This is a genomic window from Arthrobacter sp. GAS37 (genome assembly GCF_044908325.1).
GTDB lineage: Bacteria > Actinomycetota > Actinomycetes > Actinomycetales > Micrococcaceae > Arthrobacter > Arthrobacter ramosus.
In genome coordinates, this window is the sequence record NZ_JBIYDB010000021.1 from 1 (window position 1) to 54,371 (window position 54,371).

At 62.3% G+C, this 54,371-nt stretch carries 61 protein-coding genes (1 of these 61 running past the window's edge); 26 read left to right on the plus strand and 35 right to left on the minus strand.

What is annotated here, in order from left to right; genetic code table 11:
- The first annotated feature begins 133 nt into the window (after positions 1-133).
- The 5 genes from ABH924_RS16025 to ABH924_RS16045 all read left to right on the plus strand — a co-directional run bounded on the left by ABH924_RS16025 (position 134) and on the right by ABH924_RS16045 (position 2,820).
- The gene (locus tag ABH924_RS16025; RefSeq protein WP_404500314.1) at positions 134-313 is read left to right on the plus strand and encodes a hypothetical protein; all 180 of its coding nucleotides are present in this window, start codon (positions 134-136) and stop codon (positions 311-313) included.
- A 97-nt stretch (positions 314-410) separates the two neighbouring features.
- A complete protein-coding gene (locus tag ABH924_RS16030) occupies positions 411-845 on the plus strand; it encodes a hypothetical protein (RefSeq protein WP_404500316.1) in 435 nt (144 codons plus the stop codon).
- A gap of 345 nt (positions 846-1,190) precedes the next feature.
- Positions 1,191-1,772 (plus strand): hypothetical protein, encoded by a 582-nt coding sequence (locus ABH924_RS16035; RefSeq protein ID WP_404500318.1) that lies wholly within the window; start codon positions 1,191-1,193, stop codon positions 1,770-1,772.
- A complete protein-coding gene (locus ABH924_RS16040; RefSeq protein ID WP_404500320.1) occupies positions 1,769-2,293 on the plus strand; it encodes a hypothetical protein in 525 nt (174 codons plus the stop codon). Before ABH924_RS16035 ends, ABH924_RS16040 begins: the two co-directional genes overlap by 4 nt.
- 197 nt (positions 2,294-2,490) lie before the next feature.
- Entirely contained in the window at positions 2,491-2,820 is a 330-nt protein-coding gene (locus ABH924_RS16045) for an Lsr2 family protein (RefSeq protein WP_404500322.1), read from the plus strand.
- Positions 2,821-3,861: 1,041 nt separating this feature from the next.
- On the opposite strand, the gene ABH924_RS16050 is transcribed toward ABH924_RS16045, so the two are convergent.
- The 14 genes from ABH924_RS16050 to ABH924_RS16115 form a co-directional block, all read right to left on the minus strand.
- Positions 3,862-4,539, minus strand: a complete 678-nt coding sequence (locus tag ABH924_RS16050; RefSeq protein ID WP_404500324.1) for a hypothetical protein — start codon at positions 4,537-4,539, stop codon at positions 3,862-3,864.
- Between the two features lie 119 nt (positions 4,540-4,658).
- Positions 4,659-5,864 carry a hypothetical protein gene (locus ABH924_RS16055; RefSeq protein ID WP_404500326.1) on the minus strand — a complete coding sequence of 402 codons (1,206 nt, stop codon included), beginning with the start codon at positions 5,862-5,864 and terminating at the stop codon, positions 4,659-4,661.
- 284 nt (positions 5,865-6,148) lie between these two features.
- Positions 6,149-7,462: a Y-family DNA polymerase gene (locus tag ABH924_RS16060; RefSeq protein ID WP_404500328.1), complete on the minus strand. Its 1,314-nt coding sequence runs from the start codon at positions 7,460-7,462 to the stop codon at positions 6,149-6,151.
- The gene (locus ABH924_RS16065; protein WP_404500330.1) at positions 7,449-7,901 is read right to left on the minus strand and encodes a LexA family protein; all 453 of its coding nucleotides are present in this window, start codon (positions 7,899-7,901) and stop codon (positions 7,449-7,451) included. The genes ABH924_RS16060 and ABH924_RS16065 overlap by 14 nt, the downstream gene beginning before the upstream one ends.
- Positions 7,902-8,013: 112 nt before the next feature.
- Positions 8,014-8,283 (minus strand): type II toxin-antitoxin system RelE/ParE family toxin, encoded by a 270-nt coding sequence (locus tag ABH924_RS16070; RefSeq protein ID WP_404500332.1) that lies wholly within the window; start codon positions 8,281-8,283, stop codon positions 8,014-8,016.
- Positions 8,280-8,540: a type II toxin-antitoxin system Phd/YefM family antitoxin gene (locus tag ABH924_RS16075; RefSeq protein WP_404500490.1), complete on the minus strand. Its 261-nt coding sequence runs from the start codon at positions 8,538-8,540 to the stop codon at positions 8,280-8,282. The genes ABH924_RS16070 and ABH924_RS16075 overlap by 4 nt, the downstream gene beginning before the upstream one ends.
- Before the next feature lie 127 nt (positions 8,541-8,667).
- Positions 8,668-9,528, minus strand: a complete 861-nt coding sequence (locus tag ABH924_RS16080; protein WP_404500334.1) for a hypothetical protein — start codon at positions 9,526-9,528, stop codon at positions 8,668-8,670.
- 539 nt (positions 9,529-10,067) lie between these two features.
- Positions 10,068-10,910, minus strand: coding sequence for a metal-dependent hydrolase (locus tag ABH924_RS16085; RefSeq protein ID WP_404500336.1), 843 nt, complete (start codon positions 10,908-10,910; stop codon positions 10,068-10,070).
- Between the two features lie 3 nt (positions 10,911-10,913).
- Entirely contained in the window at positions 10,914-11,624 is a 711-nt protein-coding gene (locus ABH924_RS16090; RefSeq protein WP_404500338.1) for a hypothetical protein, read from the minus strand.
- 28 nt (positions 11,625-11,652) lie between these two features.
- Complete coding sequence (locus ABH924_RS16095; RefSeq protein ID WP_404500340.1) at positions 11,653-12,408, minus strand: hypothetical protein; 756 nt, start codon at positions 12,406-12,408, stop codon at positions 11,653-11,655.
- Between the two features lie 32 nt (positions 12,409-12,440).
- The gene (locus tag ABH924_RS16100; protein ID WP_404500342.1) at positions 12,441-12,683 is read right to left on the minus strand and encodes a hypothetical protein; all 243 of its coding nucleotides are present in this window, start codon (positions 12,681-12,683) and stop codon (positions 12,441-12,443) included.
- A gap of 3 nt (positions 12,684-12,686) precedes the next feature.
- The gene (locus tag ABH924_RS16105) at positions 12,687-13,445 is read right to left on the minus strand and encodes a class F sortase (protein ID WP_404500344.1); all 759 of its coding nucleotides are present in this window, start codon (positions 13,443-13,445) and stop codon (positions 12,687-12,689) included.
- Positions 13,438-13,776: a hypothetical protein gene (locus tag ABH924_RS16110; protein ID WP_404500346.1), complete on the minus strand. Its 339-nt coding sequence runs from the start codon at positions 13,774-13,776 to the stop codon at positions 13,438-13,440. Before ABH924_RS16110 ends, ABH924_RS16105 begins: the two co-directional genes overlap by 8 nt.
- A gap of 133 nt (positions 13,777-13,909) precedes the next feature.
- Positions 13,910-15,928 carry a hypothetical protein gene (locus tag ABH924_RS16115; RefSeq protein ID WP_404500348.1) on the minus strand — a complete coding sequence of 673 codons (2,019 nt, stop codon included), beginning with the start codon at positions 15,926-15,928 and terminating at the stop codon, positions 13,910-13,912.
- Between the two features lie 220 nt (positions 15,929-16,148).
- Here ABH924_RS16115 and ABH924_RS16120 point away from each other — a divergent pair, with 220 nt between their 5' ends.
- Positions 16,149-16,523, plus strand: coding sequence for a hypothetical protein (locus ABH924_RS16120; protein ID WP_404500350.1), 375 nt, complete (start codon positions 16,149-16,151; stop codon positions 16,521-16,523).
- A 65-nt stretch (positions 16,524-16,588) separates the two neighbouring features.
- Here the strand turns inward: ABH924_RS16120 and ABH924_RS16125 are convergent, their stop codons facing one another.
- The 7 genes from ABH924_RS16125 to ABH924_RS16155 form a co-directional block, all read right to left on the minus strand.
- The gene (locus ABH924_RS16125; protein ID WP_404500352.1) at positions 16,589-16,918 is read right to left on the minus strand and encodes a hypothetical protein; all 330 of its coding nucleotides are present in this window, start codon (positions 16,916-16,918) and stop codon (positions 16,589-16,591) included.
- Positions 16,915-17,238 carry a hypothetical protein gene (locus tag ABH924_RS16130; protein WP_404500354.1) on the minus strand — a complete coding sequence of 108 codons (324 nt, stop codon included), beginning with the start codon at positions 17,236-17,238 and terminating at the stop codon, positions 16,915-16,917. The genes ABH924_RS16125 and ABH924_RS16130 overlap by 4 nt, the downstream gene beginning before the upstream one ends.
- Positions 17,239-17,300: 62 nt before the next feature.
- Complete coding sequence (locus ABH924_RS16135; protein ID WP_404500356.1) at positions 17,301-17,747, minus strand: hypothetical protein; 447 nt, start codon at positions 17,745-17,747, stop codon at positions 17,301-17,303.
- A 151-nt stretch (positions 17,748-17,898) separates the two neighbouring features.
- Positions 17,899-18,282 carry a hypothetical protein gene (locus ABH924_RS16140; RefSeq protein ID WP_404500358.1) on the minus strand — a complete coding sequence of 128 codons (384 nt, stop codon included), beginning with the start codon at positions 18,280-18,282 and terminating at the stop codon, positions 17,899-17,901.
- Between the two features lie 31 nt (positions 18,283-18,313).
- Positions 18,314-20,269, minus strand: a complete 1,956-nt coding sequence (locus ABH924_RS16145) for a DNA cytosine methyltransferase (RefSeq protein ID WP_404500361.1) — start codon at positions 20,267-20,269, stop codon at positions 18,314-18,316.
- A complete protein-coding gene (locus tag ABH924_RS16150; RefSeq protein WP_404500363.1) occupies positions 20,266-20,499 on the minus strand; it encodes a hypothetical protein in 234 nt (77 codons plus the stop codon). The genes ABH924_RS16145 and ABH924_RS16150 overlap by 4 nt, the downstream gene beginning before the upstream one ends.
- A complete protein-coding gene (locus tag ABH924_RS16155) occupies positions 20,496-20,858 on the minus strand; it encodes a hypothetical protein (protein ID WP_404500365.1) in 363 nt (120 codons plus the stop codon). Before ABH924_RS16155 ends, ABH924_RS16150 begins: the two co-directional genes overlap by 4 nt.
- 329 nt (positions 20,859-21,187) lie before the next feature.
- Between ABH924_RS16155 and ABH924_RS16160 the strand changes: the two genes are divergently transcribed.
- Complete coding sequence (locus ABH924_RS16160) at positions 21,188-21,793, plus strand: hypothetical protein (RefSeq protein WP_404500367.1); 606 nt, start codon at positions 21,188-21,190, stop codon at positions 21,791-21,793.
- A gap of 63 nt (positions 21,794-21,856) precedes the next feature.
- Here ABH924_RS16160 and ABH924_RS16165 read toward each other — a convergent pair whose 3' ends face one another.
- On the minus strand, positions 21,857-22,264 hold the full coding sequence (locus ABH924_RS16165) for a DUF6573 family protein (RefSeq protein ID WP_404500369.1): 408 nt from the start codon (positions 22,262-22,264) through the stop codon (positions 21,857-21,859).
- Positions 22,265-22,398: 134 nt separating this feature from the next.
- Here ABH924_RS16165 and ABH924_RS16170 point away from each other — a divergent pair, with 134 nt between their 5' ends.
- The 4 genes from ABH924_RS16170 (at position 22,399) to ABH924_RS16185 (ending at position 24,520) form a co-directional block, all read left to right on the plus strand.
- Positions 22,399-22,950 (plus strand): HAD domain-containing protein, encoded by a 552-nt coding sequence (locus ABH924_RS16170; RefSeq protein WP_404500371.1) that lies wholly within the window; start codon positions 22,399-22,401, stop codon positions 22,948-22,950.
- A 114-nt stretch (positions 22,951-23,064) separates the two neighbouring features.
- Positions 23,065-23,787, plus strand: coding sequence for an HNH endonuclease family protein (locus ABH924_RS16175; protein ID WP_404500373.1), 723 nt, complete (start codon positions 23,065-23,067; stop codon positions 23,785-23,787).
- Between the two features lie 47 nt (positions 23,788-23,834).
- Entirely contained in the window at positions 23,835-24,290 is a 456-nt protein-coding gene (locus ABH924_RS16180) for a hypothetical protein (RefSeq protein WP_404500375.1), read from the plus strand.
- Entirely contained in the window at positions 24,287-24,520 is a 234-nt protein-coding gene (locus ABH924_RS16185; RefSeq protein ID WP_404500377.1) for a hypothetical protein, read from the plus strand. The genes ABH924_RS16180 and ABH924_RS16185 overlap by 4 nt, the downstream gene beginning before the upstream one ends.
- A gap of 853 nt (positions 24,521-25,373) precedes the next feature.
- Here the strand turns inward: ABH924_RS16185 and ABH924_RS16190 are convergent.
- The 9 genes from ABH924_RS16190 to ABH924_RS16230 all read right to left on the minus strand — a co-directional run bounded on the left by ABH924_RS16190 (position 25,374) and on the right by ABH924_RS16230 (position 37,807).
- Entirely contained in the window at positions 25,374-26,045 is a 672-nt protein-coding gene (locus ABH924_RS16190; RefSeq protein WP_404500379.1) for a hypothetical protein, read from the minus strand.
- Entirely contained in the window at positions 26,042-26,872 is an 831-nt protein-coding gene (locus tag ABH924_RS16195; protein WP_404500380.1) for a hypothetical protein, read from the minus strand. Before ABH924_RS16195 ends, ABH924_RS16190 begins: the two co-directional genes overlap by 4 nt.
- 401 nt (positions 26,873-27,273) lie before the next feature.
- On the minus strand, positions 27,274-27,645 hold the full coding sequence (locus tag ABH924_RS16200) for a helix-turn-helix domain-containing protein (protein ID WP_404500382.1): 372 nt from the start codon (positions 27,643-27,645) through the stop codon (positions 27,274-27,276).
- 115 nt (positions 27,646-27,760) lie between these two features.
- On the minus strand, positions 27,761-28,090 hold the full coding sequence (locus ABH924_RS16205) for a hypothetical protein (RefSeq protein ID WP_404500384.1): 330 nt from the start codon (positions 28,088-28,090) through the stop codon (positions 27,761-27,763).
- Positions 28,087-30,105 carry a cell division protein FtsK gene (locus ABH924_RS16210; protein ID WP_404500386.1) on the minus strand — a complete coding sequence of 673 codons (2,019 nt, stop codon included), beginning with the start codon at positions 30,103-30,105 and terminating at the stop codon, positions 28,087-28,089. The genes ABH924_RS16205 and ABH924_RS16210 overlap by 4 nt, the downstream gene beginning before the upstream one ends.
- A 1,366-nt stretch (positions 30,106-31,471) precedes the next feature.
- Positions 31,472-32,083 (minus strand): hypothetical protein, encoded by a 612-nt coding sequence (locus ABH924_RS16215; protein WP_404500388.1) that lies wholly within the window; start codon positions 32,081-32,083, stop codon positions 31,472-31,474.
- Positions 32,080-33,225 (minus strand): transglycosylase SLT domain-containing protein, encoded by a 1,146-nt coding sequence (locus ABH924_RS16220; protein ID WP_404500390.1) that lies wholly within the window; start codon positions 33,223-33,225, stop codon positions 32,080-32,082. The genes ABH924_RS16215 and ABH924_RS16220 overlap by 4 nt, the downstream gene beginning before the upstream one ends.
- Positions 33,222-35,249 carry a hypothetical protein gene (locus ABH924_RS16225; RefSeq protein ID WP_404500392.1) on the minus strand — a complete coding sequence of 676 codons (2,028 nt, stop codon included), beginning with the start codon at positions 35,247-35,249 and terminating at the stop codon, positions 33,222-33,224. The genes ABH924_RS16220 and ABH924_RS16225 overlap by 4 nt, the downstream gene beginning before the upstream one ends.
- Positions 35,246-37,807: an ATP-binding protein gene (locus tag ABH924_RS16230; protein WP_404500394.1), complete on the minus strand. Its 2,562-nt coding sequence runs from the start codon at positions 37,805-37,807 to the stop codon at positions 35,246-35,248. Before ABH924_RS16230 ends, ABH924_RS16225 begins: the two co-directional genes overlap by 4 nt.
- A gap of 104 nt (positions 37,808-37,911) precedes the next feature.
- Here ABH924_RS16230 and ABH924_RS16235 point away from each other — a divergent pair, with 104 nt between their 5' ends.
- Entirely contained in the window at positions 37,912-39,096 is a 1,185-nt protein-coding gene (locus tag ABH924_RS16235; protein WP_404500396.1) for an RNA-guided endonuclease InsQ/TnpB family protein, read from the plus strand.
- Positions 39,097-39,152: 56 nt separating this feature from the next.
- On the opposite strand, the gene ABH924_RS16240 is transcribed toward ABH924_RS16235, so the two are convergent.
- The 4 genes from ABH924_RS16240 to ABH924_RS16255 all read right to left on the minus strand — a co-directional run bounded on the left by ABH924_RS16240 (position 39,153) and on the right by ABH924_RS16255 (position 41,438).
- Positions 39,153-39,710 carry a hypothetical protein gene (locus tag ABH924_RS16240; protein ID WP_404500398.1) on the minus strand — a complete coding sequence of 186 codons (558 nt, stop codon included), beginning with the start codon at positions 39,708-39,710 and terminating at the stop codon, positions 39,153-39,155.
- Positions 39,707-40,006: a hypothetical protein gene (locus ABH924_RS16245; protein ID WP_404500400.1), complete on the minus strand. Its 300-nt coding sequence runs from the start codon at positions 40,004-40,006 to the stop codon at positions 39,707-39,709. The genes ABH924_RS16240 and ABH924_RS16245 overlap by 4 nt, the downstream gene beginning before the upstream one ends.
- A gap of 12 nt (positions 40,007-40,018) precedes the next feature.
- The gene (locus ABH924_RS16250; protein ID WP_404500402.1) at positions 40,019-41,011 is read right to left on the minus strand and encodes a conjugal transfer protein; all 993 of its coding nucleotides are present in this window, start codon (positions 41,009-41,011) and stop codon (positions 40,019-40,021) included.
- 202 nt (positions 41,012-41,213) lie between these two features.
- Complete coding sequence (locus ABH924_RS16255; RefSeq protein WP_404500404.1) at positions 41,214-41,438, minus strand: hypothetical protein; 225 nt, start codon at positions 41,436-41,438, stop codon at positions 41,214-41,216.
- A gap of 257 nt (positions 41,439-41,695) precedes the next feature.
- Here ABH924_RS16255 and ABH924_RS16260 point away from each other — a divergent pair, with 257 nt between their 5' ends.
- The 14 genes from ABH924_RS16260 to ABH924_RS16325 form a co-directional block, all read left to right on the plus strand.
- The gene (locus ABH924_RS16260) at positions 41,696-42,451 is read left to right on the plus strand and encodes a hypothetical protein (protein ID WP_404500406.1); all 756 of its coding nucleotides are present in this window, start codon (positions 41,696-41,698) and stop codon (positions 42,449-42,451) included.
- A gap of 665 nt (positions 42,452-43,116) precedes the next feature.
- Entirely contained in the window at positions 43,117-44,007 is an 891-nt protein-coding gene (locus tag ABH924_RS16265) for a ParA family protein (RefSeq protein WP_404500408.1), read from the plus strand.
- A 1-nt stretch (position 44,008) separates the two neighbouring features.
- The gene (locus ABH924_RS16270; RefSeq protein ID WP_404500410.1) at positions 44,009-44,605 is read left to right on the plus strand and encodes a hypothetical protein; all 597 of its coding nucleotides are present in this window, start codon (positions 44,009-44,011) and stop codon (positions 44,603-44,605) included.
- 13 nt (positions 44,606-44,618) lie between these two features.
- Positions 44,619-45,323, plus strand: coding sequence for an SAF domain-containing protein (locus tag ABH924_RS16275; RefSeq protein ID WP_404500412.1), 705 nt, complete (start codon positions 44,619-44,621; stop codon positions 45,321-45,323).
- Complete coding sequence (locus tag ABH924_RS16280) at positions 45,323-46,126, plus strand: hypothetical protein (RefSeq protein WP_404500414.1); 804 nt, start codon at positions 45,323-45,325, stop codon at positions 46,124-46,126. The genes ABH924_RS16275 and ABH924_RS16280 overlap by 1 nt, the downstream gene beginning before the upstream one ends.
- Positions 46,123-47,784 carry a CpaF family protein gene (locus tag ABH924_RS16285; protein WP_404500416.1) on the plus strand — a complete coding sequence of 554 codons (1,662 nt, stop codon included), beginning with the start codon at positions 46,123-46,125 and terminating at the stop codon, positions 47,782-47,784. Before ABH924_RS16280 ends, ABH924_RS16285 begins: the two co-directional genes overlap by 4 nt.
- Complete coding sequence (locus ABH924_RS16290; protein WP_404500418.1) at positions 47,781-48,650, plus strand: type II secretion system F family protein; 870 nt, start codon at positions 47,781-47,783, stop codon at positions 48,648-48,650. The genes ABH924_RS16285 and ABH924_RS16290 overlap by 4 nt, the downstream gene beginning before the upstream one ends.
- Before the next feature lie 4 nt (positions 48,651-48,654).
- A complete protein-coding gene (locus tag ABH924_RS16295) occupies positions 48,655-49,533 on the plus strand; it encodes a TadC protein (protein WP_404500420.1) in 879 nt (292 codons plus the stop codon).
- A 70-nt stretch (positions 49,534-49,603) separates the two neighbouring features.
- Entirely contained in the window at positions 49,604-49,834 is a 231-nt protein-coding gene (locus tag ABH924_RS16300) for a hypothetical protein (RefSeq protein WP_404500422.1), read from the plus strand.
- Between the two features lie 4 nt (positions 49,835-49,838).
- On the plus strand, positions 49,839-50,231 hold the full coding sequence (locus tag ABH924_RS16305) for a TadE/TadG family type IV pilus assembly protein (protein ID WP_404500424.1): 393 nt from the start codon (positions 49,839-49,841) through the stop codon (positions 50,229-50,231).
- The gene (locus ABH924_RS16310) at positions 50,228-50,674 is read left to right on the plus strand and encodes a pilus assembly protein (protein ID WP_404500426.1); all 447 of its coding nucleotides are present in this window, start codon (positions 50,228-50,230) and stop codon (positions 50,672-50,674) included. The genes ABH924_RS16305 and ABH924_RS16310 overlap by 4 nt, the downstream gene beginning before the upstream one ends.
- On the plus strand, positions 50,674-51,087 hold the full coding sequence (locus tag ABH924_RS16315; RefSeq protein ID WP_404500428.1) for a pilus assembly protein TadG-related protein: 414 nt from the start codon (positions 50,674-50,676) through the stop codon (positions 51,085-51,087). The genes ABH924_RS16310 and ABH924_RS16315 overlap by 1 nt, the downstream gene beginning before the upstream one ends.
- Before the next feature lie 16 nt (positions 51,088-51,103).
- On the plus strand, positions 51,104-54,202 hold the full coding sequence (locus ABH924_RS16320) for a LysM peptidoglycan-binding domain-containing protein (RefSeq protein WP_404500430.1): 3,099 nt from the start codon (positions 51,104-51,106) through the stop codon (positions 54,200-54,202).
- A 17-nt stretch (positions 54,203-54,219) separates the two neighbouring features.
- Positions 54,220-54,371: the beginning of a hypothetical protein gene (locus ABH924_RS16325; protein WP_404500432.1), read on the plus strand. It continues 460 nt past the right edge of the window; only the first 152 of its 612 coding nucleotides appear in the window; its start codon is at positions 54,220-54,222; its stop codon lies off the right edge, out of view.

Consider the following 54,371-nt stretch of genomic DNA (forward strand, 5'->3'; position numbering starts at 1 on the left):
CCCCCGCCGACACCAACCTCCACCCTGAGGATGCGGAGGACCCCCTCCGGAAGACCCTCTGCTTTAGCCGTCTCTCACTCAGCGGTACCCGTATCATGTGGCAGCCGGCTGACCCTCCTGAAGGTGATGCAGCATGAAGTCACATCCCAGCCCCGGCTCACCCCTCTCTGAAGGGTCCCTCAACCGGAACCAACTGCACTCCGCAGTTGTTCAGGCGCTGCACCGTCTAGAACCGGGCACCCCCGTGTACATCGCCGTTGAAGTCCTCACGGACGAGCTGCTACCCGCTCTATCGACACAATCCCGCCACTAGGCGCCTCTAACCACCCCCCTTGTCCTGCACAGCCAAGAGACCCGAGAAGGGACCGCACATCATGCCCCGCCCATTTTCCTCACTCAGACTAATCTTGTTGGCCAGCGCCGCCGTCTTGACCGGCTACGTCCGCCGCGTCTCCATGTCCTGCCAGGTCTTCACCCGTCGGTACCCACTCATCCGGAAACGCGACGACTCGGGGATCCGCCAGTGCCCAGGATCCCCAAGCCCGATCCTGCACGCCGCGCTGACCCACTCTCCAAGGGAAGACGTCCAACGCATCCTGGCCAAAAACCAAATCCAGCTCAAAGACCTCACTGCGGCCCTCGAGGGCTACCGATCCCTCACCGACCGCGAAATCCTCACCATCCTGCCCAGATCCACCCCAAAACCAACCACCACAGGCCCCGATGACTGGGATCCCCCGATTCCCCATACCCTCGCCACCGGATCCGGGTCTGGAGGAAAGATCGTAAGCCTCAAAGGTGCGGATGAGCGCATGACCGCCACTAGGACGACAAGGAATTCCTGACCACAATCACCCGGGGACATACCGCCCGTCCGCCCGGCAACAAGATGAAGACGTGAGCAACCCACAAGGAGATATGCCATGAACAGGGAGCAACAGATGCCTAGGACACCACAAGAAGATCCAACGCTGAGGTACCAGTTCAACCGCCAGCTGAATGCGGCTGCACTACAGATGGACACGGAACACCGGAATTGGTTTGCGGCCAGTGAACCGTCGTGGACAGCACACCACGTCCTTCTAGACCCTGCTGCTAGGGACATCCCCGTAAGAGTTCTCGACCCGCGTCCCCGGACGTTTGCGGAGCTGGTCTTTCCCGGACCCCTGAAAACCGGACCAGCAGCAAAAGTGACGAAACTGATCTTATTCCTCGCTGTGGTCGGATTTGGGTGGCTTGCCATCAGCACCATGTGGCCCCGGCTGATGGACATCGTGAGAGAGTCGCCGCTGCTCATCCCGGCGATAGTCCTGGCGGGTTGGGTTGCGGGGGGCGTTGTGGTGAGCACGCAAACGCGGTGGCGTGCCGACTGCATCCGGGACGATGCCGAGAAAGCAGTCCAGGAACGATGCTCCTACCTCGACTCCGTGCTCCTTCTGGATGATCTGAGTCTGGAGTCCCGGGACCTGGTGGAGTCGTACCGCGCCATGCGCATCCGGAAGGAAACCGTGTGGACAGCCGCCAAACTGTTGCTCGAGCTCGACGAAGACCGCAAGGAACTTAACCGCTACCGGAAGCTCCTTCCCCCGAAGCCGAGCATAGAAGACCTGCACCATCCCCTGTACGAAGTGCTTGGCAAGATCCAGGACCGCATCAACACCCGGATCCACACCATCGCCACCCAGGTCGCCGACGACGTCGAAGCCATAGCGCAACGCCAGGAGGCGGCACGCAACGTGGAGGCCACAATGAGGGAAGCAGACATCACATGAGCAGCGCACCGAGCTACATTTCAAAGGAAGAGCTGGACCGCTTCACCCCTGAAGCCCTATCCATCCTGGAAGGCCTGGGCGAACACGTCAGGGGTTTCCACGACGGCCCGTACCTCCTCCCGAAAGACTCACCGCTGCCAGACTGGTTCCTCAGCGCTGTGGATGGCGTCAAGAACCAGGGGGTAGAGACCGAGTGGCCGCAGTTCGCCCGCTACTGGGACCCGGTGGACTGGCTCTGCCTGGTCAGAGACCACCCCGATCACATCCGATTCCGGGGCCCGGGCGGGCAGGATCTGCTGTCCGGGCTTATTCAATGGTGCGTTGCCGAAGGACTGACTCCCGTCTTTGACGTCGCCTTGTACATCGACGAAGACGCCGCGATCGCGATCGAGCTTTGGACCCTCGTTTTCGATGACCGGGTGGCCCCGATCCAGCAAAGCCGTATCCACGTCACTTTTACCTCCCACGGCTATACCGGCTACTGGTTCGGCGGCTCCTACCAGCTGACGTCAGGATGGTGACCCTACGGATACCTCTGCCGGGGGGTGGTGTAGCCCTGACGAGGTGGTAAGTGAGTATGTCCCACTCAGAAGCCCCAGCTGCTGCATTGGCTTCACCTTTCAATCTCAAGGACAGTTCGGGCATACGTTTCCCCCGGCACTGATCCGAACAGCACCACATAGGCGTACTAGCGCGGCGTCAACAATAGGATCATTCAATGGCACAAACCGTAGTTGTAGAAGTAATCGACGACCTTGATGGATCCCCGAACGCCGTTGCCCGGACATTCAGCCTGGACGGGATTTCCTATCAAATAGACCTGACCGAGGAGAATTTCAACGCACTCCAACAAAGCCTTGCCCCGTTCATGGCATCCGCACGAAGGACCCGTGGCTCATCCCGTCAGCAGCCACGAGGCCGGCAGCCATTGTCACGCCAGGAACTTGCCAAGATCCGAGAATGGGCACTTGCAAATGGTCACCAAGTGTCGTCCCGCGGCCGGGTCCGCCAATCAATCATCGACGCCCACGCTGCGGAACATTCCTAGACTCTCTCTCACCACCTCCGGGTTCACGAACCACCACTGCCGGCAACGAAAGATCACGTTTCCGATATCGACTCAAGCGCCTGCAAATTGTCTGCATACGTTGTTATCCTTGAAAAGTCCCGCCTGGTCCCCCATCAGGCGGGACTTCTCTCCCTACTGGATCACGGGGCCATACCAAAGGATCGGAGCAATTGATCCCTCCAGGAGGATCTACATCGCGGCCGTTACGCCTCGGCGAAGGATTTGAATCAGCTGGGCCTCGAGTTCGGTGCACAGTTGCGGGCCGGAGTCCAGGAGCCTCTGTCGCCGGGTTAAAAGGTTGCCACTGTTGCCGAAGTAAAAGGGTGCCATCAGCGCCGATTGAAAAGTAGTCCACCGGTGTTGCCGCGCAGTTGACTGTTGCGGGGGTTGTGGGTGATTGAAGTCGGGGCGTGGCCCGGAATTCGCCCGGCTGCATGTCATTTCCGCCGATGGGTACAGCGCCGAGGTCGACTTCGGAATCGACTGGCGTAGAGATGATCCCGTAGCCCTCGATGTTGGCCCTGTCCTGGCCCTTGCCGACGCGGTAGCCAGCAAACCACCGCCGTCTACTCACGCGCCGAAGCCCGCGACTTCCTCGACCGCGACGAGATCCGCGTAACCGGGCATTCTCGGACGCCGATCTCCTCACCGCAGCAGCCCAGCGGGACCCCGGATTCGACCGGGAGACTTTTGCGGACCAGCTTGAGCTGGCCCGGCGCGTCACGCTCGAATGGGCCAAGACCCTCCGTGCAACGGAACCCGCCAAAATCCCAGTCGCCGGGCAGGAGCCCGCAAGCGTCACTGCCGCCCATCGGGCGAAAGACTCCCTGACCGCGCTGAACAAGGTCCGCGAACAACAGGAAGCCCTCCACCGTGCCGAACGGAAACCGCGGCGCAAAGACATCCCCGGCCAGGACACTGGACGCACGGACGAACGCAGTAGCGGCCGCAGCCTCCAATGCCCGCGCTGTAGCGGTCCGGGCGGGAGCGTCAGCAGGCAGAGCATGGTGACGTTGCCTGTCAGGGCTTTCTGTATCCGGCTTTCAAGCGCCCGCTGCTGTGGCGCTTCTCCCCGGTGGTCTTCTCTAGAAGACGGTCCTCAATGCCGGAAGTCAGCTCCTCATAATCCCGCTCGGCCTTCCAGATCCGGGCCTTCTGAATCGCGTAAGCCAGGGCGACAACCACCCAAAAGCCGACCCCGCCACCGATAAGCCACCCCTGCATGTACTCGTCAAATCCGGAGCCAGACTCGTACTTCGTCACGAGCATGTGGTAGCTAAAAACCACATACACGAGGCCCAAAAAGAGGAAGAAAGCGGCCACGGCAGTGAACGATGCAATCTTCCATGGCGCTCGGAGAAACGGCCGAACAGGATGCCCGCTCAAACGCATTGCCTTCCGTGCCCGGCTGCGCTCGAACACTCCCACAACAAACGCAGCAACGAACAGTGCGCCGGCGGCGCCGATGTAGACAAGGCACGCCATCAAGATCACGTTACCGGTCCCCATCTCCAATGGTCCGGAGGCGAGAAGGATGATTGCGGGGACCATATAGACCGGGAACAGACCCCACCCGGCCTTGACGCCGGCACCCTCCAGCCGCTGGGACACGGTGGGTTTGTCATACCACCCGCGCCGGATCCACCAAGCAACGAACGCAGCAACGGCCACCTCGATCAGGACGGCAACAAACACCATCGACTACTCCTTCTGGGTCAACTAACTATTGATAGGAAAAAATACCGCGACCAAATCCTGACGCGGTCGGGTCGACTTGCCGGCAAGTATTTCCCGAGCCGTACAGCGCCCGCGCTTTTCTAGGACTCGGCATCAAGGCCTGGGGTGAAGGACAGGTGCCTTGCGCCGTTGTCGGAAATATCGATTGAGGGCGGGAGCGTCTTCGAGGGGCCGAACAAATCAGCGAAGAACCGGCCAAGAGCGCTATCCGGCCAGCGATTGTCCCGTGCCGCCAGCTCGGAGGGATACACCTTGGCGGCCTCGAGCATGTCGTAGGCTTCCGGAGGCAGTAGCTGGGTGCGGCTCTGGGGGCGGTAGAAATGCCCCCAGATCTGCACGAAGCCTTGTTCAACTACGACCACAGCAGCGGAGCTGTGGCCGCGCCCGAAACCCCACGGCGAGGAGACCTTCCGGACAAATCCCTGGGTCCTGGCTTCCTCCTCAGTCAGCAGGACCCGCGCAACGCGGGGACCCTGCGCCCATTCGGGTACATCAGCACGGTCCAGGAACCCAAGCCAGGCCTCCAGCGAGTTCAGATCAGGCACGCTGGCATAAAAGCCGGTCTCGTCAACCGGCCCTTGGTGGGTTTTGAGTCGTTGATGGGGGTCGCTGATACTGTTCAGGGCCTCCCCGACGTCGACGATGATACGGTCTCCCACAATGCGGGGACCCGTGCGGGGCTCCACCGGCCAGATACGGCTTTCTTCCCAAGTGTCCGGATCGGTGATGTCGACAGCGTCGCAGAACCGCCAGGACACGATGCGCCTGGCATGGTCCTCGGGCACCCCCGCCGCGACCAGGGCGGTAACGGCAAAGTCGCAACCCGTTCCGTTGTAGCCGACGCTGACATGTCCTACGCCGATCCACTCGCCGGATTCAAGCTTCCACAACATTTCCGGTGAGCGAACGCTCCCTTCGTCGTTGAAAAGGCGTGGATCCAAGTCGGATCGGAGCAGCGCATCAGAAGGATTGAAACCGCTGATGGACCGGACAATCCGGGACCCACGTTCTTGCACATACTTGGAGGCCAGCGAGTTTACGAAGATCGGGATCCCGGACACAGCCGGCCCCGCGATGTCTGCCTCAGCGTAGGCCTTCATGAGATTGCCAATATGAGTATGGGAGACACCCATGACACGGGCGATGGACGATTTGCTTGTGAGCTCATCCTTAGTGGCCTTCGTGGCGACGCGGCCGATTTCCAGATCAATTTCCTTCAAGGAAGCGGAATACCGGTCTCTTGCGGCTCTCAACCTGACCAGTTCGGCCTCAATGGAACGTCTCATGAAACTAACCGTACGGTAGTTGAAAGTAAATTTGCAACTACCGTACGGCGTGTTTCACCTATGGTTGTGTGCGGCAAGGGCACGAGCCGACAAGCACGCTGGGGGATTGCCAGCGCAAGCATCGTCGCTCTACGCTGGTTCATCCGGCCCGCGCCGGATACGCGCCGGGAAGCGGCCCCGTGGGACTGGGGAACCCGGCACCCCAGCGGAGTCAGCCCGTACACGCACCCACGAAAACACGGCGAGAGTCCCCCCACCCTTCCCAGCGTGGGGGGACTCCCTTGTTAAGAAGCCTTTACTGTGGCCAATTCACCCCAATGTGTAGTGGCCCGCGGGGTGAGCATGTCGCGGCGCATCCTCCACTGCGGCCCTGGGCGCATTCCTGCCCAGCCCAGACCTACAGCCTCGGCCCCGAATTTCTTCTGCACCCGATCAACAAGGGTGGCAATCCCCCGCTCTTCATGGGGAAACTGGAACGGGGCCAGGGCTTGTTGTCCCGTGTCGGGCCTCAGATCAGTCAGCATTACCCCGGCGCGGGCATATTTCATGCCCGGCGTCATGCGCTCCAGGAGAGCGTGCGCCGCCCGGGTCAGCTCCACAGGATCGCTGGTGGCCGCTGGGAGCACCACAACGACGGAAGGGTAGCTGTGCTGCTCCCCGAAATGGCTTGTGCCCGCCCAGGCCGTCACGATCTTGGCTATCTGGCCGTGATGCACAAGGCGGGAAGCTGCCTTCTGCGCGTAAACGCTGAGCACCTGGCGCATTCCGTTCGTGGTGGTGATCGGTTCGGAGAAGGACCGGGAGAAGATAAGTTGCTCTTTCCCCCGGCGCTCCTCTTCGAGCTGCACGGCTTTCACCCCCTTCAGGTCAAGGCAGGTGCGCATCTGCACCACCGAGAACCGGCCCCTGATCCACACAGGGTCAGCAGCGGCCAGCTCCGCCACCGTGTGAATGCCCAGCGCTCCCAGTCGCTTCTCAAGCCGCCCCGCGATCCCCCATACCTCCGATACCGGCAGGCGCTCCATCAACCGCTCACGCCACACGGGCGGGGTATCTGTCCAGACACATACGCCGTCGAATCCGGGGGCGCGTTTGGCCCAGCGGTTGGCCATTTTCGCGAGCGTCAGGGTGGGGGCGATCCCGACGCAGACGGGCACGCCCACGAGGTCGCGGAGGCTGTCTTTGACCCGGTGCCCGAATGCTTGGAGGTCGCCCGCTGCCGCTCTCTGCCCCAGCAATAGGAAAGCCTCATCCACGCTGTAGACGCTTGTGGGGGCGTGCCGGGCCAGGACTTCCATCGTCCTTCTGCTGAAATCTCCTATGAGTTCATAGTTGCTGCTCAGTGCCACCAGTCCGGGGCCTGGTGGTGAGGCATCCGCCGGGCGGGCGAGGTGTCGGAGCCTGAACCAGGGCTCTCCCACTTTCACGCCCAGGGCTTTGGCCATCTTGTCGGCAGAGACAACCGCGCCGTCGTTGTTGCTCAGGACGCATAGGGGGACGGTCTCCAGCCGGGGGTTCATGACGCGCTCAAAGGAGCAATAGGCGCTGTTCACATCAACGTGGGCGTAGAGCGCCGGGTGAGGCTCAACCGGCGGCACGGAGCACCCGCTGATTGCCGAGCTGGTGCAGGCAGATGGTGGCCGTGCCCCACACGCGGAAATCGGCCTCCAGGCCCACAACAATGGGCGGGTAATCGGGGTTCGCGGCAACCAGGCGCACGCCCTCGGCTGTGATCTCTAGCCGTTTGAGAGTCATGTCTCCGTCCAGGACGGCAACCACGATGTCACCGTGGCGGGCCTTCACGGAGCGGTCCACGATCACTACGTCATCGTCGCTGATCCCGGCACCCTCCATCGACTCCCCGGACACCCTCAGGAAGAACGTCGCCGCACGGTCCCTGACCAGGTGCTCATCAAGACTCACGGGGCCGTCGTAATAGTCCTGGGCTGGACTCGGGAAGCCTGCGGGGACTGAGGAGGGGGCCATGCGCAGAGCGCCGGCCACCGACTCCACGCGCCCCAGGACCGTAACGCTCATGGCCCACACACTCCCGCTATTAGAACGCCAGTTCTAATAGAATACCCTTGGGAACGGTTCACTCAGCACCCCTACCAGGTGGAGCCGCAGGCCGGGCAGGTTGGTTGCTGCGTCAGGGTTCGTAGACGACTGATCTGTGCCCCAATGCCACGGCAACGATCACGAGCCGGGCATCTTGAATCTCCACGATCACACGATAGTCCCCCACGCGGTAACGCCAGAACCCCGCCATGTTGGCCGTTAGCGCCTTCCCCCGGCTCCGCGGGTCATCCAGGATGCACACCTCATCCAGGTACGCGAAAACGCGGCGCAGCACGGCGCGGTCGATCTTCCTGGCGGTCTTGTCGAAGTCGGTAGAGGTGTGCAGGCTCCACTGACTCAAATGCCAAGCTCTTTCCTCAGCTCATCGGCTGGGCGAGAGGGCCGACCAGCCTCGACCCAGGCCTTGACTGCGGCGATGTCCTGGGCCGTCTCGTACTCCTCCAGGGCCTCGGCATCACCAACGCTGATCACGACGGCAGCCAGGCGGCCGTTTCGGGTCACACCGATACGCTCACCGCCGAAGCTCACCCGACCCACAACCTCGGACAGGTGGTTTCGAAGCTCCCTGGTGCTTACTTCACTGGTCACGGTTTCCATACCCTCCACGATACTCCTATTGTGTGCACAGTGTTCCTTGTGTACACGCAGCCAGGCAGAATTGGTTCGCGAGGCGTGACCTGGCGGCTAGGGGTTTGCGTCGATACAGAAACACGGAACTCCGCGCTTAGTCCCGCGGCTGCCGCAACTGACGATCAACGGCAGCCCAGGCAATCCTTGCCTCGCCCAGCTCTGGTGCGCCGATCTGGACCAAATCCGTGGCACTGAGGGGTCGTTGATGACAAAGGGTGTCATGGAACCATGCCGCCGGGAACGTCGTGCGAGTCATCAGGTCCTGCAGATTCGCGCCCACTTCTTCACGCAACCGGCCCTCCACCACGGATTGAAATCTCCCCTGCGGTAGACGGAGCAGCTCGAGAGCGCGGCGGACTCGTCGGAGATCGACCCTGAAGAAGACCAGGGTCATGGTCGCGAACATCGCTACACAAAACCAGCGAAACCAATCTTCTGGCGTTGGCAACGTGATGGCGATCCATCCCGCGGTCATCATCAGACCCATTACCGGTCGCGCCAAGTACGCCCAGACGCTGCGTCGGAACAGTTTGCGCATGCGCCCGACGACAGCCAAGCGTTGTTCATCACCCGGCGTCTCCAACATGGGCTGACACACGGTATCCACAAAGAACGAATCCGGGATCGGAGTACCCTCAATGACTTTCTTGCCGCATGCCCGGTCCAGAGCTTTGTCGCGGATCTGGTTATCGTCTTCACCAGTGAGATATCCGGCCGGCACGCGGTACATGTGCGCCACGAACCTCAGCAGGTCCGGCGTCGGGGTGGCCCACTCCGGGCCGGCTCCTAATGCCTCATGGGCTCGGTTGAACGACCGGACTTTGCCTTGGTGGTGCTCGGTGAGCGCCTGCGCCACCGCCAGACGTTCAGGGCGTGGCGGGTCTTCCTCCAGGGCATACCGCAAATTCGCGTACCGGATCCATGGCCCGTTCATCAAACCATCTACGAGCCGCATGAATATTCAACGCCTTCCTTCCTAGATCACAAACGCAGTTCAATCCGCGCAGGTCAATTATGAATATCGCGATGGTATTCCTAATTGAACTGAACCCCCGAAAGTTGGAGTCGCTTTAGCGAAGACCTCCAGCTTTGGTGGTTTGGCGAGGGGCTGAAGGTTCCATCCCTACTCGTGGATGGAACCTTTTTCTTTTTGGTATTTGCACCCTCGATGAGGATGAGTGTTAAGCGCTGATCGCGTTGAACGCCGGGAGAACCTCGCCCCACACTATGACGCTTACCCATCCCTGACGGTACGACTAGGCGCCATAGTGTTCGTAATGGGTGTTGGTTTCCTTTGCCTGGTGGAGCGTCCTCCAATGGCGTTTGCGGCACCGGGTAGAGCAGTGGTGGGCGTCGGCGCGTAGATTCGACTCAGGAGCTCCCGGAAAGACCCATCGGCCACAGCCAGGGCATGCTAGCCCCGGTAGGTCCAGTGCAATAGTTCCGGCGGGCCCGGTTCAACAGCTGACATCAAAGCCACTTCAATTCTCCGGCTCAGAACCAGAAGGGTGCGGGCCTTAGAGCCCATGCCGTTACCGCGGCGGTATAGAGCGAGTAGGCAGCGATGGGGACCAGGAAGCACCATTCACGCCAGGACCCCGCGTTTCCAAGTACCGGCACGGCCATGTAGCCGTTGGGCATCCAGACTTTCTCAAGGGCAGGGATACGGGTGACGGGCTTGGGTGGACGAGCCACGAAAGGCCAGATCAGGTTGACCCCGCCGGTCGTGAGCATGTCCCCGAGGATATGCACGACGGCACCGAGCGCCACAGCGGCAGGGAACCACCACTGCGGGCCGTGCACCGGGGCCAGTGTCGGCAGGAGGGCAATGAGGGCGCCGAAGAGGGCGCCGGTAAGCCATGGGGTACGCCGCATCGAGTCCGGAATGATCTTGAGAGCCTTCGCCGCGAAAGCGCCAAGAATCATCGCAGCGAGGCCTTCCCCGACGTGGACGTTCCCGAAGCCATGGAACGGGATGGTCCAGAGACTGGCAACCCAAGCAAGCATGGTAAACACTGCGATGCCGAGTATGGAGTGAGTGCCATGACGGTGACCTCCCGAGACGGCACCGACACCGGCACAGACCACGTTGGACAACGGCGGCAGCGAATGCGCGATCGTCGCCTCCGAATGATCCGCGTCCGGCAGCATCGCAGCCCCCGCACACACCACCGCACCAACCAGAGCCAACCCCGGAGAAACGGGCATGAGCCCTGACCCCAGATCCCCTGCCCACGGCAGGGACCCCCCAGTCACGGAAGCCAGGTCAATATGAACCCGGGTGGTCACGGCAAGCCACGCAGCTGCACCGCACGCAGCGTGGTGGGCACCCATCATGAGCTAACCCGCTTCACGATCATCAGCGCCGGCCGACCCCAACGGACTGCTGAGAAACGTTCCAAGGGCTGACTTGAATGCGTACCCTTTACCAAAGCCAAGCTCCCCGATCGACATCCGCCAGGCTGCCCCAACAATTTCGACCAGCGGTGGGATCGCGGATTCGGGAACTCGCTCGATCCTGAGATGGTCCCCAATGTCTTCGCCCTCGGCAATGCCGACTTCTTCTTCATCAAAGTCTGCCATCACGTCGTAGTTGTTGAACGACTCGTAGTTCGCAACAGACGCATGGAGGATACGGCCATCATCTGCCCGAAGACACCAGACCTGCCCTTCCTCGCGGTCACGCAAAAGCTCCAGAAAACGGTCGCGACATTCCCGGATCAACTCTCCGGGCTCTCCCATAAGGAAATAGGGCTCGAGAAGCGTCAGCACCCGCCTGGCGATGTTCGCCTGCCCGGCACTGGCATAGATGACGGGACCGGCGATGTTCCCGCAGGTACGCTCCGCAGTGATCAACAAAACGTCGCCCCGGTCAGAATCATAGGGACCCACACTGAAAGTGGAGATGTGCATCTCGGCTCTGTCGAATCCAAAGTGGAACACAACCCTGCCCGAACGGTCATTATCTGTCTTGAGCTGAGCACCCAAAATGATCGAAGTGTCTCCCGAGACAAGCCCTAATTCATCCTGCATGATTGATGTTTTCGTCACTTCCGGCTCCTAACATAGTGATTCGATTTCATGGGCAGCTGAAGATGGCGAGGTTCCCTGGACGGCCGAGCGCGTCGGAAGATGTGAATTTGGCGGCGATGGGCTGTTTTCCGTAGGTGGCTTTCACCGCCGCCGTGTCGGTCATCGGCCCGGCAAGGCCGTCCAGTGACCACGAACCGGCAGCACCGGTGAACTGAACACAGCCTGCGTAAGGAGTGAGGAATGCGGGCAGGCCGAACCTCTCGCGGGCCGAGTTCACTGTTGCCAAGGTCTGGGCAGGGTACGTGGTCACGATCGTGGGAACCGGCGCTGGGGCTGGGACCGGTTGGGCGGGAACGGGCTGAGGCACTGCCGGAGCAGGCGCGGGCGCAACAGGCGCAGGAGCCTGACCACCACCCCCTTGGGGGCGGGATGCGGCGGCTGGCCCCTGAGCACTTTGAGCTGGGCCGGTTCCTTGGACTGTGGAATTCTCAGCAGCAGAAGCCTCGGGCACAGCCTTCGGCTCCGGGGCACGGCTTTCAAAGTCCGGCGGGGCGGTTGTGGCGGTTGCCGTCGCGGTCTGCGCCGACGTTGGCTTGGACGAAGCAACAGAGAGACCGTCCGTCGATGGACTCATGGTGGCGGTGGCCATGACGGCCGGATTCGGCGAGGTAGTGCCTGTGTTCGCTGCCGACAACACAACGGCCGTCCCTATGCCTATGATCGTCGCGGCCGCGAGAGCGATAATGGCAACTTTGAACCGTCTTCTCTTCTGTGTGTTCTCCACCCGTGCTTCGGTGTCCATCCCTAGTGTCCTTCCTCCGGCGATCTCTTCCACTACCAGTCCGCCTGCTCGTCCGCCCGCTTCTCGGCCCAAAGAATCACGAAGCTGTATCCGACAACCAGGGGAAGAAAAATGATGACAACAGTGAAGCTTGCAGCCCAGGTATCCGTGGCCGCAGAACCGATAGCAGTCGGAATGCTCACCGCGAGGCAACAGAACGTGTTGAGGAGGAAGAACCGGGCAATGCGGGCTCGCCGCAGCTGCTCCTGCCGGTCGGCCCCCAGATTTCCACTCATCGCCTAACTTCCTGTCGGTACAGCAACGGCCACCGTGTTGTGGGTGAACTCCGGGAGCCCGTACCGGTTGTAGCCCACTACCTGACCGCCGCACGTTATGAGGACGACTTGGCGCTCGTCTTTACGCGTGAACCACCGTGGATCGAGCTTGTCCTTCGGCACCGTTTCCAGAGCCACAACTTTGAACACGTGGACGGTTCCTGCGGCGTCGGTAATCGTGACCGGAGCGCCCTTTTGCAGGTCCGCCAAACCGCCCAGTGGACCTTTGCCGCCGGAGTCAGTATTAACGTGGCCGGCTATCACCGTGGAGCCTTCCGTGGCGTCCATGGGAGCCGACTGGTCATACCAGGCTGCGTCGCTGGTGGGCATGTCCAGGACCTTACCGGGAAGCAAACCCTTGGCCTCGATCTTCGTAGCTACCCCGATGGAAGGAATAGCCAACGTCGAAGGACCTGAGATGCCGGGCTTCGCGACGTCTCCTTTGACGGTGTCCGGGTCGCCTGGACCGAAGGGCTTCGTCACCATCGGAGCCGGCTGATAGGAAACCGAAGGACCCGGATGCCCTGTAGCCGAGGCTGAGCCGCCCTGCAAGCTCAAAACAATCATCAACCCACCAGCCAAGCCCACAATGACCGCGACAACAGTGATGACGATCCAGCTGCGGCGCTTCCTTGCCGCCCGGCCGGAACGCCTTTCAGGTTGGTTTTCCGCGTCGTCTTCCGTGTGAAATCCGGGCATCTCAAGCTTTTCTTCGTCAGCCACGGAACAGCTCTTCCATGAAGGAAAGGAGAAGGAGATCTCCCCAACCCAGGCCGTTCCAGCCACCGCACTGACTTACCGTCTGGTCAGAGGGCTTGTCATCCGGTGAGCGGGATTCTTCGTCAGCCACACGGACTTCGAAGTTCACCGGGGCGCCCGGAATCCAGTCCGCCCCGCCCTTCGTTGAAGACACGTGCAGGGTGTCAGAGAACTTATCCCCCACTTTCAGGTACACCGGTGCGACAGACCTCGCGACCGGCTGGAAGGTAATCATCGTGTCCGAAGACTGCCCCGAGCGTATGTCATCCCGTGAGCGGGATTCTTCGTCAGCCATGGAAGGTGTCCTTTCAAAAAGTGGAGGAAATCTTAGGGGCGTGGCCGGGAGGAAGTGACTGCCGCAATTGAAAAGGTGCCGCGATCCGGGAAAAGGTTGGGGGAACCTACGCTCCGGATCGCGGCACCCGTCTTTAGTGGGTAACCTTCCGGCCCCGCACGATCAAGCCACCACCGAGCGTGAGAGCCAGGAGCAGGGCAACCCCGCCAGCGGTGAGCATTCCACTATCCGTAGCAGCAGGCGTCACGGAAGAGGCCTGTACCGGGACGGCGAAACCACCGTTGATGGCCGAGGGAACCTCGACACCTGTGACAGCCAGCGGAGTGCCCGGAGTAGCTGCGGGAGCGACTGCCGCAGCTACCGGTGTAGCCGGCATCCAGACCGTCTCGGACGCGATCAACGCCGGTGAGGGAGCGACCGCGTTGTTCAGGTTCGTCTGGTCGGAAGAGTCCACCCAGTACACGCAGGCCATGCCGGTGTGTACGTCGTTGTTCTCTGCCGGTGAGAGCTGAACCGCGCTCAGGTCAACGCTGCCGTTGCCCTGACGGGTGCCCGTGCCCGTACCAACGAGCTGGGCATCCGTCGGTGCCGGAGCCCCGGTCGCGCTGTTCATGGCACATGCCTTCGTGTCGTAGGAGATGAACAGGTTCCCTACAGGTGACACAGGGGCTGCCGGTGCGGCATTGGTGACCGTCACCGTGTCATGCACTAGTCCGTTAGCAGCCAGCGAAGAAGACTGGGTCGAGTACTTCGGAGACCAGCGCACAATGGACTGCTCGCCGGTGTCGTTGAACCCGGCCTTCCAATCGCCCAGGAGAACCGGCTGGTACTGAGCCGGCTGGCTCGCCCGGGTGAAGGAGGCAACAGGGTAATAGAACCCCGGGACAGCGACCGTCGTGGCCGACGTCGCAGTGACATCGCCCGGTGCACTCAGCGTGCCCGTCGCAGTCGCGGCGACCACGGCACCCGCCGGGGCAGCCGCAGCGGCGGCCTGGGCGGTATCGAACGGCCCATAGAACGAAGTACCCATCGTCACCGGTGTGCCGGGGATCCAGTCCGCCCCGCCCTTCGCGGTGGACACGTGCAGCGTGTCAGAGAACTTGTCCCCGACGTTGAGGTACACCGGTGCGGTAGATGTCGCGACCGGCTGGAAGCCCAAAGCGATCATTACGTCCGAAGACTGCCCCGTGACCGCCGCAGGCGCAGCTGCCTTGACCTGGGTCTGCACGCCCGGAGACGTTAACACCCGCAGGCCCAGGGACAGAGTCGCGGGCGTTGCCTCCTTGACTCCGACCGCAGCCGGATTCGGGTTAACCCCGGCCGGAAGATGGAATGCCGGGGTATCCCCGGCATTCCCGCTATAGGTGGCCGTGCCCGTCGCATCGAACACTGCCCCGCCGGACAGGGTCAGGGTGATCGGCACAGAGACCGTGCCCGTCGCGGAAGTCACCTGCGTGTTCATGATTGTCCCGGTCCCGGAACCGTTCGGCCCGGACTGGACAGAAGGATTCGCAGCATAAGAACCCGTGTAAGGGGCCGACTCGGCCCACATCTGCTGCGCCAGCTGGTACGTCGGCGTCCCCGAGGGGGAAGTATTGAGTGTGTTCAGCTGCTGCGGGTTCACACCCTCCACGAAAAGGTGCTCAGCGTCCTGCACGGCCGCGGAATTCGCGGAACCGGTGCCAAGATACTTCATCTGGATCCACGCAAACCGTGCAGCATTCGCATCCGTCCTTAGACTCTCGGACCATACCGTGGACGCAGTGGGCTGGAACCCGGTCCCGTACGTGTTGCAATTCGTCTCGATCCACTGCCCCGTCTTCGGGTCCTTGGTCCAGAAAGACCCCAACGGGCTGTTGAACACGCTCGAACCATCCGGAGCTGAATCCGTGAAGATCAAGCCCGAGGCAGCATTCGTATCACCGGAAGGCAGCACCCCGCCCGGCGGCGAGTAGTTGTACGACGTCGCAGGCGCGGCCTGCGCAGCACCCGCCATGCCCAACCCCGCCAATGTCAACGCCGCCGCCGCGGCCAGCCCGGTCAGCGACCTGGCCGTCTTCGACAGCCTGCCGGCCTTTGGCTCGCGGCGGGTAGCCCGTTTCGATATTTCCCCCGGCAACCGTGTATTCCCGCCCCGTGCAGACTCACGCATCAAGCGGCCCGGCACTCCAATCCGGGTCCTCTTGATGCTCTCACTCGCTTCTCGCGTTGGGACGGGCGTACCCGAACCCTCCGCGTTTCCTTTCACTTGCTCCCTCAAAATCAGGCCTCCTGAAGTTTATGCAACTATTAATGTTGCATGCTGTATCTAATACTGTTGCATAAAAGTCGGGTGGGCAAGCTTGAATCCGAATGTTTGCTACTTTGGGAGGATGCCGAAGGATTCCCCCAGTGAGAAGTTGTCCAAGGAACTGGAGACGGCAATCAAGGTCTATAAGAACGTTCCAGGCCTGGAAATACTGCTGTTCCTCAAGGACAACGGACCCAGCACCTTCGGGCCCATCTTCAAGAACGTCACCGACCGGGTACGCATGTCCGTCAACCGGAACCTTGACCGGCTCGAAGACCTGGGGGTAGTCACCGTGGACCTCCCAAAGGGACAACGACTGCACTGTCACCCGAAATACGATGTGAATCGCACAGCGCTGGTCCAGATGGGACTCGAACTGGCAACCATGTTCATCGACAAGAACCATCAAGTGGCAATCATTGAAGTGGACACCACCCCGGACCTGGCCGGGGAGTGACACCGACCGGACGGCAGAATCTGCTCGGTTCGCGCGATGCAGGCGACCGGGCCGCTGCACCTGGTTCACCGGCCCAGTGCCTTGAGGCCCTCGAGAATCACCTGGCCCATTTCCCGGCGGAAGTTGAGCCCGTCATCATCCACTGCCGTATCAATCCAGATCCTGAGCACCGATGCCGGATGCTTCCCTTCCTCGCCATTCCCGGAAGAAAGAATCAACCCCGGATCAACCTGAACCGTGACAGGGCCGATACTCACTTCCTCAACGTCGGCAATCTCAAGACGCAAACCGTCCAAAAGCCTGGAGACTCTGTGTCCGGAAATTTCCACTATCTGCGGTGCTTCGCCGTCTGCTAGGTCATTCAGGGGCTGGGAAATACTCCTGCCATCGCTCATAGGTAAGCCACTTCGACGCGGAAATCGATGCCTTCCCCGGCGATAACGTGGAGTTCCTCGGGAAGGTTGTTGGGGGAATCGTTGACCTGGATGTATGAATGTTTACGCAGGGCCTCCCGGATGATCTCGCAGAGCTCCTCCGGGGTATCCGGATACGCGGTCTGAGCCGTTTTCTGAATCGGGCAACCCTGGCTGAAGGATTCAGCACGGATCCATCGTGCGCTGTGGGAACCTGTTGACTGCGCTTGGCAGGGCTCCCCCGGTTTTGCCTGGCAATAAGGGCAGGTAACCCGGCGCACGGATTCTTGGTCTTCTTCCATCCGGGGTCTTCCTCTCAAAGGAGTGGTAAGCGCGTTCTTCGCGGGTCTTGACCCTGCCGTATTCATCGGGAGACCACCATGTAGGGCACCCAGCCGTCAACCGCTTTGAAGGAATAGTCTGTTTCGGCCCAGGTTTCTTCGTCAGGCAGTTCAGGCCGGCCCCAGTAGAAGCCTCCGTTACTGAGCTCTTCCCTTTCCAGGAGTAGCTCGTCGATGTCTTCAGCACTGAAATTCGCCTCGATGAATTCCCGGAGGACTGGTGTTGCCACATCTACATCGTGGGTGCCCCAGACGACGAAGCTGTCGTGCTCGGTAGCCCAGGCTTGGAGATTGGGTGAGGTCTGTCCATCGGGGAGGATCTCTGTGGCTTTGTCCTGGGCCATTGCGGGCTCCGCAGATGCCGGGGCTGGGCGGCATGCCGCAAAGGGCCGTGATTGGTGGGCGCGGAGTCCGCGTTCTCCCTTGAAGATGCGGCCGCAGCCGGGGCAGGTGGTGTCGTTGCTGGTCATTGTTGGTCATTGCTCCTTTGTCCGATCACGGTCTGAGACGTATAAGACTTTGTTCGCCGGGGACTTGGTGCGCCCACCCTCTGGGCCCGGGCGCGGCAGTTGGGCTCCGGGAAGACGACGACAGCGGCGTGTGCGGCGGCCATGTAAATCGTCATTTCCGCGCCGCGTTGAGGCCGTGCATCCGGGCCCGGGCGGCGTCCAATTCCCCGGAGAGGCCTTCCCAGTTGCGGCCGAATAGCCGGGAGAGCCGTAGCAGGTGCAAACCCATCGGACGGTCGGACACTTCGTTCCAGTACTCGTGCCACACCCAAAGGCGCAGGCCACCGAAGTAGCCCTCCCAGTAGGAGTCGTCCACTTCGCCGACAAGGTCACGGAAGCTGGTGCAAGGAAGGCAGGTACTCGAGGCGTAAAACCCGCCATCGAAGATCCCCGACGCGTGCAGGTAACGCTGGCCCGCCTCGATGTGGTGTGCTCCTTCGTAGCACTGGTGCCGTTTTCTGGCGGTCCGCCACTCGGCATGCGTAAAGTCACTCATCGTCGGTACTCCTCGTCATCCTTGGTGGCCATCACGCAGCCGCCTCGCCGTGCAGAGCAGCGCGGAGCCGCCCGCCGATCCAGGCGCCGACCTGGGGGGATACGGCGTTGCCAAACCCGTCAACCTGGTCGCGGGCGGAGCCCCAGACCTTGAAGGTGCCCTTGTAGTCGCCGAAGTCGACGTCGAATCCGCATCCGCGGCCGACCTCGGCACTGCCCAGCATCCGGAAATAGCAATCTTCGAGCTTGAGATCTGCCAGAGCCTGCAGCCACTCTGTGGAGAGAAGGGCGGTGGTATCGCGGGATGTGAGTGTCACGAGCGGGTCATTCAGTGGGTGTGACGCGGTCTCAGTGCCAGTGGAACCGTTCTGCTCGTACCAGCCAGCGGAAAGCACCGCCTTCTCTTGCGTCGTCGTGTACGTGTCCATCAGTTGGGTGATGGACACGACATCGTCGTTGTGATGATGCGCAGCCAGCACCTGGCCTTTCGCCACCAGCAGGCCCGGGATCTGCTCGCTGGTGACGGTGGGCATCGGTTCGGCGTGCGTCGTCGGGATTGTGTGCTTCCTGTAGGGCAGGATGCCGCTGGAGAGGACGCCAAGGCCTCCGGATCCGGCGCCTCCGACAAGGGTTTCCATTGGATCGCCCAGGCTCCGGCTGGTGGCGTTGGTGCGATTGGGCAGCACCCGGACCGAAAGAACCCCCAGAGTCTCTGATCCGCCCTGTGTCGGGAGCGGCTGGTCGGCTCCGCGGGGCGCGCCTTGGAATTTGTCAACGGCCAAGGCGACGGGCGGTGTAAGTACTGCAGTTGAATTGCTGGCAGGTAACGTCCATAGCGGCTCGGACAGGTCCCTGGTGCGGCAGGTGGAGCCTGGCCGCTCGAAGGTGTTTGCCATCTGCATGATCGCCCGGGTGGAGAGGAGCGCGGTTTCCTGCTGACTGGTCTGGGTAGCCATCGGCTGCCACGGGTGCTTTTCGGATCCCCGCGTGGCTTTTGCTGGCATGAGCACGGCCGGGAACTCGGCAAACCTTTGCCGGCACCGCTCGGCCCGGGCCATGGTAGCGGTCGAGAGAGGACGCTTGCGATCACCGATACGGGTGCCCAGGTTGCGCAGGTCGAGTGACCTCAGGGAGTACCCCGACGGCGGAATGACCTCTGCATGGCAGGACCTGCACCGGTAAATGTACTGGGACCCGTAGCGCACGGTACCGGTTGGCGGAACACCCGTCTTCCACGCCTGCACAGCCTCCACGACAGAGCCGCAGCGGTGGCACCACGACTCGGGACGGTGTTCAAGGTCAGGGTCAGGGATGGATCTGTCCCAGAAACACCAATAAGCCCTGTCCCGGGACTGGTCGACGTCGAAAAACCTAGAGTTCAGGTAAAGGACACGGAATTTGTAGCCGAGGTTCTGGAATTGCTTGAGCCACCACCGGTAAGTAGAGCCGTCGCCCACTTTGCGCTTGCCAGGGACAAGATTCCCCCAGGATTGGAGTTCGGTGGTGCACTCGACGAGGATCAACCGTGGTTGATGCTGGGCCGCATAATGCAGCACACAATTGGCGGTAGCCCTGTCCCGTTCAGATCGAGTGACCCGGTCCTCGTAGTCGGGATCCTCCAAATCGAACAAGGACACGGCCTGCGCGTAGGCCTTCTTGGTGTTGGCTGACGAGTGATTGATGCAGCTGACACCGGCGACAAGCATGTCCGCCGGCGGGAGGTCGCGCGCGGAATGGTAGTCGGAAGACTCCTTGTTGATGAGGTCGGCGATCCAGTGCTCAGCGTATGGATGATTGGCTTCGTGGATCTCAACTTTGTAGGCGTTGTGGTTAGCGGCCATGATGGTCGTGAACCCGGCCCGCCTGATGCCCTCGGTGAGCCCCCCAAAGCCGGAGAACAGATCGACGGCGGTGGGGTCATCGTGGCGAAAGCGGCGCCGTCGAACAGCTGGCCGATGCACAGCAGTGCGCGCCGTGTTGCCCATCATGGCCTCCCCTCGAGCGCCTGGATTGCCGGGCACTCGCTCAGGGCGCTTTCAGCGTCATTGAGGATGTCGTCCTTTTCGCTGCAGCTCAGATCCGGCGCCCAGCCTGCTGACAAAGCCGCAGTCCTCAGCGGCTCGTCGAGATACGCGAGCCACTCGTCTGGAAATTCCTGGTGCGCTGGCAGCCGGGATGTCCCGTCAGCATTGGATCGGATGTGCTGGGCATTAGTCATTCGAAGCTCCTCCTTACAGGTCCTTTGGCAGATAGGAGTAGCCCGGTGGAGTCAGAAGTAGCAGCCGCATTCCGGACAATCTCAAGTACGCCGGCCGCGATCTCACTTGGGGTCAGGTGCAGGAGCAGGGGCCGGGAATTGGATTCGACAATGACCGGAACGGTATGTCCCTCAATGGTGACCAGGACGGGCCCGGAGGGAGCCTGCGACTCAATGAGTGCCGTTCCGGTGGGGGTTTCCACACGTATCCGGATCATCGAGTCCCTGGGCGCCGAAGCAACCTCGATAATCAGCCCGGCCGATTGCTTCCGAAGCGCAGCTTCAAGCTGTCGCCCGGCCGCTGTAGGTTTCATCATCATCCCCCCTTCAAAAATCAACGCTACATCTTGTATCATGGAAGTTCAATGATACATAGACGGTGATTTAAATTCATTGCTCTCATGGATGAGATAGTGTTCCAGGAGCAGAAGGAGTAGCGATGCAATGGACCATCCAAGGCAGGACGGCTGTCGGCGTTTGCCCCGCATGCTTTTCTACCTACGGGCCCACTGATGAAGCCGGAATTGATTCGCTCGACGCTCACCACGCGAAAAACTGCGTCGGCCAGCCTCCCGCCGGGATGCCTGCCGCGGTCAAGCGAAAAGCACAGCGTCTACTCAGCGGCAATTACTGACACAAGAAGGACAATATGGGCGAGCTCGAAGCCGACGAGGCAGCACAACTAGCAGGGATGACAAGAGCATCCTTCCTAACCCGCATGTCCCAGCTGAACGGGACCCCCTTTGAGTTTCGGCTGCCCAAGCAGCCGGGGCGGCGGGCCCGCCTCTACGATGAAGACCGGGTCCGCGAGTGGATCGCAGCCGGTCGGCCAGCACCCCCTTCCGTCTCGACCCCCGTCCGGACCGATGCTTCCACCGTGCAGGTCGAAGCATCCTACGATGGGGCCTCCTGGGTCCTTAGCACCAAGGACGGAGAGACTGCCTCCGCGGACACCCTGAACGGGGCGTCCGAGCAGCTGCGCATACTGCTTGCACGCTCCGTTCAGGGTGACCCAGGCGGTTTCAAGGTGAGAGTCCATTTCGACAGCGGCAACGAATCCGTCCAAAAATGGGAGGAATCCCGGCGGAAGCGGGAACAAGCCGCGGAATTACGTAAGGAAGCCACGCGCCTGGCGCACGAAGCCTGTGCTCACCTTTCCGAACAGGGCATTAGTCAGACCGACATAGCCCTGCTGTTCGGCGTCAGCAGGACTGTCGTCCAGCGGGCCCTCTCCGGAGTTCCTGAAACCGACTGACCCGGGACATACCAGGGGGCCGCAGGCGCATCGTTTGCCTGCGGCCCCCTGGTATGTCCCGGGTCAGTCTTCAGAGTCAAGCATGATCGTCAGGACGCACTCCCCGTCATCACCAGAGCTTGCCGAAACCACAAGACTGAGCTCCTCAGGCTCTTCGGCGCCGGTTACGTTGCGGACCCGGCACACGATGAATCCGAGGCGGTTGACCCGTTCCCGATTCGTCCTGATTGCGCGCTTGGCCATGACCAGTACATCGACAAGCCGGCCACTTTCATCCTGCCACTGCCCGTTTTCGACATCCCACGCAATCGCCTCATGCCACGCGGCGGCCGTCACGGCCACCGGACTGGTATAGCCCTCCCGTCCGGCCTGCTCGGTGACATCCCTGAGCACGCCGTCGGCGATAGCCTCCCCGCGGAGGTACACGTGGATGATGTCAAACGCTCCCGGGTTGATTTCATTCGATTCCATGGCTTCCCTTCCTCTCAACTGAACCTCTTATTCAATGATACTTCTTGTGGCATTGAATTTCAATGTTATTATTAGTTCATTGAAGTTCAGTTGAGCAATCCGGCATCCTCCCCAACAGGAAAGGAAAACACGCAATGACAACCCACCTATACCTGGACATCGACGGCGTGCTGAACGCCTGGCTGCGGGGCCCGAAATCCCCTTCCCTCTGGGACGGAGGCTACGAATTCCACCAATGCTGGTACGGCGAATACGTCGCGCCGGCGATGATCTCCCGACTAAATACCCTCATCGCCGAACACGGCATCACCGGGCACTGGCTCACCACCTGGATGGAAGCCGCTCCTATGTTCGGATCCCTCATCGGCCTTGAAGGTTCCGAAAGCTGGCCGGTCCTCGAGGCAGTCAAAGGAACCGGCCGGCACTGGTCGAAATGGAGCACCATCCGCAGACACTTCAATACGACCCAACCCGACGCCGCTCTCTGGATCGACGACGACCTGGCACTGAACCGGCGTGCACTCCGGTGGGCAAAAACCGCCGGTGTCCTCGCATGGGCGCCGAACGGCTTCCATGGAATCACTCCGGCAATGCTCGAGGACATCGAACAAGCCCTGGATACCGCAGCCCGCGAACCAAGTCACCAAGGGGACGTACCGCCAGCTGGAAACAGAGCCGGGACCTGAAACAATTCCTCCCCCGCTCTGCCTTCCATACTCCAAGACCCAGGCCTACTCCTGACTGTCAGAAGCATCCCGTCCGGAGACAGTCGGGGACATACCGGCCAAAGAGGAATCGCAATGATCTACCGGAAACACCGCCACACCACGGCCACGACTGCTGCCCGGTTATTCTGGGCCATCGTCGTCCCTGGACTAATCCTTACCTCGGCCACGGCCTGTACCCCGATCGACCGAGGAAGCGCTCAGGCAGCCCCCGCTGTTACTGGAACCGGCACCGCCGGGTCGACAGAATCGGCTATGGCGGAGCTGCGGACCATCGACGTGAAAGGGAGGGCACCGAAGAGCGGTTACAGCCGCGAGCTGTTCGGGCAGGCCTGGGCCGACGTCGACGGAACGGGTTGCGACACACGAAACCGGATACTCGCCCGCGATCTGACGGCGGTGAGTTTCAAACCCGGAACCCGCAACTGCGTCGTTGTCTCCGGCGCCCTGGCCGACCCTTATACGGGCAAAGACATCACCTTCACGCGCGGCTCCGGATCCTTGGCCGTTCAGATCGATCACCTCGTGCCCCTGTCTGATTCCTGGCAAAAGGGCGCCCGGGAATGGAACGCCGATACCCGGCTTCATTTCGCGAACGATCCTGAAAACCTTCTCGCCGTGGACGGCCCGGCCAACATGCAGAAGGGCGATGGGGACCTGGCGACCTGGCTCCCGCCGAACAAGTCCTACCGGTGCACCTACGCCGCCAAAATCGTGCACATCAAAGCCAAATACCGGCTCTGGATGACCACCGCCGAACACACCTCAGCCCAAACCATCCTCACCAAATGCAGCTGACCCTGCCGCAAGATGACAACCACCCACCCAAGGAAGGAACAAACATCATGACCATCACCCCAGCAGAGCGCCGGCGCCCCGGCTTCCTGACCGGCTCCCCGCACGGCACCAGGAACGAAAGAACATTCCTCGACCCCGCGGCCCCTACGGTACAAATCGCACCCGACCTGCTCGCCGCCCTCCTGACCACCAGCGCCCAGGCGGCAGCCTCGAACGTCGCGGAAGCCCAATGCGCCCAGACCGATGTGCACCTGGCACTCAAAACGGGAATGGCCGACGTCATCGCCAGCATCCTCAAAGCCGACGGAGGTGCCATCTGGGCCAGCCTCTACTTCCGCTCGTTCGCGGTCAACCTCCACAAATTCGAGTACGCCACTGCCCTGGAGCACATCAGCTGCGAGGCGCTGATGACTTTCCTGGCCAGCCGGCTGGAAAGCGACGCAGCAGTACCCGCAGGCGGTTGGCGAGATCTTCGGAACAAGATCTTCGGCGTACAGCCATGATTACGACCCAAGCGCTGCTCGCCCTCCAGGCATACCGCCACGGCGGAGGAAGCAACGGCATCCTCGATTGGATCATGCATGCCGCGATCTGGACGTTCGTCAGTCAGACCATCCACTTCCTGTTCCACGAATTCCCCCTTCTGGGATGGGCCGGCACAGCGGCCCTGGTTCTTGCCGTAATCATGTGGATCCGGATACGAAAGTTGACCCGGGAAGGACCGCGCCGGTGAACAATCCGTCGGGCCTCCTAACCCCACCGTCATCGCGGATGAGCACACCCAGTCCGCCGAACGGATCGAGTGCTACAACGGGTAGACGATTCACCAAAGGCCATCCGATATGCGGCAGAACATGACCCAGACGCGCCAACAGCGTTCCTCCTGATTTGCCCTGGCTGCGATTCCCAGGTGCCGCGCGGCGCGAAGAAGGCCGATGCGCTGTTGGAACGGGGAGCCGTAAAGCTGTAAACCATGATTTCAGCAACCGATAAGAGCTCTCCCTGAAGCGGTCCGGTCCGTGATGGTCGAGAAAGATTTGTTGGTTGAAGTTAGGGGATCCCGATACCCCCATCAGCTTTCTCATTGCCTTCCAACACGATCTGCGGGCCGCTCTTGAGCAAATCGTGAAGGAGCTTTGGCCTCAGAGTGAAGGGAGTTGACGTTACCCGGAAAATCTCTCATCCAAACCAGCCTTCCACCGCATCCATCAACTGTGAATCCAACTTTGAAGGTTGGGCCAGCAATAGCCGTCCTACCGGCGCCAGCTAAACCCGTCATAAGTCAGTTCAAGCGGAGCGTCATTGAGCGCTTCTGTTGATGCCCTAATACAAACGGTCGTGCTTCGATGCGTCGAGCGTTTCATACGGATTTCCGCTTGCAGTCTGCTAGCTTGTCAGCGGCGAATGCGACAGTCAGTTTCTTGATCGCTGGTTCAGGTAGTCCTGCACTCGCGTTTCGACGTATGCCACGTCGGGCCATTGAAAATCCCGGCAAGTTTCCTCAACCGCTGATGCCCGGATCCTTAGGAGGTCCGGAATTTGTGGATGCGATGGTCCCGGCAGCTGGCGGCAGAGAGAACGGCGCTTCATGGCTTGGCCATCCCCTGGGAGCAACCGCGTAGAGTCTTGTGCAGTTCATCGCTCAGGACACTTTCACGGGGCTTCCCGGACGTACGGTGACGCGCAATGAGAATGATAGTGACCATGGCTATTTCCTCGACGGAGCACAGTGCCGGGTAGAGCCAGGTCGTTACGGACCATTCCTGCACGGCAACGATCGCGAGCAGGAACTTCACGGCGGCGGCCGCGTAGACGCTGATTCCTTCGCCGCGGGGATCCTGGAGGACTTTCCCGACTGTGGGGATGAACCCGATCACCCCAACAGCGTTGGAGAGGATGACTGCCGTGGCCGGGTCACGCAACGTCACCAGCAGTGCCAGGGCCACGAGTGCCCCGGCCAGGCAGGCCCGGTCAGTCCGCGAGAGCGCACTCCAGGAACTGCGGAGGCTGGTACCTTTCAGGCCCAGGACCGTGATCAAGGCGCACCCGGCTGTCGTCACTGCCGTGACGGCGGCGGCAAGACCGGCACGACCATCGATCTGTCCCGCCAGTGACACGACGCCCAGAAGCGCCCAGATCATCCAAGAGACCGGGTTCGGGCGAACAGCCCCCTGGACTATACCCATCAGGTACGGGACGTATCCCAGGACACCGATGACGGCCGCAACAAGGCCCGCGACCATCTGGACCTCTGTCATCGCCGTGCAGTCCTGCGGGCAGCTGGCAGGTAGGGGGGCCATGGGTAGCCGCTGTTGCCTTGTGCCCGCCAGGCCTGCACGTTCGCGAAGGTGTAGTTCTCCAGGTGCAGATCCATGCTCTCGAACGTCTTCCTGGCGGCGGCCGTCCAGTTGGCTGGGAGGTTTTTCAGGTCGGGCCCGGTGATATGCGTGGAGTCGAGGTCTTCGATGGTGAACGGCTCGGGCAAAGAGGCGTTCATGTCCGCATGCAGGCCATCAGCCAAAGCGTCGAAATGCAGCAGGTCTGCCGGGTGCGTGGCTCTGAATTCGGAGTCGTATCGGAACGCGGTTGTGCGGACGGTGTCGGAGCCGAAGACTTCCTTCACGCTCGCCTGGACCTGCGTTTCCGTGGAAGAAGCGACCGGGTCAGGGGTGAGGGGTGTTGCTTGCCGTTTGCGCATGATGTTGGTGAGGATGTCGTTGGTGATCATCGCGGCCAGTGTGAAGACTCCGGTGATGACGAGGACCGGGTTGAGATGGTCGAGGACGTCGGTGATGCCGTCTCCGAGGCTGGTCGCGGCGGCGGGGTCCAGACCGTGGTGGGTTAAGGCCGTGTGAACCGCAATGTAGACGCCGACGAGCGCAAGCCCGGTCGTGGCGAGAGCAACCAGTACCACGAGGCTGGCTCCGTGGAAGAAGCGTGCAGCAATCCGGAATTGTTCCAACATGCGTACGTGCTGGTCGTTGCGGTTGCGGGGGTTCGCCCGGGCGCCGTGGAGATCGCGGACAAACGTGTTTGCGGCCCGGCGTGGACGGTTGGCTGATTCGAGTGATGTGTTCCTGGTCATGATCCGTGTCCTTGGCGGTTGGTGGGGCGTTTAGATGTCCTTTGCCAGAGAGGAGTAGCCCGGTGAAGTCAGAAGTAGCAGCCGCATTCCGGACAATCTCGAGTACGCCGTCCGCGACCTCACGCGAGGGGGCGGTATGTCCCTAGCGGTGCCCAGGACAGGACACGAGGAGACCTGCGACTCCGTTGGTCGAAGGGCTTGTTGAGGAGACGCCCTTCGCTTGTCGCGTCGATGCCTTCACGCCGGATGCGGCCACGATCCACTCCTTGACCTTGCATTGAGGAGTAGAAGGGGCACCCGTTATCCGGTGGGGGTTCCGGCCCGGGTGCCCCTCGGGAAGCTGGGGGAGCTTCCCTACCATCACAGCCAAGGGAAGCTGTGATGGATCCTGTGTGTCTGGATCAGCCGATCCAGGCATCGGGGATGCTGATCATCCCCCGCTGACGTTTGTCCAGAAGCAGCAGCCCGATCGCGCGCAGCTGCTCGGCAACCACTTCCACGTGATCTCTTCCCTCCATTGGAACGGTGAGGATTCGCTCGGCTTCCGCGACCCAAGTCTCGTGGACGTCTGTGGCTCCGGGGCTGACAATCTCCGTGAGCCGGCGTATCGCCTTGGGGGGAAGTTCCCCCGTGCCGCGCTGCTCCCAGTTGCCGATCGTCCGCTTCGTGAGGTTGAGCCGGCGCGCGAGCTCTGACTGGATCAACCCGGCCTCCACCCGCCAGCTGCGAAGCTCCTCGCCCGTCCTCGGGACAAGCCCCTGGTTTGCGCTCATCTGCCTGACACCCCCGTTATTAATCAACATTATATTGATTAATTTATGACCGTCGACGTCATTCGTCAAGGCCTGGCAGCAGCCGGGAACGGGACGTACCACCTGCTCGGCTTCGTCAGATGCGGTCATCGGTTGCCCGGCGGCGCAGCACCCTGACCCGGACGACATAGACCAAGGCGCCTAGTGCCAACAGGACGACCAGGCCCAGGATGAAGATCCGCCCGTAGTCGAGCCCGAATGCCTGACCATTGGGCAGCACGCCGATGGACCAGACCACGCCCTCGGTCACGACGACCTTTGTGTCGGCAAGCCAGACGAGAACCCTGCCCAGCAACCCGTTGACCAGGGCCAGTCCGGCACCGCTGACGACAAGAAAGACCCCGAAGGCGATCCACGCCAGGGTCTCCTTCGGATCGGTCTCTTTGGCGTTCATGTTGTTGCTCATGCTGCTTCCTCTGCTTCCTCCATGTTGTCGATGAGTTTGCGGACATCCAGTACGGTGCCGGTTGAGAAGACTTCCGTACCGGAGGCGTCGTCGTCGGTGCGCCAATCGAGACAGATTGCGCTGTCGTCCTCGGGATCTTCGTAAACGGCCTCGACGGATGCCCAGACATCGCCGTCCTCGTCGAGGCACACCAGGTCTCCGTCCTCCACGTCATCGACCCGGACGGATTCGGCTTCCCCGTACTCGAGGTCCCAGTCCGTGAAGGCCGGCGCTTCTTCCTCATCGTCCGCTTCCGCGGCGCCCGCCGCCGCGCCCTTATGGGCGCCGCTGGGTGAGGAAACTCCGTATTCCGGTGTCCAAGGGACGATCCGGGCGGTGGCCCAGTCAAAGTAAGTGATCTCGGGCGTGCCATCGCCGTCGATATCGGCCACGGACCCCGGGGCTACGACGTGGAGACGCGGGTGGATCGTCTCTGCAGGCTTGAGGCTTTCAAGGAGCTCGAAATCCTCGGGTTTGCGTTCCTTGGTGGCCTTGCGCGGGTCGGGGGTCCAATAGACCTGGACTTCGACGGGATCGCCGTTGTCGTCGCTGGTGATGCCGCGGCCGCGGGCTTGCTTCGGGAGGGAAGTCCCGGTGCGGGTGTCGCCCCACATCATCGTGGCCCCGTCGCGGGAAAGCTTGCCCATGGAAGCACGGGCGCCGAAATTGTCGCGCATGTCTCCGGTGAGGAATGCCGCGTCCGGGCGCTGCAATCCGATCAACAGGTGGAACCGGATGCTGCGGCCCCGGCTGGCGATGTCGCTGACGAGACCGAGTGCTTCCGGCTCGGTCGGGTCTCCTTTCACCTTGACCTTGCGGTAGAGGCGGGTCAGGTTCTGCTTGAAGGCCTTGAACTCGTCGACGCCAAGGAGCATCGGCTCGAAGTCCTCCTCCTGGGCCTCCTCCCGGGTGATCTGGCCGATGCGGGCTTCCATCAGTTCGTGAATCCTGTGGATGATCCGCACCTGCTCCATGATCGATGTTCCGACCAGCTGTACATTGGGCCACCTGCGGAAGCCGATGAATTCCGTGGCCTTGCCGTCGACGATCCACACCGGCCAGCCCTGGGCGCAGAACTCGGCGCAAATGCCGTGCATGAGGACTGTTTTGCCGGATCCGGAGGTCCCTGCCACGAGGAAATGCGGGTTGATGGCGGGGTCCCAGTAGTGGGTCTGCCCGTCTTCGTCGATGGCAAAGGGGATCCGGACCCGGTCGTAGTTCTCGATCGCCGTCCCAGGCAGCGGCGTGATGCGGGGATGCAGAACCGGTGATGGCAGAGGCTTGCGCCGCTCGTACACGACGACGTCGTTCTCGAGGTCCCATTTGGACCTCCACCGGCCCTTGAGGAATGCGGTGACGGTGGAGTCCACCTCGTGCCGGTTGAAGATACGGGCGAACCGCTTGTCGACGGTGTACTTGACTTCAAGACGGGAGACGTTGCCTTCTGCGTCCTGCCCGACTTCGGCGCTGGCGCCCTGGGTGAACGCCTTGCCGACGATGGCCTCCGCACGGCGGACAACCTCAGGAACCTCGGGAACCTCCGGAGCGATGACCTCGTCCTTGGGCGGGACCGCCTTGAGATGGATCCGTCCGCGGACAAGCCCGACGGCTGCCACCTTGTAGCGGGAACCGAAGAACCTCTCGACCGTGGCCAGCAGCCCCGCCTGGAACAGAGGATCATCCGCATTGATTGCGGCGTCGTACCTCAAGCTCATGCGCCCCGGATACCCCGTCGGCCAGCGCTTCCAATGGGAAAAACGGACCATGTTCCGCTGCGGCCGGACCGGGCGGCCGGCCAGCTGCTGGCACACTGCCTCGGTGAACCTGTCGGCCAGGGCACCCCGGCGTTCCTCTCTGAGACCGAACACAATGACCGCGGCCGTCGACAGGGCACCGACAACAGCCAGTGCCACTGCCCAAGGTTGATCTGCGATGACCTGCCACCCGGCCAGAGCCACGGACACGGCTGCAACCATGAAAGCACTCTTGGGCCAGCGAACCGTGCGAGGGGGAAGACCATATTCTGCTTCTGCCAGCGGCGGAGCTGGTGCTCTCTTCATGGGGATCCTTTCCTCGACCTCTTTCCTGTAGGAGTAGGCCAGGCTGCAGCAAGTTGGCAGGTTCCTGGTCCGCTAATTCCGTCCCGGCATATCCCTGCCCCCTGCTGCCCGACCGACCCGGATCGTTGCCGCCCACTTGACAAGGGCGTTAGGATCGGAGCGGAACTCCTTCCGGAGTCAGTGCTGACCCGATCCTAGAGGCCCCTTTCCCAGCGTGAGCAGCACTACTTGCCCACCTCATCTCCTCATGAATGTCCTCACCTCTCTCCTGCTGACAACAAAAGGTGCAGGAAAGGAACGGTTCCGGACCGCCAGGGAGGAAAAATCCGGTTGCTATTAACTTGACAAGGTGATTAGACTCGGCAAGGAGTCGTGGCCTTCACGGTCCGACCTCCGCAGACTCCGAGTCTCTATCTCCCCTTCTCTGCGTTAGCAATATGTCTCCAATGCGTATTGAACCCGCATGAATGAATCCCCCTGGTGTCCTGTCTCATCCAAGGTGGCCCAACATCACTACAGTTGGCCCACCCCGCCAATCTGTCTCACTACGGTTGACCTAACGGTCAAAATTCCTTGTATTGCCCCGGTTTTTGGATCGACAGCTCACCCAGGGATTCTTCCCTTTGGTCCAACTGTAGTGAGACGAAATCGCAAAATTTGTCTCACTACAGTTGACCCAACCCCCGAGATTCCGGGGTTTACGTGGGTCAACTTTAATGAGACGGGACACCTGGCGGCGGCCCGCGACACCTGGCCCCTGACTAACGTCGGCCACCACTCACTCAGCCTTGGATCATCCCGGCTCACTGCCCTGGGTCGCTACTTGATGCACACCTTGTTGTCACCTATTTGCGCACCTGGGGCGCACCCCCCCAGTGCTGCTTTGGTGCAGTACCAGGGCATGCCCCGGGTGATCGGACAGTAGGAATTCAGTCAGATATCGTCGGTGCCTGGGTGGGGGCCATGGTTGGACCCTTTGGGTCACGGGGGCTTAGCTTGCGGTGATATCCCCCCATGGAGTTGATGCGCCGCTCCTTCAACAGTGGTGGTCGCCTGGTACCTGACTGCCACGATTCCCGCCCCCCGGCCATGGCCCGGCAAGCTGCTTGGGCAAGGGCAAGGGCATGGGCATGGGCAAGGGCCACTTGCCGGGGATGATAAGGATCAGGGCTGCCACAATGATGTTCCGGCAGCCAGCCGTGTACCGGGGGTTTCGCGGTTCGCCGTCAGGGTCCGGGGTCACTTACGGGTACGGCCCCTTCAGAGTCTCCCGGGGTTGCGGTTATCCCGGGCTCGGTGGTTGCAGGGAATCAACTTTCCAGTCCCCGCTTTCGGTGGATCTGTGCAGGTTCAGACGCCACTGTCCGTCGTTGGTGGGAATGCTGGCCCACGCCCAGTATGGGTTCGTTTCCCATCCCGGTTCCAGGGTGGCAGGTCCCACGATGTTCTTCAGCGACAGGTGGGTTGGGTCGGCTTTGGACCAGAGGGCCTTGGCATGGTCGGTGAGCTTGTTTCCGATGGCGGTCATCATCGCCTGGTTGCTCTGTTGGGACTGGGGGTCTGCCAGGTCCTTGATGACCTCCGTCGCTATGCCCAAGGCTTCCTTGCGGGCTTGGGGGGTCCATTCCAGCGGTTTGGGGTTGTTCTCACTACCCATGGGCGGCTGGGCCGGGGCGGTGAGTTTCGCGTCCGCTGGAAGGGTGATCGCCGGGGATGGCGTTCCAACTGGAGGGCTCGCGGTGGGTGCCGGAAATCCCGGGGATTGGGGCTGCTCCGCTACCTGTGATTCCGGGGCTGAAGCATCCCGTGGTGCGGTAGTGCCGCACTGGGTAAACAGGATTGCAGTGGCGATGCCCAAGGCCAGGGCGAAGACTGCCAGGAGAATCTTTTTCATGCAGCCATTTCTCCGGATGGAAGGTACAGGAACCTCGACGGGGCATTGTTGGCTCTGATGATCGTGTAGTACCGGTGATCATTCGGGAGCATGTTGTACCCCTCTTCGACGAAGGTTCCGTCGCTGCGGACTTCCTTGACGATGGCCACATGCCCGCGGGCACCGCCGCCGATGGCTGCTGACCCGCCGGCGTACCAGACGACCGCTCCGACGCGGGGTTCGGTGCCGGTGGGCCATCCTTTGACCTGCCACCCGTTGAGCCATGTTGAGGCATCACCGAGGCGGTTGCCGTCGCCGCGGAAGCTCGTATTGACGTATTTGAGGTTTTGGACGCTGCCGCCGAGTTGTTGGTTTACGCGCCACATGGCGAAGTCGACGCATTCACGGTTGTAGAAACCCTGCGGGGACTCCGCCCCGGGTGGGCAGGTTCCTCCGATAGGGCAGTAAGCGGCGGTGGGCCAGGGGTAGTCGTCTTTGCCGGTGACGGTTCCGGCGGTGGTTTCGCATCCGGTGTTATTGCTTGCCGGACGTGCTTTGTATTCCGGGCTGTCGTTGGAGGCCCCATATTCTTTGGCGTATTCCTTGATGCGGGTGACGTATCCCTGGGTTTCCTGGAAGGGTGGTATGCCTCGCCAAGTCTGTACGTTGCCCCAGCCGGCGTTGTACCCGGCGAAGGCCAGTTCCAGAGGTGTGCCCGGGTATCCGGAGTTCTTTGCCAGCTCGAGGAGGTGTGCCATGAACCTGCCCTGTGCTGCAATCGCGGCGTGGGGGTCTGTGGGGTTCCCGGTTCCCCACTGGGTCCAGGTGCCGGGCATGAACTGGGTCAACCCGGAGGCACCCGACTGTGAGACTGCCGTCGGGTTCCATCCTGACTCCTGGCGGATCTGGGCAGCCAACCAGGGCACCGGAATACCGGAAGCTTCGGAGGCTTTCTGCAGATCACCCAGGTACTGCTGCGGGATCCCTTTGCCGGCCTGACTGACTGTTCCGGGCCCTGCTGGAACGGAACAGTCCAGTTGATCCTTTGGTCCTCCATGCAGAGGGGCATTTATGGCGGCAGTGGTGGCAAGCCCTATCAGCGAAGCCATTCCGATGCCAAGTGCCAGGACGGCGGCGACGAGCCCGGCAAGGATCCGTTTCACAACAAGAACCGTGTCACCGGTTTGGAAGCAGTCCTGGAAGCCAGGCGCGCAGCGAGAGACTCAGCCCGGGCCGTGCGGGTGGGCGCGGAGGTAGAGGATGGTGGGTCGATGATGATGCCTTCGAGGGGCCGGTCCACGACAGCTTTTCCGGTGGGGTCTTTCCGGATCCGGTTTGGGGACTGCAGCATCTTTGCTCCCTGTTGGATGGTGCGGGTTGTTTTGATGATTTTTCCGGCAGCTTGAGCTGCGGGGTGTGGGATGAACTGGGCTGCCGTTGCTGCGATATCGAGCATCTGACCGACTTTCTCCCCTTTTTTGCCGGCAGTCGTTCCAGCGGGGGTAGGGCCTGCGGGTAGTCCTTTGGGGCCGGTCGGTGACGGCGGAGTCGGGCCTGGTGTTCCCGGGTTGCCGGGGCCCGTGGTGAGTTGTTTTCTTACGGAGGGTCCCAGGGCGTTACGCAGGGGAAAACCGGTCCCTTTCTCGCCCAGGTCCACCAGCGGCGAATGTGGCGGGCTGTAGGACGGCCCGGGCCTCGCGTCCGGGTTGTTCTTCTTGGCATTTCGGCGGCGGTCCCGGATGGCATCGCGTGCGATGTCTTTCATGAGAGGTTTGCCTTGGTCCCAGGCGCGGCTGAGGAGGCCGGGGCCGACGGGTGTGGGGTCTGCTCCGGTGAGTTTGGCCAGTTTCTGGGCGAGCTTTTCGCCGGCTTTGTTTGCGCGGCGTTTCATGACGATGAGCCAGATGATGAAGAGCAGCACCATGAGATCAACGAAGAGCATCTGCGTTTGCAGGCCCAGGGGGGAGGTTACCACCATGACGAAGGTGATTAGCTTCATCCAGGCGGCGAGGAACACGGTGGAGAGGACGAGCAGCCCGAGTGCCACTCCAATGTTGACGAATGCCCGCCAGAAGGACATCCGCATGGGGCCGACTATTGCGAAGACACCTTTGACGGTGCTGGTCAGGGCGTTCCAGAGCGCGGAGAAGCCGTTCCAGAGGGCGAAGATCGCCATGCCCCAGCCGATGAGGTTCAAGGCAATGGTGCCTGTGCTGACAATGAAGGCGTTGAGGACTTTGTTGGGGAACGGGGATTCAACGAAGAATTTGGCGTCTTTGTCGCAGTCACCAACGGCGTTGCGGACTGCTGTTTCACCGACGTCCAGGGGATTCCGTTCCTTGATCTTGGTGTCAAAGATTGCGGAACATTCGGCACTCAGGGGCTTGCCGAAGGTAAGGGTGATAGCGGGGAGTCTGACGAAGACGTCCGAAATCTGGGTCATGACAGTGTCGGTGAGGACCTGGTCTGCCGGGATACTGGTGCTCGGGCAGGTGGCCGCCTGGATGCCTTGTGCCGCGTTCAGGCCGGCATTGCGGCTGCATGTGGGGTCGTTGGTGATGGCCAGGGACAGCTCTCCGCCCCATGTTTTGGCTTTGGTCAGGAACCCGTCCGGACCGGTGATCGAAGCAACGGGGTTGGCCAGCACGGTAGTGACCAGAACCGCGATCAGCCCGGCCGCGAACCACTCACTGATCCCTTGGGCGAGGCGTCCACGCATGATCATCACGGATCCGAAGATCCCGGCCACCAGTATGGCCAGAGGTACGATGCCCAACTGGTTCGTGAGGTTCTGCAGATTGGTGGCGAACCCCTGCACGGGTGTGGCCAGCCAACCGACCCACTCGAAGGCCAGCAGCATCTTCAAGATCGCCAGGAACCACGAAATGTAATAGATATGCCCTGCCCAGATAATGTCCGTGATCAGGGAAATAATGCCTTTCTGCCACGTCCAGGCATCGCCGCGGTCCAGAGGAAGAGTCGCATACTGGGCGATGCTGATTCCGTGGGAGTCCCGGATGTTGGTCGGCAGACCGATGAAAGCGGTGACCTGCCCTCCCGTATCGGCGTGCGCCGCGGCGGCGCCGGCGACGATGAGGGCAAACCACAGCAACAGGCCTTTGCCCGTACGGGCGGCGAAACAGTGCCGGGAATTCCAGTGGGCCAGCCTGTCCCAGAGCATGTTCATGCCGGTGCCCCTGCCGGGGATGAGCCCGGGCTGTCGTGCCCTGCATCCTTCCGCTTGGGAGGGGTCGTCAGCACAGCCGCAGTGCGGGCAGGGTTATGCGGGGTCAGGATCCGGAGTTTCCCGATCCGTAATTTGTGGTCCCGGACGTAGCACTCACCGCGGCGATCTTCGGCGACTTCGTCATTGGCTCCGTAGGGTGAAACATTTGTCATGACGTCTTTGACCATGGCTGCGTGCTCGGAGCTTCCTCGGTCGAGACCCAACCAGAACACGTTGTTCTCGGCGATTCCCTTACCGCGGGCACGGAAAACGAACCGGATCGGGATCAAATCCTGCAGGACCTTGGAGCCGAAATCCTCAGTGGCATCGTGGGAACCAAGCGCGACGGCCGCCTTGTGCTTGCGCCCGTAACGGACCACATCACAGATTTCCTGCTCCCCCTCGGGGCTGCTCGTCATGTGGTGGCACTCGTCACAGATCATCAGAGCTTCCTGGGAATCATCCCGGTAAAGGGCGTACCGGCCAACGAATGCCAGCAGGGCGTAGATTGCCCGGCCGAAGATCTTCTCCAGCGTCATGTCTTCTTTGAGCGCCTGGTTGGACAGTTCAACCTTGTTAGGCAGTTGCAGGCCGTGAGTACAGAAGACCAGGGCGCGGTGATCCAATGGCAATGGAGGCAGGGACTCGTCAAAGAGAACCGCACCGTAGTTCGTGGAGGAAATCGTGTTCATCCTGCCCAGAAGTGTTTGGGCCATCTGCGGGTTCTCTGCCGGCAACCCTGTCTTGCGTTGCCGTAAGTGTTCCATCAGCTTCGTCAGGGACAGAATCCCGTGTTCCTTCATGTATGCCGGGTCCAGCATCAGCCCTACGAGAGCCCCCTCGTTGCTCTGAGGCCGGATTCCCCAAAGGAGCGTGAACAAGGTGATTACCATGCGTTTGGCCTCCCCTGGCGCAAAGTTCCGCAAGGGGTCCAGCGTGTATGCGGGGTTGATGATGTCCAGGATCGCCGTGGACAAGGCATCCAGGCTTTTGGCGAAGAATCCCCATTCCTGGTTGTCGGAGTGGTCGATGATGACCAGCAGGCCGTTGCGGTCGAAGATGTGCGAGGCAGCGGTTTTCAAGGCCACGGACTTGCCGCCGCCGTTTTCACCGACCACGCCGAAGGACCCGGATCCGTCCTTCTCCATGGCCTCACCGATCTGCAGGAGGAAGGGGTTGGGACGGCCCAAGGAGATGTTCATCCCGAACAGGAATCCGGTCTCGTGTCCCAACGGGGAGGAATTGATAGGCAACGACGTCGAAAACTCGGCCCCGGAAGTCACCTGCTCCACCTCGGTGACGTGCCGCGACACCGGGATCCCGGGGACCATCGCCCACCACAGTGCTTCCTGGCCGCCGAGAGGTGCCTCAAAGGTGAACTCGACCCCGTCAAAGAACGCCGCCACGTAGTCGGCCTTGGCCTTGGCCGTTGCAGCATCTGGACCGCCGGAGGCGAAAATGACCGTCGCTTTGACCTCCACCTCACTCTCGGAGGCCGACAGTGATTTGTTCAGCCCTGCCAGGGCTGCGGCGCTTTCGTCCACTTCATTGGAGGACCCTGTGATGCCCGTGTCATCCCCGCGCTGGATGTACTGGTCCTTGAGGTTGTTTTCAGCCCGGCGATTTGCCTGGAGGGCATCGCGTGCCTTCTGGATGGTGAACCGGATAACGAAGTCCGTGTCTACCGGAAGTTCACTCAATTGCCGGAGGAACTCGATCCCGGGAAACTCCCATCCTCCCTTCGGCGATGCTGTGAGGTACTGGAGCACCTGATAGGAGATATGGCCCTTGTGGTTGGCGACCTTCAGATAGTTGCGTGAGAAGGGGTTGAGGCGGGTTCTTACCGTGTGGTCACTCTGTGCCCCTTCGTCAATCCACGGTTCAGTCATGATGCGGCCTGGAACGAAGCGTTCCGTGTCTGCTGCGTTGATGTCGGGCAGTTGCGGATCCAGGTAAAGCCCGCGAAGCTGCATGTGCTCGTTGATCCACGCCAGATCCTGCGGTGAAGCGGGGACCGGGTTGAACTCGCTCGGGATATGCCGCTGGATTGCATCCGCTTTGGCTTGGGCCCGGATGAGCGCCGTCCCGGATGGTTCCCACCGGGGAAGCCCAAGAGCCGCCTGTGCCTGCGCCGTGGCGGATGTGGCGACGTTCCTTAGTTTGTCCAAGGGGGTACGGTCGTTCAGCGGGATGGCCAGCCAGAAGTAGCGCTCCCCCATATCGGTGGATTCCAGCGCCTCAAGCGCGTGCTCCGCTTCGACTGCGGCCCCCGGGGCGGCGTCCAGATCAACCCCGTCCAATGTCCGCTCGATGACCTCTGCGGGGTCGGCCGAGGATGCCAGGCCCAGCAGGACCGGTTGACCGGTAATGGATTTGAGAAGGGCATGGTGGGATTGCCGGGAGCTTTCCTTCCCTTCAGCACTGTTGGTGCCCTTCTCACTGGGCATGATCCGCCACAAGGCCCAGATCACCCCGTGTTCGGTGAACATCAGGTTTCCGCGGATGGCGATCGCCGGCATTCTCATCGTCGTTGCGGCGTGGAAGCCCCGGGCTTTAGTCCGGGGAGGAAACGCCGCTTCCTCCATTCGTGGTTTTGTCGGTGGGTGGTGGTTTGCTGGGTGTTATGTCGAGGTTCCGGTTGCTTCCGAGCAGTGGGCAGGAGAGTGCTTTGCTTTCTCACTGTGCGCATGCGCGTCTGGTGTGGAATCTGGCAGTTGAGCAGCACGCGCATTGGCGTGCGGGTCGCAAGGGTGCTCCTGGGTTTGTTTCCCAGGCGCGTCAGTTGACGGAGGCTCGGGCTGAATTTGGTTGGTTGCGTGCTGGGGCGCAGATGGTGCAGCAGCAGGCGTTGCGGGACTTCTCTCAAGCGACGGCGAATTTCTTCGCGGGAACGCACGGGCGTCCGTCCTGGCGTAAGCAGGGCCGGAATGAAGGTTTCCGGATCGTTGCAGTGAAGGCCGGGCATGTCCGCCGGCTCAATCGGGGCACGGGTGAGGTCTGGATTCCGAAGGTTGGGTGGGTCCGTTTCAAGTGGTCCCGGCAGGTGCCTGCGGTTGTGTCCTACCGGGTGACCCGGGACCGGGCAGGCCGTTGGCATATCGCGTTCGCAGCAGAACCGGCCGAGATTCCCGCGCCCGGGAACGGGGCGGTGGTCGGTGTCGACCGGGGTGTGAAAGTATCCGCTGCACTCTCTACCGGAGAGCTTCTCTCCTGTCCCGGGCTGCGGGTGAAGGAGGCTGAGCGGTTGCGTCGTTTGCAGCGCCGTCTGGCCGCCGCTAAGCGGGGATCCAACAGGCGCGTCCGAGTGAAGAACCAGATCGCCCGGTTGAAGGCCCGTGAAGCGGACCGCCGCAAGGACTGGGTGGAAAAGACCAGCACCATGCTTGCCCGGCGCTTTGATGTGATCCGCGTCGAGGACCTGAACATCAGGGCCATGACCCGTTCGGCCCGCGGAACCCTTGAGGCACCAGGCCGCAACGTTGCCCAGAAAGCCGGGCTGAACCGGGGCATCCTCGCCAACGGATGGGGCCAGCTGGCAACGAGGCTCGATGACAAAGCCCCGGGCCGGGTGGAGAGAATTCCGGCCCCTTACACGTCCCAGACGTGCTCGGTGTGCAGGTTCGTGGATCGGGAGGCGCGCGAGAGCCAAGCCGTCTTCCGCTGCCGGTCCTGCGGACACACCCAGCACGCGGACATCAACGCAGCCAGAAACATTGCCGCCGGACGGGCGGTCACAGCACGCGGAGACCTCAGCATTAGCCGGTCCAAGAAACGTGAACCTCAACCTACTCGCCTCCTTTCGGCGTAAACGGGGTTGGAATCCCAGGACTATAGTCCGGGGAGGACGTCAAGAGGAGGGCTTCCTTAACCATTGGAGTTGATGCGAGCCAGCAAATTCTGGAACGGGGTAGCGGGATCGGGCAGCTGAACAAGGCTTCGTCCCGGGTCCACCGCCGGTGAAACCTCCGGTTCCGGTGCCGGATCAACGTCTGGGGCAGGGTCCGCGGACGCTCGATATTCCGGCGTCTGGTCCGTCATCATCAGAGACTTGGCCTGGTGCGGTTTCCTCAGGGAGAAGACCTCACCTGCGACCTTTCCTTTGGCCGGGGCAACGGTAGCGGCAAACGCGTCGTTGATGACCCACAGCGGGTTGCGTTTGGTGTGGGGCAGTTTCCCGGCGATCCACGCGATTCCCCATGCGGATCCGAGGACGATGGCGATGTCGAAGAGGCCCAGGCCTGTAGAGATGAGATGGGATTGCATCAGGGTGAGTCCAAGGCCGAGTACGGCAACGGCGATCACGACTTGGGTGATGCTGTATGGGCCGCCGGGCAGGCGGGTGCCGTTCAGTTCACCGATGAGGGTCTTGATCCGTCTGGCCGCCGTGTAGAAGCTGGCCACCATGGGCTCACCCTGACTCATACTGGACCGTCCTGGACTGTCTGGTCCTGGTGAAGGTAGGTGATGCCGGCGGCGAATTCCCCACCGATTCGTGCTTTGAAGAAGTTGACGCCTGAGACGCCTCCCCACGCGATGAGTGCGGCGATGACCAGTGCCTTGAGGACGCCGCCGAGGGTGTGGTTTTTGACGACCATGACGATGAAGACGCCGAGGGCGATGGCTGCGACGATAAGGTAGCCGACGATCATGGCCGCGTTGATTTTGGTGGTGATGAGATCGATGATGCTTTCCGCCGGGACGGATGTTGGTGCGTACATGGTGTTACTCCCTTATTGCCTGGTTGGTTTGGGGGTGGGGGCGGGGGTTGCTGATTTTATGGCCACTTGCGGGGCAGGGTCGAGGCTGGTGATTTCCCAACGGCCGGCGCGGGCGGTCAGGGTGAGCGCGTAGGTGTTGATTTGTCCGCTCGCGGCGCCCGGAGCTTTGAGCTCGATCGTGGCGAGTATCCGGACGGCGTCTTTGTCGGCCGGTCTTTCAGGCGGTGCGGCATCGGCCCGAAGGTCTTTCAGCGTCACTGTGGCCGGCAGGGCAGGGGTCACGGGGCTGAGCGGTGATCCGGGAGTGATGAACCGGGCGAGATCATTCGTGCCCGTCAGGTAGGCGGCGAAGAATCCGTTGAGGGTCTCCCCTACCGGGGATGCCGTTGTCAGTTGTGCCGGATATGCCAGGGTTACCGGTTCCTGGGCCGGTGAGGGGCCGGCCACCAGGGCCGGGAACCCTGCTGGTGACAGGCGTGTCCCGTCGGATGAAACGGTGATCGGTATCTGCCAGTAGCGGCGCGGCCACGATGACACCGTTTTGTCTTCGACCGTGCGGTCTTCTTTGACGCTGGCCGAGACCGTCACCGAGAACAGCGAACTACCGGCATCGACGGAGGAAACCACCGCCGGATCCCGGTAGATTGTCGGGTCTTTCGGCAACGTATAGGTGCTCAAACCTGTCAGCGCGTCGAAGGCCTGGTGGTTTTGCTGGGTGGCGTTGAGGTAGGTGGTCAGGTAGGTCAGTGCCGCTTCTCCTGCCTTAGTGGCAGTAACGGGGTTGGTGGTGTCCGTGGGCGTGTTTTTGGGCTGGGGCGCGGTGAGGACCAACGCCATGGCGGCCACACCGCTCAAGAGTGACGCGACAAACAGGATGAGTAGAGCACCGAGGGCAACACGGGTTGCGAAAGCGGTGGGGCCGGTCTCGGCATGGGCCTTCGTGCCTGCGGCCTTGGGTTTGGTGGGCAGTTTGGTGGGCAGTTTGGTGGGCAGTTTGATTTGCATGCTCAGGCTCCCGTGTGGACGTGTGTGGTGGCTGCCATTAGGGCCTCGGGCCGGTCTGCTTCTGTAACTGTTTCTCCGGTGAGGGTTTGCGCAAACTGGCTTTGAAAGGATTCGTCGTGAAAGCCCAGCGATCTAAACCCCGGCACCGGAGCCGGCGGGAGGTCTCCCTTGTCTTCTCCGGTGGTCTTCCTGCAGATCCGGATCATCGCGGACTCCCGTGGTCTTCGAGCCGTTGCCAGGCCTGCTGGCCGGCCCGGAAATCGCCGCTGAGAAAGGCTGCAAGTTCGCCGCGGCGGGCCTCCGAGAAAGGCTCGTCCGAAAGGGCAACCGTCAGCGCATCGAACCGTCGCTGTGCGCAGAAGACGGTTGCAGAGTCGCACAGCTCGCTAGTGTCTTCATTGAAATCCGCGGTGTCGAGGTCTTCCATCGGGGTCCTCCGTCAGGGGTATTTGGCTTCCTGACCTTTGGGAGTAGGGCCAGGCAAGGGGATCAGGAAAGCCTTCCCGAAAAAACTTGGGCAAGGGCCGCATTGCCCATCGGACCCGCGCGAACCCGGGAGTTTTAGACTCTTGCCCTCTCCCGCAGCGGTATGGGCCGGGCCCCGGCTGGCCGTTGCCGGCCTCCTCCCGGGCAAGCACCAGCCGATGGTCTGGTCCTCAGAACCCCCGATCTGAGGAGACCGCCATGTCGACCACAGCTTCCGATATCCCCACAACCCGCCGCCGGCTCACTCTGGAGTGGAGCATCGCCCTGGGCAGCGCACCCGCCGGCCCCGATGCCTGGCGCTCCGATGAGTGCCTGAAGCACCACTCCCCCGCCGATCTGCCGACTACCTACAACACCCTCAGCGTGACCGAGCGAAACACCGTCCTCGCCGCTCTGCTCCGTCTTGCCCGGACTGAACTGTTCTGCGAACTCGCTGTCTTTGTCCTGATGCATCAGCGCATCGCCTGGCGGGTCTCCAGTGCCCGTATCCTCCAAGGCACCGACAACTTCACCCGGGACGCGATAGTCCTCACCGCCATGCACAGCGCCATCCAGTACCGCTCCCCCGGTTCGGAAAACAAGATCTTCTCCTCGCTGGCACTGAACACCCTCCATGAGCTCAACCGGTTGAGCCGCTCCGAGCGCGCTGCCATGGACGAAATCCCGTCGGACGACCAAGCCCTCGCTGCCCTCGCTTCAGGGGCTCAGACGAACGCACCGAGCCCCTCAGAGGAACTTGTGGAGCTCCTGGCCTGGGCAGCCGACACCCAGGCATTGACCTCCTACCATGTAGGGCTGCTCGCCCGCCTGCACCTGGGCGGCAGGACCCTCCAGGCTGTCGCCGACGAGGACGGGGTCAGCATCCGCACCATCGCAAATCACACGACGCGAGCACGCCAGGACCTCAAGCTGGCAGTTCAGAATCACATCCAGGCATGGGGACGCTGGTCCTGAACGCTCCCCCTCACTTACTCGGCCAATCCCAACCCCTCCTTGCCCGCGAGGATCCCTTTCCACCGGCGCCCGTGACGCGTCCAAGGCCGGGAGGTTCCACTCACACCACCTGCCACCGGCCACCGTGGGATACCCCACGGTTCCTTCGGTCATCGCCTGGCAATTACCGCTCTACTAACGCCTGTCCCCATTACGTAACAACATGCATGCAACCTAGGGCTTTCACACGTCTTACCTAGGCCAATACTTGTTGTCAAAATTATTGTTTCTTTTAGTGTCAATTTACGGCTACATGCCATGAATACTTATGTCTTAGGTGCAGAAATACATCTTTCCTGCCGCCTGTCTGCGGCACGACATTCCTTAGTGTTAACCACGTAGATACCTACTGATCTACATGTGGTTGATTTATTTCTTGCATAGGGTTACCCTAGGAGCGACTACTGGTGCACTCGTGTCAGTAGTGGGGGTCAACAGGGGTAATACAAGGGAGAAACCATGAGTCTGATTACAGGCCCGGGCGGAATCGGGGTCGTCACTTCCAATGGCGGCAGGTTCGCGGGCAGTCTCACTGAAAATCACGCTACGGAACTAATCACCACTGCAACCGGCCTCACGGCTGGAGTGGCAGACACAACTGACATGCGTCTTGCGGGGGAGGACCGATGAGCCTCGACGAAGACCGCATCATTGCCGTCGCAAACAACAAGGGCGGCGTCCTCAAAACAAGTGTGACCGCGAACGTCGCAACCATCCTGGCCATGTTCGGACTCAAGGTCCTGGTAGTGGACCTTGACCCGAACGGCCACATCGGCCTGGACCTCGGCTTCCGGGACAAAGGACTGGGGGACGACGGCGCCAGCATCCTCAATGCCATCGTCACAGGCGCACCCCTCCAACCGATCATCAACGTCCGCCCGAACCTGGACGTCGTCCCCGGCGGCAAAGAGGTGAAGAAGGTTCCCTCGTACCTCGCCTCCCTTTCACACATGAGCGTCGGTGGTGACAGCGGCAGGGGAGTGCTCCGCAAGGCACTGGCAGAGATCGCCCCCCGGTACGACTTTGTCCTCCTCGATACCCCCCCGGGTGACTCGCTCCTGCAACAGGAGATTTATCTCGCCTGCAGGTGGCTGCTCTTCGTCACCAAGTCAGACCGCGGATCCCTGGAAGGACTGAACGACGCTGCCCAACTGATCGCAGCCGTCATTCACCTGAACCCGTACATCGAGATCCTCGGCGCCGTCGTCACCGACGTCGACGGCAACGCAACGGCCATCAAGGACGAAGCACGTCAGTGGCTCCAGGCCCTCCTCGGCGACGCCGCACCTGCCTTCACGACAGTCATCCGCCACGTCCAAAAAGCGGCCAACACCATGCGCGACAAGGGACGTACCGCCATCGAGGTTTCCCGCCTGGCGCAATACGGCGAAGAGGAAGGCCGCGAGCACCAGGCGCTGGACAAGCTGTATCTGGAGTACCTCGCCGTCGCCGAAGAACTTGTCCGCAGATTCGAACAGCTCGCCGTCGAGGCCCGGACCCAGGAAGCGGTGAGCTGAGATGGCCGCACCCAAAAACCTGCCCGCCCAGAACCCCGTGTTCCAGAGGATGAAACGCCCGAACCGGGTCGAGGAACCCCCGACACCCGGGACGAAGCCGGAGACCGTATCCGCCCCCGCGGGGGAGAGCCCCCCGCAACAGGTCCCTGCACAGGTGACCCAACTGGTCCCCGGCGGTATGTCCCCGGCAAGGGAAGACACCGCGGAGGAACACTCCAGCGCCAAGCCCACGGCACCGAAGACCCTGACCGTGTTCTTCACCGATCAGACCCGGAGCAAATTCCGCGCCAAGGCCAAACGTCTACGCCTTACCCGTCCTGTTGCGCTCATGACCGCCATCGAGGACAGCTACCCGGAACTGCCGCGGCTCCTCGGCGGCGTCCATCCGGAGCGAAAGGTGCAGCTGTTCCAAATGCCCGCATCCAGCCGCCGTGACGCTGAAGATCAGCTGCGGGACGCCTCGGAATCAATGAAACTCATCCAATCGAACCTCGACGTTCTCGACACCCTCAAGGACGATCTGGGGGCCAAAAGCCGCAATGACCTGATCAACGTCGCCGTGGAGCACTGGGTACGGGACGAACCCGCCACCAACTAGGAGGACTTATCCAATGACCATCACCGAGAGGCTACGGGGGACGGCCCCCTCGAGGGAACCGCGGGACAAGAAGAAACCGGCGGGGGATCAGCACCCCCCGGTCAAACGCCGCGTCCGGACGATCTGGCTGATCGCCGGGGCCCTGCTGGTGGTCATTGGTGCCAGCGCCACCTTCAACCTGGTCAACAGTGCCGGCAGCACCGTCTCGGTGTTGGTTACCTCCGCGGACATCAAAGCAGGGCAGAAGCTCTCCGGAGCGTCCGGACTGCAGGTAACCAACATCGAAATTGCTGCAGGCCAGCAAACTGACGCATACCGCGCAGACCAAGCCAAGGACCTTGCAGACAAAGTCGCAGCGACCGACCTGCCGCAAGGTTCCCTCATCACCCCCCGGAGCATCACCGGTTCCCTGACACCTGCCACCGGGGAGAGCATCGTCGGGGTCTCGTTGAAGCCGGAACACACGCCGGCGCGGCCATTTGCAGCCGGCGACGCGGTACGGATCATCGATTCCGGTGCCAACGCCCAGGGAACCAACACGACCCGTGGCCAGGACATTCCCGGCAAGGTCCTGGCCGTCCGCACCGATCCCACCACCCAGTCGACCATCGTCGACATCGTGGTCAAGGAAGGGATCGCCTCAGAGGCCGCCGCACGGGCTGCCCGCGGTGTCGCCGTGCTCGTCGTTGACTCACCGACCGGCGGGAAGGGCAACTGATGCTCGTCGCCGCGCTTTCCCTCAGTGACGCTCCCGGGTGCACAACCGCGGCGATCGCCCTGGCGCAGCAGTGGCCGCGCCCGGTCATCCTCGTGGAAGCCGACACCAGCCACGCAAGCTCAGTCCTGCCCGGCCTCTTCAAAGGCGAACAACCCCAGAGATTCGGGGTACTCGACCTCGCGGCCCTGCACCGGAACGGCGAGCTGACCGAGGAAGCCGTCCTTACCCATGCACTCCGGCTGGGAGGGGACTCCGAACACCGGATCATCCCGGGGTTCACCGGCCCCGGGCCCGCCCAAAGCGCCGCATCTTCCTGGGGAGCACTCACGGACCTCTTTGTCAGGCTCGAAGAAGCCGGCGTCGATGTCCTGGCCGATCTGGGAAGGTTCGGTCCTTCCGATCCTCGGACGGCGCTGCTCACCAGAGCAGACACGGTTGCGGTGTTCGCCGCCGCAGACCTGCCAGGCCTCTACAGCATGCGCACACGCCTTCCCGAGTTGCGGGAAGCCCTCAGCACCGGCTCGGACGCGGCAAGGCTGGGTGTTGTTCTTCGGCAGCATCCGGCAGCGATCCAGGGCTACTCAGCCAGGGAAGTCCGGTCTGCGCTCAACACCACGACCTGGGGCACGATCCCCTGGGACCCCGCCGGGGCGGCCGCATACAGCCACGGAACACAGAAGGCAGCCCGGCCGCTGTCACGCCGCCAGTACGAGCGGTCGATCGCTGCCCTGGGCACAACCATCCGTGAAGCAGTCGCCACACGGCGCAGTGAGCTCGGATCCATCGAAGGGAGCAACGCGTGAACAACTCTCCGTCCGCAGACCCGCTCAATCTGGCCGGGCTTCCGCTGTTCTCACCGGATGCCCTCGAAGATGACCAGGCGGTCGTCCGCAACCGTCACTTCCTCACTGCCGCCGGAGGGGATGTCCCCTCGCCGGCGGCACCCCCGCGGGAGGCTGCCAGGGGACGCCGGCAGGCAACGGTCCTCGAACCACCACGAACCACCTGGAAGCATTCCCCCCGCGAGCAATACCTGGCCTACCTGTCCGAGCAGAAGCGTCGACAGGATATGCGCTGGACGCGGTTGAACTGGGACCACGTGGCGCTCATCCAGTCGCTGGTGGCCGACAAACTCTCAGGAGCCACTCCCGAGGCCGGTATGTCCCGGCTGATCACGGAGGACAGCGCATCCATCCTCGACGCTGCGGGGCGGGCGGAACTCGAGCAGCGGGGGAGGGCCTTGATCTCCAAGGAAGTCGCAGACCAGACCCGCGCCCAGTTCAATGCCGGAACTGCTGACTGGGACGACGAGTACCAGGAACTGCTCAGGGAAGGTGTCTTCATCTCCCAGTTCCGGCTTGGACGGCTGCAATTGCTGCTGGACCGCCAGGGCGTGGAAGACATCATCATCAACGGCCCGGCCAACATCTGGCTGCGCCGCACGGACGGCACTCTCGAGCGGATTGACGATGCCTTGGCTGATTCCAACGGGGAACTTGAGAGGATGCTGCAGCGGTACGGGCAGGCCAACACGAACGGGGCACGCACGATTTCATCCTCGTCCCCGATGATGAACATGACCCTGCCCGGAGGTGAGCGTCTGGCTGCGGTCATGCCGCCGCTCGACAAGAATGTCTCGATCACCATCCGCAAGCACAACCTGATCGATATCGACATGGAAACCCTTCGGGAGGCCGGGACCACGACCGAGGCAATCAATGCTTTTCTCACAGCGGCCAACAAGGCCGGGCTGAACATCACCATCGCAGGGCTGCCGGCGGCCGGCAAAACCACATTTCTCCGGGCGCTGTGCAACGTACTGCCCCCTGATGAGCCCATCGCCACCATTGAAGACGTCCGCGAACTGCACCTGGACCTGATGGACAACCGGCACTATCTTGTCCTGCCCTGGCAATCCGTCGAGGGTGCCGGGGCCTTCCGGATCGACGGCACCCGGCAGGGGGACATCGGTCTGGCTGATCTCGTGTACCAGTCGCTGCGTCACTCGGTGCGCCGCATCCTCGTCGGGGAGGTCCGGTCCAAGGAGATCCTGCCCATGTTCGAAGCATCCCGCGCAGGCACCGGCTCGCTCTCCACCATCCACGCCGAAGGAGCCGACTCCACGATCCACCGCATGGCCAAGCTCTACATGAAAGCCCAGCCCGGCACCGATCCGGCCATCGCCTACGAGGAAGTCGGAGACAACCTCGACATCGTCGTGTACGTGGTGAACCGGTATGACCCCGCCACCGGCAAACGCCGCCGTATCGTAGCCGAAATCAGCGAAGTCACCATGGGCGAAAAAGAAGGACGCCGCTGGCCGGTTCACAAGAAAATCTTCGCCGCAGGAGCGACATACCAGGCGACTCCCACCGGCCTGCATCTCTCAGACCGGAACGCCGAACGACTCCTCGAACACGGCTTCAACCAGCACGAATGGCTCCGGGGAGGACCGCTATGACCGCCTTCCTCGCCTCCCTGGCAGCAGGTATTGCCCTGATCGGCATCATCGTCCTCATACTGGCCTTCCAGCCTGCCCCTGACCGGCCTGCCCGGCCCGCCCCTGCCCGGGTGCTCCGGCTCAGGGCCTGGTACAAAGGGATGTCCCGGAACCAGCGGGTCATGCTGGCCGCCAGTATCGTCCTGGGGCTCTACACCGGCATGAGCAGCGGCGCAAGGATCCTCATCGTGGCCGTCCCCGCTTTGGCGATCTTCGCCTACTGGCTCTTCGCCAAGTCCCCCGATGCGGCGATCATCCCCCGCCTGGACGCCCTGCAGGTCTGGGCGCGCAGCCTGAGCGGACTCACCACCACAGGCCAGGACCTGGAGAACGCGATCCGCTTCTCGCTCACCTCGGCACCTCCGCAGATCGAACCCCATGTGCGGCTGCTTGTTGCTCGACTGAACGCCGGCTGGGACACCCAATCCGCTCTCCAACGCTTCGCTGACGACCTCGACGACCCCACCGCGGACATGCTTGTGGCCTACCTGAAGCTGACCGCGGAGCAACGCACAGGTTCCCTCGCCGAGTCCCTGGAGGCACTTGCCGACGCGGTCAGTGAGGACATCAAAGCACGCCGCGAAGTCGAGGCAGACCGGGAGACCCCCCGCCACGCTGCACGCCTGATCTCATTCGTTGCCACCGGCGCGATCATCCTCCTGTTCCTGAATTCCTCATACATGTCCGCCTACTCGGACCCGGCCATGCAGCTGCTGCTGGTCGTGTTCATCTTCACGTTCGTCATGGGGATCTGGCTCATGCGCCGCATGGGCCAGTCCCGCCAGCCGGTGAGGATCCTCAAGGCCACCGACGAGAGAAAGGGCTAGGACCATGTGGACAACGGCAATCCTCGCCGGAGCGGTCATCGGTGCGGGTCTGGCGCTGGTACTCAGGGAATTCCTGCCCAGCACTCCCAAACTCCAGGCCGCCTTCGACAGGCTCGGAGCGGCCGCAGCCGACGAAACGATCACTGCGGACCGGCCAGGAAGGCACGCCGAGTTCGGTGCCTGGATCGAACGCCGGATCGGGTTCGCCGGCTTCATGCGGGCCCCCGACAAGGACCTCTCCGTCCTCGGTCTTTCACTGCACGCCCACCTGGCACGGAAAGGAATCTACGCCGCGGCCGTCCTGGCGGCCTTCACCATAGTAGGGGTCGGCAACCTGGTCCAAGGCCAGTTCTCCACCTCGATCGTCATGGTCCTGCCCCTGGCCTTCGGTGCGTGGCTCCTGCCCGACATACTGGTCCGATCAAAAGCGACCTCAGCCCGCGAAGACTTCCGCCGGGCGATCGGAACCTACGCCGAGCTGGTCGCCATGGAAGGCTACGCCGGACGGCACGTCTCAGAAGCCCTGCTCACCGCCGCGGGCGTCGGCCGCTCATGGGTGTTCGTGCGGATCCGCCAGGAACTCAACCGTGCCCAGCTCTCCGGCCAACAAAGCTGGGACGGCCTGAAACGGCTGGCCGACTCGATCACCGTTCCCGAACTCGCGGAGATCGCCGACATCATGCGTCTAGCCGGAGAACAGGAAGTCACCATCTACGCCACCCTCAAAGCACGGGGAAAAGCCCTCAGAGTGGCCCAGCTGACCGATCAGAAAACCGGCGCCAACAGAAAAAGCACCAACATGACCTGGCCGTTGCTTCTCATGGGCGGTTCGTTCCTGGCAATCCTCATCACCCCGGCCGTCTCAAGGCTTTTTTCGATGTGACTTTCCAATATCGGCTCTGAGGCCCTACTCCTAGCAAGTACCATATAATCCACTGAATTGGGGAAGTGAAATGAACGCATTACTGGCAACTCTTGCAGCAACGATCACCACGGCCGTGAGGTCTCTCGCGGAGCGACTCGTCGAACTCCACAGAAAGCGCTACGGGCGCACCGGGGAGGCAGGCCTGGAAGTCCTCGAATGGATCATCCTCGCCGCTCTCGTGGTGATTCTCATTGTGACGGTCTTCGGCCCGCAGCTGACAGCTCTCGTCACCGGCTGGTTCAACAAGATCCCCAAATAGGCCGATGCGCCCGACGAAGGATCCACGCCGGGAAGCCGGCACCACGATAGTGGAGGCGGTGTTCACCGTCACCGCGACCTTCGCCGTGTTCCTGGGCATCTTCCAATACTGCCTCTACGCGCACGCCCAGGGCCTGGCCCACCAGGCCGCCGTCACTGCCGTATCGGAGACCAGGCGCCAGGGCGGAACCCCGGAGGCCGGGCAGGCGGCAGGGGCCGGGTTCCTGGACTCATCGACCTCCCTGCTGCGTGGCGCGAACATCAGCACCGGAAGGACCGCGACGACGGCCACCGCCACAGTGACCGGAACCGTGTGGTCCTTCCTCCCATGGCAACCAGGAGGCCTGCTCGTCCGCGAAGAAGTCACCGCGCCCGTCGAACGGTGGGTGCCGCGATGAAGAACCCAGCAAAGCTCCGGAGAAACGAAACAGGGGAGCGCGGCTCGGAAACGGTCGGCACCGTGGTCATCGCAACGTTCTGGGTCCTGCTCATCTGCGGAGTCATCGCCGCGATCCGCTGGACGGACACCACCTCAAACGTCGAACAGGTCGCCCAGGCAGCTGCGCGCGACGCATCCCTCCAACGGGACCAGATCTCAGGAATCGCCACGGCCAACCAATCGGTCCAGGTCTGGGCCGCCGCCCAGAAACTCCAGTGCACCTCCCTGCGATCCATCGTGGACAGCTCCGGATTCCAAAGCCCCCTTGGATCAACAGGATTCGTGAAAGTCACCGTCTCCTGCGACGTTTCCTTCTCCGACCTGTTCCTCCCCGGCATGCCCGGATCCAGGACCGTGACCAAGACAGCGTCCAGCGCCATCGACGCCTACCGGGAGAGATAATGAAACGCCTGAGAGCACGAAGCCTGAGCGCCCGCGAAAACGGCAACTCCGTCCTGGTGACACTACTGCTGACCACAGCTGCCCTGTTTGCCGTTTTCCTCGTCGTCGACGGCCGCCAGGTTATCAACGCCCAGGAAAGAGCCCACCATCTCGCCGGGGAAGCAGCCCGCATCGGTGCCGACCAGATAGACGCGGGCACCGTAACGGGCCAGGGAGCTGCCGTCGACCCCTCCCGTGCATACCGGGCAGCCCAGACCTACCTCGCCGCCGAAGGCGCCACCGGGACCCTGACCGTTGCCGGGAACCGCGTTACCGTCACCACCACCATCTCCGCACCAACCACCCTCTACCCAGGACCCGTCACCGTACAAGGCACCGCCTCTGCTTCCCCGGAGCAGAGGGTCGGCGGCTAAGAAGGGACATACCATCATGCGCATACTCAAAGGCCTCCTCGCACTCCTGGCCGTCATCGCGATCGTCGTCGTCGTGCCGGCCCTGCTTCTCCAGTCCTCCGGCGGCATCCTCGCCGGTCTGTCCTCCCTCGGCGACACCATCCGGTACGGGCTTCCCGACTTCGGCGGCCGGATCCTCGCCGGGACCCTCCTTCCCCTCATCGGGTGGGTGCTATGGGCCAGCCTCATCTGGAGCCTGGCCCTGGAAACCCTGGCACTTATCCGCCAAAAGCCCGTCGGCAGGATCCCCGCCATCGGCATCCAACGCCAGCTCGCCGCGGTGCTCATCGGCTCCATCATCACCATGGTCGGAGCCGGCACCATGGCCACCACCGCCATGGCCGCCCCGTCGTCATCCCCGACGACTGCCGCGCCCACCACGATCTCCGCAAGCCTCCACGCCGGCACCACTGCGACAACTACGGCGGTAGAGGCGGCCGACGACGTTGCCGCCCAACAAAAAGCCACCACGGCGCCGGGCGTGACCGTCAAGCCAGGCGACACTCTCTGGGGCCTGGCCGAAACCCATCTGGGGGACGGTGCCCGCTGGGGCGAAATCCTCACCCTGAACCTGGGCTCCCCGCAACCCGATGGTATGTCCCTCTCCGCTGACGGACACATCCAACCAGGCTGGAAACTCCAGCTCCCGGAGGCACCAAAAGCGGTCAGCGGCCACATGGTCACCGTGGCAGAAGGAGACACCCTCTCCAGCATCGCGGCCACCCACCTGGGGGACGCCGAACGCTGGCCGGAGATCTTCGCCGCCAACCAGGGAACCACACAGGCCGACGGCGGCCACCTCGCCGACCCCTCCCTGATCCGGACAGGCTGGCAGCTCACAATCCCTGGCACCGCGGCTTCGCCCGTGCCTCCACCGGCTTCAGCACCTGCACCCGCACCAGTCCAAGGAGCCCCTGCAGTCGCGGAAGCAGCCCCTGCCGCGCCGGTCATGCCGTCCTCCGCAGAAGCCCCCACGGCGGTACCCGCGCAGCCTGCACCTGAGACACCATCGGCATCGGCTGACCCCAGCTTCACCACCACAGCAACGCCGGCTCCGTCCGCGGCCGCGGATCAGCCGGCGCCAGCAGCAACATCATCAGCATCAGCAGAAGCTGCCCCTTCCCCGGCCCCGTCTTCAGCGGCGGCCGAGGAACAAGCGCCTGCCGAGGAGCAGAACCTTCTCGCCACCAGCGGCGGGATCCTGGGTGTGCTGGCTGCTGGTCTTCTGGGAGTCCTCGCCGTCAAACGGTTCCGTCAGGCCCGGGGCCGTAAGCGGGGCGAGACTATCCCCGTACCCGCCGCCGAGGAATTCGTCACCGAGCAGGAGCTCGTCGCCGTCGTCGGAGACACCGATCCCCGCCAAGGCGTCGACAAAGCCCTGAGATGGCTTGCGTCCTGGGCAGCCCAGACCGAACGCAAGCTCCCCAGCCTGTTTGCCGCCCGCCTGACCGATGCTTCCCTTGAGCTCTACCTCAACGAAACATCAGAGCTGCCGGCACCGTTCGTCTCCATCGCCCCGGACAACACCGCCTGGAAAGTCTCACTCGAGGAAGTCCCCGAGGTCATCGCCCCGCACTCAGCACCATTCCCCGCCCTGGTGACCCTTGGCAGGGACCGCAACGGCGGGCTGCTGCTCTCCGATCTGGAGTCCATCGCTGCGATGACCATCAGCGGCCCGTCTGAACTGGCCAGGGGAGCGATGATGGCCATGGCCGTGGAATTGGCCGTCAGCCCCTGGGCCGATGACCTGCAGGTGACCATGATCGGCTGCGACCAGGACCTCCCCGACGTCATGGACACCGGGCGGATCCGGCACCTCGACACCCTGGAAGACCTGATCGAAGACCTCGAAGGGAGGGCACGTCAGCTCGACAAGCTCCTGGCCGCGATCGGCGCCGCTGATCTCGCCGAAGCCCGGTCCAGGGGGACATACTCCGATAACTGGATACCGGAAGTGGTCATCCTTGCCCAGGAACCAGGCGAAGAGACCCGTGCACGGCTCGCCCGCCTCATCGAGCAAGTGCCCCGGGTCGGCATAGCGTCCGTATCAAGTTCCGCCATCCATGGACCATGGGACCTGCAGCTGACCGACAAGGACAACGCGGTACTGGCCCCCGACGGGATACGGCTCGTTCCCCAACTCATCTCCGATGAGGAATACCGGCACCTGATCGGGGTCATGCGCACCGCTGACCTGCCGCCGGTCCCCGTCGAACAGGTGATCCCGGCCGTGCCGGATGACATCTCCACCCTCGCCCCGGTTCCAGGCAACCAGGAGCCCGGGCCTGAGGACGATGAAGACCCGTTGGCTGCGTTCAACAAGGACGCCCCGGTCCTGGATGTGCTGGGCCCGGTGAAACTGCTCAACGCGGCAGGCCTGCGGCCCACCACCGCCTCGGGGGGAGGCTCGCACCTGGGCCGCTCATACGAGATCCTCACCTACCTGGCATTCCACCCCCACGTGGGATACGAGGATTTCCACAAGGCCATGTGGCCAGGAACCAACCCCGAAGACGGACTGCAGACGCGTAATTCCGCCTGCTCACGTGCACGCCGCCTGATCGGGAAGAAAAACCCGGACACCGAATGGTTCCCCTACGTGCTCCCCAGTGTGGGTATCTACGGACTCCACCCGGAAGTCCTCACGACCTGGCACCACTGGAAAGCCCTGGTCACCGACCACCCCGAGAAAGTCTCCACGAAACGCCTGACACAAGCCATGAAACTGGTGCGCGGCGAGCCTTTGCCCGCGGCCGGCCGGGGCTTGGGCTGGGCCTTGGTGCTCCGGGGAGAAATGACCGTGGCGATCGCCGATGCGGCCACCATTCTCTGGGAGCGTGCCTTCGGAACCGGTGACTTCGCCACGGCGGCGCTGGCCGCCGATGCCGGCATCAGGGCCGAGCCGTTCAACGAGGACCTTCACCGGAAAGCACTTCGCGTGGCCGCAGTGACCGGGGACCGGGAACGGGCAGCCGAACTCATGAATACGTTCCAAGGACGCCTGACGAAAAAAGATGAGGAAGCCGCGCCCGAGCCCGAAACCATGGAACTCATGGCCGCAATGGACCTGACCTGAGGACGAGGAACGAAACGATGACACATACAAAGAAAGCCCTGACCACGGCGATACTGCTTACCGTGCTGGCCGTAACCGCCTGCACCCAGCCGGCCCCCAAACCAGGACCCGTCAGCTCCAGCCAGACCGGTTCAGGCACAGCCAGCCCATCCGCCACACCCACCCCGGG

What these genes read in the sequence shown, in the direction of transcription:
- ABH924_RS16025 (WP_404500314.1), top strand. Translation starts at nt 134, where the DNA reads ATGAAGTCACATCCCAGCCCCGGCTCACCCCTCTCTGAAGGGTCCCTC.
- ABH924_RS16040 (WP_404500320.1), top strand. Translation starts at nt 1,769, where the DNA reads ATGAGCAGCGCACCGAGCTACATTTCAAAGGAAGAGCTGGACCGCTTC.
- ABH924_RS16045 (WP_404500322.1), top strand. Translation starts at nt 2,491, where the DNA reads ATGGCACAAACCGTAGTTGTAGAAGTAATCGACGACCTTGATGGATCC.
- ABH924_RS16050 (WP_404500324.1), bottom strand. Translation starts at nt 4,539, where the DNA reads ATGGTGTTTGTTGCCGTCCTGATCGAGGTGGCCGTTGCTGCGTTCGTT.
- ABH924_RS16055 (WP_404500326.1), bottom strand. Translation starts at nt 5,864, where the DNA reads ATGAGACGTTCCATTGAGGCCGAACTGGTCAGGTTGAGAGCCGCAAGA.
- ABH924_RS16065 (WP_404500330.1), bottom strand. Translation starts at nt 7,901, where the DNA reads ATGAGCGTTACGGTCCTGGGGCGCGTGGAGTCGGTGGCCGGCGCTCTG.
- ABH924_RS16075 (WP_404500490.1), bottom strand. Translation starts at nt 8,540, where the DNA reads ATGGAAACCGTGACCAGTGAAGTAAGCACCAGGGAGCTTCGAAACCAC.
- ABH924_RS16080 (WP_404500334.1), bottom strand. Translation starts at nt 9,528, where the DNA reads ATGCGGCTCGTAGATGGTTTGATGAACGGGCCATGGATCCGGTACGCG.
- ABH924_RS16085 (WP_404500336.1), bottom strand. Translation starts at nt 10,910, where the DNA reads ATGATGGGTGCCCACCACGCTGCGTGCGGTGCAGCTGCGTGGCTTGCC.
- ABH924_RS16095 (WP_404500340.1), bottom strand. Translation starts at nt 12,408, where the DNA reads ATGGACACCGAAGCACGGGTGGAGAACACACAGAAGAGAAGACGGTTC.
- ABH924_RS16100 (WP_404500342.1), bottom strand. Translation starts at nt 12,683, where the DNA reads ATGAGTGGAAATCTGGGGGCCGACCGGCAGGAGCAGCTGCGGCGAGCC.
- ABH924_RS16110 (WP_404500346.1), bottom strand. Translation starts at nt 13,776, where the DNA reads ATGGCTGACGAAGAATCCCGCTCACGGGATGACATACGCTCGGGGCAG.
- ABH924_RS16115 (WP_404500348.1), bottom strand. Translation starts at nt 15,928, where the DNA reads ATGCGTGAGTCTGCACGGGGCGGGAATACACGGTTGCCGGGGGAAATA.
- ABH924_RS16120 (WP_404500350.1), top strand. Translation starts at nt 16,149, where the DNA reads ATGCCGAAGGATTCCCCCAGTGAGAAGTTGTCCAAGGAACTGGAGACG.
- ABH924_RS16125 (WP_404500352.1), bottom strand. Translation starts at nt 16,918, where the DNA reads ATGAGCGATGGCAGGAGTATTTCCCAGCCCCTGAATGACCTAGCAGAC.
- ABH924_RS16130 (WP_404500354.1), bottom strand. Translation starts at nt 17,238, where the DNA reads ATGGAAGAAGACCAAGAATCCGTGCGCCGGGTTACCTGCCCTTATTGC.
- ABH924_RS16135 (WP_404500356.1), bottom strand. Translation starts at nt 17,747, where the DNA reads ATGACCAGCAACGACACCACCTGCCCCGGCTGCGGCCGCATCTTCAAG.
- ABH924_RS16140 (WP_404500358.1), bottom strand. Translation starts at nt 18,282, where the DNA reads ATGAGTGACTTTACGCATGCCGAGTGGCGGACCGCCAGAAAACGGCAC.
- ABH924_RS16145 (WP_404500361.1), bottom strand. Translation starts at nt 20,269, where the DNA reads ATGATGGGCAACACGGCGCGCACTGCTGTGCATCGGCCAGCTGTTCGA.
- ABH924_RS16150 (WP_404500363.1), bottom strand. Translation starts at nt 20,499, where the DNA reads ATGACTAATGCCCAGCACATCCGATCCAATGCTGACGGGACATCCCGG.
- ABH924_RS16155 (WP_404500365.1), bottom strand. Translation starts at nt 20,858, where the DNA reads ATGATGATGAAACCTACAGCGGCCGGGCGACAGCTTGAAGCTGCGCTT.
- ABH924_RS16160 (WP_404500367.1), top strand. Translation starts at nt 21,188, where the DNA reads ATGGGCGAGCTCGAAGCCGACGAGGCAGCACAACTAGCAGGGATGACA.
- ABH924_RS16165 (WP_404500369.1), bottom strand. Translation starts at nt 22,264, where the DNA reads ATGGAATCGAATGAAATCAACCCGGGAGCGTTTGACATCATCCACGTG.
- ABH924_RS16170 (WP_404500371.1), top strand. Translation starts at nt 22,399, where the DNA reads ATGACAACCCACCTATACCTGGACATCGACGGCGTGCTGAACGCCTGG.
- ABH924_RS16175 (WP_404500373.1), top strand. Translation starts at nt 23,065, where the DNA reads ATGATCTACCGGAAACACCGCCACACCACGGCCACGACTGCTGCCCGG.
- ABH924_RS16180 (WP_404500375.1), top strand. Translation starts at nt 23,835, where the DNA reads ATGACCATCACCCCAGCAGAGCGCCGGCGCCCCGGCTTCCTGACCGGC.
- ABH924_RS16185 (WP_404500377.1), top strand. Translation starts at nt 24,287, where the DNA reads ATGATTACGACCCAAGCGCTGCTCGCCCTCCAGGCATACCGCCACGGC.
- ABH924_RS16190 (WP_404500379.1), bottom strand. Translation starts at nt 26,045, where the DNA reads ATGACAGAGGTCCAGATGGTCGCGGGCCTTGTTGCGGCCGTCATCGGT.
- ABH924_RS16195 (WP_404500380.1), bottom strand. Translation starts at nt 26,872, where the DNA reads ATGACCAGGAACACATCACTCGAATCAGCCAACCGTCCACGCCGGGCC.
- ABH924_RS16200 (WP_404500382.1), bottom strand. Translation starts at nt 27,645, where the DNA reads ATGAGCGCAAACCAGGGGCTTGTCCCGAGGACGGGCGAGGAGCTTCGC.
- ABH924_RS16205 (WP_404500384.1), bottom strand. Translation starts at nt 28,090, where the DNA reads ATGAGCAACAACATGAACGCCAAAGAGACCGATCCGAAGGAGACCCTG.
- ABH924_RS16210 (WP_404500386.1), bottom strand. Translation starts at nt 30,105, where the DNA reads ATGGTTGCAGCCGTGTCCGTGGCTCTGGCCGGGTGGCAGGTCATCGCA.
- ABH924_RS16215 (WP_404500388.1), bottom strand. Translation starts at nt 32,083, where the DNA reads ATGAAAAAGATTCTCCTGGCAGTCTTCGCCCTGGCCTTGGGCATCGCC.
- ABH924_RS16225 (WP_404500392.1), bottom strand. Translation starts at nt 35,249, where the DNA reads ATGAACATGCTCTGGGACAGGCTGGCCCACTGGAATTCCCGGCACTGT.
- ABH924_RS16230 (WP_404500394.1), bottom strand. Translation starts at nt 37,807, where the DNA reads ATGCCGGCGATCGCCATCCGCGGAAACCTGATGTTCACCGAACACGGG.
- ABH924_RS16235 (WP_404500396.1), top strand. Translation starts at nt 37,912, where the DNA reads ATGTCGAGGTTCCGGTTGCTTCCGAGCAGTGGGCAGGAGAGTGCTTTG.
- ABH924_RS16240 (WP_404500398.1), bottom strand. Translation starts at nt 39,710, where the DNA reads ATGAGTCAGGGTGAGCCCATGGTGGCCAGCTTCTACACGGCGGCCAGA.
- ABH924_RS16245 (WP_404500400.1), bottom strand. Translation starts at nt 40,006, where the DNA reads ATGTACGCACCAACATCCGTCCCGGCGGAAAGCATCATCGATCTCATC.
- ABH924_RS16250 (WP_404500402.1), bottom strand. Translation starts at nt 41,011, where the DNA reads ATGCAAATCAAACTGCCCACCAAACTGCCCACCAAACTGCCCACCAAA.
- ABH924_RS16255 (WP_404500404.1), bottom strand. Translation starts at nt 41,438, where the DNA reads ATGGAAGACCTCGACACCGCGGATTTCAATGAAGACACTAGCGAGCTG.
- ABH924_RS16260 (WP_404500406.1), top strand. Translation starts at nt 41,696, where the DNA reads ATGTCGACCACAGCTTCCGATATCCCCACAACCCGCCGCCGGCTCACT.
- ABH924_RS16265 (WP_404500408.1), top strand. Translation starts at nt 43,117, where the DNA reads ATGAGCCTCGACGAAGACCGCATCATTGCCGTCGCAAACAACAAGGGC.
- ABH924_RS16270 (WP_404500410.1), top strand. Translation starts at nt 44,009, where the DNA reads ATGGCCGCACCCAAAAACCTGCCCGCCCAGAACCCCGTGTTCCAGAGG.
- ABH924_RS16275 (WP_404500412.1), top strand. Translation starts at nt 44,619, where the DNA reads ATGACCATCACCGAGAGGCTACGGGGGACGGCCCCCTCGAGGGAACCG.
- ABH924_RS16280 (WP_404500414.1), top strand. Translation starts at nt 45,323, where the DNA reads ATGCTCGTCGCCGCGCTTTCCCTCAGTGACGCTCCCGGGTGCACAACC.
- ABH924_RS16290 (WP_404500418.1), top strand. Translation starts at nt 47,781, where the DNA reads ATGACCGCCTTCCTCGCCTCCCTGGCAGCAGGTATTGCCCTGATCGGC.
- ABH924_RS16295 (WP_404500420.1), top strand. Translation starts at nt 48,655, where the DNA reads ATGTGGACAACGGCAATCCTCGCCGGAGCGGTCATCGGTGCGGGTCTG.
- ABH924_RS16300 (WP_404500422.1), top strand. Translation starts at nt 49,604, where the DNA reads ATGAACGCATTACTGGCAACTCTTGCAGCAACGATCACCACGGCCGTG.
- ABH924_RS16305 (WP_404500424.1), top strand. Translation starts at nt 49,839, where the DNA reads ATGCGCCCGACGAAGGATCCACGCCGGGAAGCCGGCACCACGATAGTG.
- ABH924_RS16310 (WP_404500426.1), top strand. Translation starts at nt 50,228, where the DNA reads ATGAAGAACCCAGCAAAGCTCCGGAGAAACGAAACAGGGGAGCGCGGC.
- ABH924_RS16315 (WP_404500428.1), top strand. Translation starts at nt 50,674, where the DNA reads ATGAAACGCCTGAGAGCACGAAGCCTGAGCGCCCGCGAAAACGGCAAC.
- ABH924_RS16320 (WP_404500430.1), top strand. Translation starts at nt 51,104, where the DNA reads ATGCGCATACTCAAAGGCCTCCTCGCACTCCTGGCCGTCATCGCGATC.